General features: G+C 64.4%; 54 protein-coding genes (1 of these 54 cut by a window edge). 30 read left to right on the forward strand and 24 right to left on the reverse strand.

Features of this window, described 5'->3' with window-relative positions; all coding sequences use genetic code 11:
- The 5 genes from EOD29_RS21140 to EOD29_RS21160 all read right to left on the reverse strand — a co-directional run.
- On the reverse strand, nt 1-202 hold a 202-nt coding region (locus EOD29_RS21140; protein WP_206520481.1), incomplete at its 3' end, for a Na+/H+ antiporter NhaA.
- A 270-nt stretch (nt 203-472) separates the two neighbouring features.
- The gene (locus EOD29_RS21145) at nt 473-1,036 is read right to left on the reverse strand and encodes an ActR/PrrA/RegA family redox response regulator transcription factor (protein ID WP_040974834.1); all 564 of its coding nucleotides are present in this window, start codon (nt 1,034-1,036) and stop codon (nt 473-475) included.
- 107 nt (nt 1,037-1,143) lie between these two features.
- On the reverse strand, nt 1,144-2,469 hold the full coding sequence (locus EOD29_RS21150) for an ActS/PrrB/RegB family redox-sensitive histidine kinase (RefSeq protein WP_095824307.1): 1,326 nt from the start codon (nt 2,467-2,469) through the stop codon (nt 1,144-1,146).
- Between the two features lie 257 nt (nt 2,470-2,726).
- Nucleotides 2,727-5,186 carry an ATP-dependent helicase HrpB gene (hrpB, locus tag EOD29_RS21155; protein WP_127247706.1) on the reverse strand — a complete coding sequence of 820 codons (2,460 nt, stop codon included), beginning with the start codon at nt 5,184-5,186 and terminating at the stop codon, nt 2,727-2,729.
- A 52-nt stretch (nt 5,187-5,238) separates the two neighbouring features.
- Nucleotides 5,239-6,129: a DMT family transporter gene (locus tag EOD29_RS21160; RefSeq protein WP_127247708.1), complete on the reverse strand. Its 891-nt coding sequence runs from the start codon at nt 6,127-6,129 to the stop codon at nt 5,239-5,241.
- A gap of 23 nt (nt 6,130-6,152) precedes the next feature.
- On the opposite strand from EOD29_RS21160, the gene EOD29_RS21165 reads away from it, so the two are divergent.
- The 15 genes from EOD29_RS21165 to EOD29_RS21235 all read left to right on the forward strand — a co-directional run bounded on the left by EOD29_RS21165 (nt 6,153) and on the right by EOD29_RS21235 (nt 19,890).
- On the forward strand, nt 6,153-6,842 hold the full coding sequence (locus tag EOD29_RS21165; RefSeq protein ID WP_127247710.1) for a PIG-L deacetylase family protein: 690 nt from the start codon (nt 6,153-6,155) through the stop codon (nt 6,840-6,842).
- 237 nt (nt 6,843-7,079) lie between these two features.
- Nucleotides 7,080-8,411 (forward strand): ABC transporter substrate-binding protein, encoded by a 1,332-nt coding sequence (locus EOD29_RS21170; RefSeq protein WP_127247712.1) that lies wholly within the window; start codon nt 7,080-7,082, stop codon nt 8,409-8,411.
- 101 nt (nt 8,412-8,512) lie between these two features.
- On the forward strand, nt 8,513-9,460 hold the full coding sequence (locus EOD29_RS21175; RefSeq protein ID WP_127247714.1) for a sugar ABC transporter permease: 948 nt from the start codon (nt 8,513-8,515) through the stop codon (nt 9,458-9,460).
- Complete coding sequence (locus EOD29_RS21180) at nt 9,457-10,407, forward strand: carbohydrate ABC transporter permease (RefSeq protein WP_127247716.1); 951 nt, start codon at nt 9,457-9,459, stop codon at nt 10,405-10,407. The genes EOD29_RS21175 and EOD29_RS21180 overlap by 4 nt, the downstream gene beginning before the upstream one ends.
- Nucleotides 10,404-10,610, forward strand: coding sequence for a hypothetical protein (locus EOD29_RS21185; RefSeq protein ID WP_127247718.1), 207 nt, complete (start codon nt 10,404-10,406; stop codon nt 10,608-10,610). Before EOD29_RS21180 ends, EOD29_RS21185 begins: the two co-directional genes overlap by 4 nt.
- A gap of 2 nt (nt 10,611-10,612) precedes the next feature.
- Complete coding sequence (locus EOD29_RS21190) at nt 10,613-11,719, forward strand: ABC transporter ATP-binding protein (RefSeq protein WP_127247720.1); 1,107 nt, start codon at nt 10,613-10,615, stop codon at nt 11,717-11,719.
- Entirely contained in the window at nt 11,712-12,725 is a 1,014-nt protein-coding gene (locus tag EOD29_RS21195) for an ABC transporter ATP-binding protein (RefSeq protein ID WP_127247722.1), read from the forward strand. The genes EOD29_RS21190 and EOD29_RS21195 overlap by 8 nt, the downstream gene beginning before the upstream one ends.
- A 52-nt stretch (nt 12,726-12,777) precedes the next feature.
- On the forward strand, nt 12,778-14,418 hold the full coding sequence (locus EOD29_RS21200; RefSeq protein ID WP_127247724.1) for a dihydroxyacetone kinase subunit DhaK: 1,641 nt from the start codon (nt 12,778-12,780) through the stop codon (nt 14,416-14,418).
- A gap of 10 nt (nt 14,419-14,428) precedes the next feature.
- Nucleotides 14,429-15,028, forward strand: a complete 600-nt coding sequence (gene dhaL / locus EOD29_RS21205; protein WP_127239913.1) for a dihydroxyacetone kinase subunit DhaL — start codon at nt 14,429-14,431, stop codon at nt 15,026-15,028.
- The gene (dhaM, locus tag EOD29_RS21210; protein WP_127247725.1) at nt 15,028-15,417 is read left to right on the forward strand and encodes a dihydroxyacetone kinase phosphoryl donor subunit DhaM; all 390 of its coding nucleotides are present in this window, start codon (nt 15,028-15,030) and stop codon (nt 15,415-15,417) included. The genes dhaL and dhaM overlap by 1 nt, the downstream gene beginning before the upstream one ends.
- Nucleotides 15,418-15,436: 19 nt before the next feature.
- Nucleotides 15,437-15,739 carry an HPr family phosphocarrier protein gene (locus EOD29_RS21215; protein ID WP_067324266.1) on the forward strand — a complete coding sequence of 101 codons (303 nt, stop codon included), beginning with the start codon at nt 15,437-15,439 and terminating at the stop codon, nt 15,737-15,739.
- A gap of 41 nt (nt 15,740-15,780) precedes the next feature.
- Nucleotides 15,781-17,355, forward strand: coding sequence for a phosphoenolpyruvate--protein phosphotransferase (ptsP, locus tag EOD29_RS21220; RefSeq protein WP_164763797.1), 1,575 nt, complete (start codon nt 15,781-15,783; stop codon nt 17,353-17,355).
- 7 nt (nt 17,356-17,362) lie between these two features.
- Nucleotides 17,363-17,794 (forward strand): hypothetical protein, encoded by a 432-nt coding sequence (locus EOD29_RS21225; RefSeq protein ID WP_127247729.1) that lies wholly within the window; start codon nt 17,363-17,365, stop codon nt 17,792-17,794.
- 25 nt (nt 17,795-17,819) lie between these two features.
- A complete protein-coding gene (gene dhaK, locus EOD29_RS21230; protein ID WP_095824316.1) occupies nt 17,820-18,806 on the forward strand; it encodes a dihydroxyacetone kinase subunit DhaK in 987 nt (328 codons plus the stop codon).
- 58 nt (nt 18,807-18,864) lie between these two features.
- Nucleotides 18,865-19,890 carry a nucleotidyltransferase family protein gene (locus tag EOD29_RS21235; RefSeq protein ID WP_127247731.1) on the forward strand — a complete coding sequence of 342 codons (1,026 nt, stop codon included), beginning with the start codon at nt 18,865-18,867 and terminating at the stop codon, nt 19,888-19,890.
- Nucleotides 19,891-19,906: 16 nt separating this feature from the next.
- On the opposite strand, the gene EOD29_RS21240 is transcribed toward EOD29_RS21235, so the two are convergent.
- Genes EOD29_RS21240 through EOD29_RS21250 form a run of 3 tightly spaced genes read right to left on the reverse strand, consistent with a single transcriptional unit; the run spans nt 19,907 to nt 21,611 of the window.
- Nucleotides 19,907-20,893: a serine kinase gene (locus EOD29_RS21240; protein WP_127247733.1), complete on the reverse strand. Its 987-nt coding sequence runs from the start codon at nt 20,891-20,893 to the stop codon at nt 19,907-19,909.
- Nucleotides 20,890-21,324 (reverse strand): lasso peptide biosynthesis B2 protein, encoded by a 435-nt coding sequence (locus EOD29_RS21245; RefSeq protein ID WP_127247735.1) that lies wholly within the window; start codon nt 21,322-21,324, stop codon nt 20,890-20,892. Before EOD29_RS21245 ends, EOD29_RS21240 begins: the two co-directional genes overlap by 4 nt.
- Nucleotides 21,324-21,611, reverse strand: a complete 288-nt coding sequence (locus tag EOD29_RS21250) for a PqqD family protein (protein WP_067324253.1) — start codon at nt 21,609-21,611, stop codon at nt 21,324-21,326. The genes EOD29_RS21245 and EOD29_RS21250 overlap by 1 nt, the downstream gene beginning before the upstream one ends.
- A gap of 582 nt (nt 21,612-22,193) precedes the next feature.
- Between EOD29_RS21250 and EOD29_RS21260 the strand changes: the two genes are divergently transcribed.
- The 3 genes from EOD29_RS21260 to EOD29_RS21270 all read left to right on the forward strand — a co-directional run bounded on the left by EOD29_RS21260 (nt 22,194) and on the right by EOD29_RS21270 (nt 26,267).
- Nucleotides 22,194-24,101, forward strand: coding sequence for a propionyl-CoA synthetase (locus EOD29_RS21260; protein ID WP_127247737.1), 1,908 nt, complete (start codon nt 22,194-22,196; stop codon nt 24,099-24,101).
- A 122-nt stretch (nt 24,102-24,223) separates the two neighbouring features.
- The gene (locus tag EOD29_RS21265; RefSeq protein ID WP_127247739.1) at nt 24,224-25,303 is read left to right on the forward strand and encodes an acyltransferase; all 1,080 of its coding nucleotides are present in this window, start codon (nt 24,224-24,226) and stop codon (nt 25,301-25,303) included.
- Nucleotides 25,304-25,532: 229 nt separating this feature from the next.
- Nucleotides 25,533-26,267, forward strand: coding sequence for a metallophosphoesterase family protein (locus tag EOD29_RS21270; protein ID WP_348630432.1), 735 nt, complete (start codon nt 25,533-25,535; stop codon nt 26,265-26,267).
- 30 nt (nt 26,268-26,297) lie between these two features.
- Here EOD29_RS21270 and EOD29_RS21275 read toward each other — a convergent pair whose 3' ends face one another.
- From EOD29_RS21275 to EOD29_RS21300, 6 genes are all read right to left on the reverse strand, one after another.
- On the reverse strand, nt 26,298-28,679 hold the full coding sequence (locus tag EOD29_RS21275) for a polysaccharide biosynthesis tyrosine autokinase (RefSeq protein ID WP_095777034.1): 2,382 nt from the start codon (nt 28,677-28,679) through the stop codon (nt 26,298-26,300).
- A 167-nt stretch (nt 28,680-28,846) separates the two neighbouring features.
- On the reverse strand, nt 28,847-29,743 hold the full coding sequence (gene galU, locus EOD29_RS21280) for a UTP--glucose-1-phosphate uridylyltransferase GalU (RefSeq protein ID WP_067003460.1): 897 nt from the start codon (nt 29,741-29,743) through the stop codon (nt 28,847-28,849).
- A 75-nt stretch (nt 29,744-29,818) separates the two neighbouring features.
- The gene (locus EOD29_RS21285; RefSeq protein ID WP_127247743.1) at nt 29,819-30,769 is read right to left on the reverse strand and encodes a glycosyltransferase family 2 protein; all 951 of its coding nucleotides are present in this window, start codon (nt 30,767-30,769) and stop codon (nt 29,819-29,821) included.
- Entirely contained in the window at nt 30,759-31,703 is a 945-nt protein-coding gene (locus EOD29_RS21290) for a glycosyltransferase (RefSeq protein WP_127247745.1), read from the reverse strand. Before EOD29_RS21290 ends, EOD29_RS21285 begins: the two co-directional genes overlap by 11 nt.
- On the reverse strand, nt 31,703-32,692 hold the full coding sequence (locus EOD29_RS21295) for a glycosyltransferase family 2 protein (RefSeq protein WP_095824413.1): 990 nt from the start codon (nt 32,690-32,692) through the stop codon (nt 31,703-31,705). The genes EOD29_RS21290 and EOD29_RS21295 overlap by 1 nt, the downstream gene beginning before the upstream one ends.
- Nucleotides 32,693-32,717: 25 nt before the next feature.
- Nucleotides 32,718-33,890: a glycosyl transferase family 1 gene (locus EOD29_RS21300; RefSeq protein ID WP_127247747.1), complete on the reverse strand. Its 1,173-nt coding sequence runs from the start codon at nt 33,888-33,890 to the stop codon at nt 32,718-32,720.
- A gap of 195 nt (nt 33,891-34,085) precedes the next feature.
- On the opposite strand from EOD29_RS21300, the gene EOD29_RS21305 reads away from it, so the two are divergent.
- On the forward strand, nt 34,086-35,582 hold the full coding sequence (locus tag EOD29_RS21305) for a lipopolysaccharide biosynthesis protein (RefSeq protein WP_127247749.1): 1,497 nt from the start codon (nt 34,086-34,088) through the stop codon (nt 35,580-35,582).
- An 81-nt stretch (nt 35,583-35,663) separates the two neighbouring features.
- Nucleotides 35,664-36,686 (forward strand): phosphoribosyltransferase, encoded by a 1,023-nt coding sequence (locus EOD29_RS21310; RefSeq protein WP_127247751.1) that lies wholly within the window; start codon nt 35,664-35,666, stop codon nt 36,684-36,686.
- A gap of 121 nt (nt 36,687-36,807) precedes the next feature.
- Here the strand turns inward: EOD29_RS21310 and EOD29_RS21315 are convergent, their stop codons facing one another.
- The 8 genes from EOD29_RS21315 to EOD29_RS21350 all read right to left on the reverse strand — a co-directional run bounded on the left by EOD29_RS21315 (nt 36,808) and on the right by EOD29_RS21350 (nt 45,181).
- Complete coding sequence (locus EOD29_RS21315; RefSeq protein WP_067324233.1) at nt 36,808-37,887, reverse strand: glycosyltransferase; 1,080 nt, start codon at nt 37,885-37,887, stop codon at nt 36,808-36,810.
- A 70-nt stretch (nt 37,888-37,957) separates the two neighbouring features.
- Nucleotides 37,958-38,401 carry a hypothetical protein gene (locus EOD29_RS21320; protein ID WP_095824415.1) on the reverse strand — a complete coding sequence of 148 codons (444 nt, stop codon included), beginning with the start codon at nt 38,399-38,401 and terminating at the stop codon, nt 37,958-37,960.
- A gap of 11 nt (nt 38,402-38,412) precedes the next feature.
- Nucleotides 38,413-39,858, reverse strand: coding sequence for a GMC family oxidoreductase (locus EOD29_RS21325; RefSeq protein WP_095799211.1), 1,446 nt, complete (start codon nt 39,856-39,858; stop codon nt 38,413-38,415).
- A gap of 107 nt (nt 39,859-39,965) precedes the next feature.
- Nucleotides 39,966-41,297 (reverse strand): UDP-glucose/GDP-mannose dehydrogenase family protein, encoded by a 1,332-nt coding sequence (locus EOD29_RS21330; RefSeq protein WP_127247753.1) that lies wholly within the window; start codon nt 41,295-41,297, stop codon nt 39,966-39,968.
- 131 nt (nt 41,298-41,428) lie between these two features.
- Entirely contained in the window at nt 41,429-42,301 is an 873-nt protein-coding gene (locus EOD29_RS21335; protein ID WP_067324228.1) for a glycoside hydrolase family 16 protein, read from the reverse strand.
- A 130-nt stretch (nt 42,302-42,431) separates the two neighbouring features.
- On the reverse strand, nt 42,432-42,824 hold the full coding sequence (locus tag EOD29_RS21340) for a hypothetical protein (protein WP_095799465.1): 393 nt from the start codon (nt 42,822-42,824) through the stop codon (nt 42,432-42,434).
- 127 nt (nt 42,825-42,951) lie between these two features.
- Nucleotides 42,952-43,968, reverse strand: coding sequence for a glycosyltransferase (locus EOD29_RS21345; protein ID WP_127247755.1), 1,017 nt, complete (start codon nt 43,966-43,968; stop codon nt 42,952-42,954).
- A 55-nt stretch (nt 43,969-44,023) separates the two neighbouring features.
- A complete protein-coding gene (locus EOD29_RS21350) occupies nt 44,024-45,181 on the reverse strand; it encodes a nucleotidyltransferase family protein (RefSeq protein WP_095824330.1) in 1,158 nt (385 codons plus the stop codon).
- On the opposite strand from EOD29_RS21350, the gene EOD29_RS21355 reads away from it, so the two are divergent.
- The 7 genes from EOD29_RS21355 to EOD29_RS21385 all read left to right on the forward strand — a co-directional run bounded on the left by EOD29_RS21355 (nt 45,180) and on the right by EOD29_RS21385 (nt 51,502).
- Nucleotides 45,180-45,392 carry a hypothetical protein gene (locus EOD29_RS21355; protein WP_127215155.1) on the forward strand — a complete coding sequence of 71 codons (213 nt, stop codon included), beginning with the start codon at nt 45,180-45,182 and terminating at the stop codon, nt 45,390-45,392. The two genes, EOD29_RS21350 and EOD29_RS21355, sit on opposite strands and share 2 nt — an antisense overlap.
- A gap of 292 nt (nt 45,393-45,684) precedes the next feature.
- Nucleotides 45,685-45,837 (forward strand): lasso peptide, encoded by a 153-nt coding sequence (locus tag EOD29_RS21360; RefSeq protein WP_082953851.1) that lies wholly within the window; start codon nt 45,685-45,687, stop codon nt 45,835-45,837.
- A 149-nt stretch (nt 45,838-45,986) separates the two neighbouring features.
- Nucleotides 45,987-46,286, forward strand: a complete 300-nt coding sequence (locus EOD29_RS21365) for a PqqD family protein (RefSeq protein WP_067003437.1) — start codon at nt 45,987-45,989, stop codon at nt 46,284-46,286.
- Nucleotides 46,270-46,686, forward strand: coding sequence for a lasso peptide biosynthesis B2 protein (locus tag EOD29_RS21370; protein ID WP_067324224.1), 417 nt, complete (start codon nt 46,270-46,272; stop codon nt 46,684-46,686). Before EOD29_RS21365 ends, EOD29_RS21370 begins: the two co-directional genes overlap by 17 nt.
- Nucleotides 46,687-46,689: 3 nt before the next feature.
- Nucleotides 46,690-48,609: a lasso peptide isopeptide bond-forming cyclase gene (locus tag EOD29_RS21375; RefSeq protein ID WP_127247757.1), complete on the forward strand. Its 1,920-nt coding sequence runs from the start codon at nt 46,690-46,692 to the stop codon at nt 48,607-48,609.
- The gene (locus EOD29_RS21380; protein ID WP_127247759.1) at nt 48,606-49,595 is read left to right on the forward strand and encodes a serine kinase; all 990 of its coding nucleotides are present in this window, start codon (nt 48,606-48,608) and stop codon (nt 49,593-49,595) included. Before EOD29_RS21375 ends, EOD29_RS21380 begins: the two co-directional genes overlap by 4 nt.
- Nucleotides 49,596-49,603: 8 nt before the next feature.
- Nucleotides 49,604-51,502: an ABC transporter ATP-binding protein gene (locus EOD29_RS21385; protein WP_127247761.1), complete on the forward strand. Its 1,899-nt coding sequence runs from the start codon at nt 49,604-49,606 to the stop codon at nt 51,500-51,502.
- On the opposite strand, the gene EOD29_RS21390 is transcribed toward EOD29_RS21385, so the two are convergent.
- Nucleotides 51,473-51,739, reverse strand: coding sequence for an exopolysaccharide production repressor exox (locus EOD29_RS21390; protein ID WP_067003432.1), 267 nt, complete (start codon nt 51,737-51,739; stop codon nt 51,473-51,475). The two genes, EOD29_RS21385 and EOD29_RS21390, sit on opposite strands and share 30 nt — an antisense overlap.
- A gap of 606 nt (nt 51,740-52,345) precedes the next feature.
- Between EOD29_RS21390 and EOD29_RS21395 the strand changes: the two genes are divergently transcribed.
- From EOD29_RS21395 to EOD29_RS21405, 3 genes are all read left to right on the forward strand, one after another.
- Nucleotides 52,346-53,023 (forward strand): sugar transferase, encoded by a 678-nt coding sequence (locus EOD29_RS21395; RefSeq protein ID WP_067003431.1) that lies wholly within the window; start codon nt 52,346-52,348, stop codon nt 53,021-53,023.
- A gap of 175 nt (nt 53,024-53,198) precedes the next feature.
- Nucleotides 53,199-54,386: a polysaccharide biosynthesis/export family protein gene (locus EOD29_RS21400; protein WP_127247916.1), complete on the forward strand. Its 1,188-nt coding sequence runs from the start codon at nt 53,199-53,201 to the stop codon at nt 54,384-54,386.
- Between the two features lie 106 nt (nt 54,387-54,492).
- Complete coding sequence (locus EOD29_RS21405; RefSeq protein WP_127247763.1) at nt 54,493-55,587, forward strand: acyltransferase; 1,095 nt, start codon at nt 54,493-54,495, stop codon at nt 55,585-55,587.
- Between the two features lie 133 nt (nt 55,588-55,720).
- Here EOD29_RS21405 and EOD29_RS21410 read toward each other — a convergent pair whose 3' ends face one another.
- Nucleotides 55,721-56,005, reverse strand: partial view of an O-antigen ligase gene (locus EOD29_RS21410; protein WP_095777019.1) — the 3' portion only. Its footprint extends 999 nt past the window's final position; 285 of the gene's 1,284 nt are visible here — the last part of the coding sequence; the start codon falls outside the window, past its right edge; the stop codon is at nt 55,721-55,723.

A 56,005-nucleotide genomic window follows, 5' to 3' on the forward strand; every position in this document is an offset into this window, starting at 1 on the left:
ACACCGCCATAAGCCCGTCATTCACCCAGTGCGAGACGCTGAGCGGACCGAGATAGGCGTGGAGGGCGGCGAAATAGGTTTCGGCGAGCGGCGAGTTTGCGACGATGAGCGCAAGGGCGGCGGCCGCCATCAGGATGATGCCGCCGGCCGCCTCGCCGTCGAGGAATTCGCGAAGCATCGATTTCGGCCGCTCGTCGCGCATGCCCCCTCCGTCACATGGCCCGCCGGCCGGTGTCCTTCGCGATGATGCTCAAACTTGAACGACCGGGCAAGCAATGGACCGGTCGGCCACCGTCGCCCTCCTTGCAAGCGCCGGCGCCGCCCCTCACCTGTCTGCCGGCATCCTCTCCCCGTATGACGGGGAGAGGGGCGCTCTCATCGCGGTTTTCGCCAATCGCCAGCGTTGCTAGGCGGCAGCCAGCGCTGCCTTCGACACTCGCCATCGGCAGCACCGTACGCGCGTTTAAGCAGGTTACCGCGGCGCCCGCTTTGCCAGAATCCGCTGCAGGGTGCGCCGGTGCATGTTGAGCCGGCGCGCGGTCTCGGAGACGTTGCGGTCGCACATTTCATAGACGCGCTGGATATGTTCCCAGCGCACGCGGTCGGCCGACATTGGGTTTTCCGGGGGTGCTGCCCGCTCGCCCGCGGTGCGGGTCAGCGCGGCGAAGACGTCGTCGGCATCGGCGGGCTTCGACAGGTAGTCGACAGCGCCGAGCTTCACCGCCGTCACCGCGGTGGCGATGTTGCCGTAGCCGGTCAGGATGATGGTGCGGGAATCGTCGCGCTTCTCGCGGATGGCGGCGACCACGTCGAGGCCGTTGCCGTCGCCGAGCCGCATGTCGACCACCGCATAGGCCGGCGGGCGGGCGCGCGCCTTGGCGACGGCCTCTTCCACGCTTTCCGCCGTCTCGACCGCGAAGCCCCTGGTTTCCATGGCGCGGGCAAGCCGGGTGAGAAATGGCTTGTCGTCGTCGACGATCAGCAGCGAGGTGTCCTCGCCTTCTACCATTGCGCCGGTGGGTTCTTCTGCGCTCATTTGCGTCAGCATCCTACTGCCTTACTTTTACGCAGATACAATTCTGCAACAGCAATGTCCAATTTTTACACCCGGCAACAAAGCTGCCATGCGCCAAATGCATAGGCTCACGCATTGTCGAATGCGGTGCCCGGGGCATGCTCGGGATTGAGGAAGACGCCGCGAGGCCAGGTGATCTGCACCACCGCCCCCTCGCCGAGCCCGCTCGAATTGCGAAAATCGATCGTCGCGCCCGAGCGCTCCAGCAACGTCTTGGCGATGAAAAGCCCGAGCCCGAGGCCGCCGCCGGCCTCCGTCCCCTGGCGCGTCGACATATAGGGCTCGCCGATGCGGTCGATGATTTCCGGCGGGAAGCCCGGCCCGTCGTCAATGATCGAGAAGGAGACCTCCTCACCGTCCCAGTTCCAGCTGACGGTGACCGTGTTCTTGGCGAAGTCGACGGCGTTCTCGACCAGATTGCCGAGCCCGTAGATGACGCCGGGGCTGCGCTGCCCGACCGGCTCCGGGCCGATGCGCTCGCCGGGGCGCAGCCGGATCGAGATGCCGAAGTCGCGGTGCGGCGCCGTCACTTCCTCGACCAGCGAGGTCAGCGGCAGGCGCGAAAGATGCGCCTCGCCTTCCGAGGACAGGCTGGTCAGCCGCTTCAAAATCTCGCGGCAACGCTCGCTTTGCGAGCGCAGCAGCTTCACGTCCTCGCTGAATTTCGGATCTTCTCCCAGCGCCTTTTCCATTTCCTTGGCGACGACGGTGATGGTGGCCAAAGGCGTGCCGAGCTCATGCGCGGCGGCCGCCGCGAGGCCGTCGAGCGCCGAAAGATGCTGCTCGCGCTGCAGCACCAGCTCGGTGGCGGCGAGCGCGTTGGCGAGCAGGCGTGCCTCGGCCGCGACGCGGAAGGCGTAAATCGCGGTGAAGGCGATCGAGGCGAACACCGCCATCCACATGCCGGCGACATAGATGAAGGGCATCGACAGCGGCGCGCCTTCGTACCAGGGCAGCGGCAGATGGAAGAACACAAGCAGCGTGGCCGCCGCGATAACCAGCGCGCCGAGCACCGCGGTGAGGCGCAGCGGCAGCGACGCGGCGGAAATGACGACGGGCACCGAGAGCAGGACCGAGAACGGATTGGTCAGGCCGCCAGTCATATAGAGCAGGCCGGCGAGCTGCAGGCTGTCGATGGTAAGGATGACGAAGGCCGAGAGCGGGGTCAGCCGATGCGCCGCGGGATAGCGGAAGGTGAGCCAGAGGTTCATCCAGGCCGAGCAGGCAATCAGCGCGAAGCACAGCGAGACCGGAAGCGGGAATTTCAGCCCGTAGGCGACGACAAGCACCGCCATGCTCTGGCCGACGATGGCCAGCCAGCGCAGGCGGATCAGCGTGTTGAGCCGCAGCCGCTGGCTCTGCTGGGAATCGGGCGCGCGCAGAATATTGATCATCGACTTACGATTATAGCCGCAGGAGGGTGAGCGCTAGTAGCGCTGTGACGGCGACTTGACCGGTCAGCGGCCGTTGTTTCGGTTCACCATCATGAGGGCTTGATGATTGGCCGAGGCCCCTCGCGATTTCGTCATCCACGGGCGGAGCGACGCGAAGCGGATCGCAGGCGCTAGGATGACGAAGTGATGGGCGTTTGCGCCAATCGCCAACGCGCGTTGCCCACTAACGCGAATGGCCCGCCGAAAGCGGCACGAACCTATGTCCCGCGCGGCTTGGCGCGGCTGGTGGCGGCCGCCAGCAGCGGGTTTTCCGGCCAGACATGCTTGGGATAGCGGCCGCGCATATCGGTGCGCACATCCGCCCACGAGCCGCGCCAGAAGCCGGGCAGATCGCGCGTCGTCTGGATCGGGCGGTGCGCCGGCGACAAGAGCTCCAGAGTCAGCGGCACCCTACCGCCAGCGATCGAAGGATGGCGATCGAGACCGAACAGCTCCTGCACGCGGATCGCCAGCACCGGCCATTCGCCGTCATAGCGGATCGGCACATGGCTGCCCGAGGGCGCGTCGAAATGGGTCGGCGCCAGCGCGTCGACCTCGCGCTGCAGGTCGTGCGGGACCAGCGACATCAGCCCCGCCGCAAGCGCCGTCGGCCTGATCGCCGCGAAGGAGGCCTCGCCGGCAAGGAAAGGCAGCAACCAGTCGTCGAGACGGTCGAGAAGCGCCTGGTCCGAGACGTCGGGCCAGGGAGAACCGAGGCCGCGATAGAGCCAGCCGAGCCGCTGGCGCAGCGTTTCCGCCTCCTTGCCCCAGTCGAGCAGCGACAGGCGGTGCTCGCGCAGGGCGTCCAGCATGGCCCGATCGGCCTCGGCACCGGAAGGTGCGGGCAGCATGCGCTCGGAAAGGGTGATGGCGCCAAGGCGAGCGGTCTCGCGCACGCGCACGACGCGGCGCTCGCGGTCGAAACTCGTCTCGCGCTTCGTCTCGATGCGGTCGGCAAGCGCGGTGCGGATAAGGGCCTCGTCGACGGGCGCGGCGGCGGTGATACGGGCATTCTGCGCCTTGCCCTGCAGATCGGCGACGACCAGCCAGCTCTCGCCGGCAAGCGGATCGGCAGCATCGACCATCGCGCCGGAACCGTTGGCGAGCACGAAGCGGCCGCGCTCGCCGCGGGCTCTGGCGACACGATCCGGCCAGGCATGGATCAGCAAGGCGCCGGGCGCGGCTGGCGAGTCTGCCCTTGCCCCGCCTGCCTGCTTGGCCAGGCGTGCGGCAAGTTGCCGGGCGGCACCGGCGCGCGGCGATTTTTCGACGCGGAAGCGGATCAGCCGCCGTTCCAAATCTGCGCTGTCGCCGCCAAGCCCGCGCTCCGTCAAAAGCACGGCAAGCATCGCCGCTTCCTGCGCCTGCCCGATCTCAGCCGCTTCGGCCACCATGTGCGCGAGCCGCACGGGCAGAGCGAGCTTGCGCATCGCCGCGCCCGCCTCCGTCAAGCGGCCGGCGTCATCGATTGCATGCAGCGCTTTGAGCAACACCCTCGCTTCGTTGAGCGCCGGCGCCGGCGGCGGGTCGAGGAAGGAAAGGCTCGACGGATCGGCGACGCCGAAAGCGGCGCAGTCGAGCAACATGCCGGAAAGGTCAGCCTCGAGGATTTCCGGCGGTGTGAAGGCGGGCAGCGCCGCCGTCTGCTCGGCACGCCACAATCGGATGGCGACGCCCGGCTGCGTTCGTCCGGCGCGGCCGGCCCGCTGATCGGCGGAAGCCTTGCTGACGCGCACCGTTTCCAGCCGGGTCAGGCCGCTTGCCGGCTCGTAGCGCGGCAGGCGCGACAGGCCGCAATCGATGACGACGCGCACGCCGTCGATGGTGATCGAGGTCTCGGCGATCGAGGTCGCCAGCACCACTTTGCGGCGGCCAGCCGGCGCCGGCTTGATCGCGGCATCCTGCGCCCTGTTGTCCAACTGGCCATAGAGCGGAACGATGTCTGTATCACCGAGGCGGTCTTTTAGCCGCTCGGCGGTGCGCTCGATCTCGCGCTGTCCGGGCAGGAAAGCGAGCACGCTGCCCTGCTCGGCGGCCAGAGCCGAGCGAACCGCCCTGGCCATCGCGTCCTCGACCGCCATGCCGGCCGGCCGCTCGTCATAGCGGATGTCGACCGGGAAGGCGCGGCCCTCGCTTTCGACCACCGGCGCCCCGGCCAGTAGTTTTGCGACGCGCGCGCCGTCGAGCGTCGCCGACATCACCAGCAGGCGCAGATCCGGCCGCAGCGCGCCCTGAACATCGAGCGCCAGCGCGAGGCCGAAATCGCCGTCGAGCGAACGCTCGTGGAATTCATCGAAGATTACCGCCGCAACGCCGGGCAGTTCGGGATCGTCGAGGATCATGCGCGACAGCACGCCTTCGGTGACGACGAGGATCTTTGTCCGCGCTGAAGTGCGGTTCTCCATGCGCATCGCGTAGCCGACTGTACCACCCGGCTCCTCGCCGACAAGCTCGGCTATGCGACGGGCGGCGGCGCGGGCTGCCAGCCTGCGCGGCTCCAGCAGCACGATCCTGCCTTCGCCGAGCCAGGGCGCGTCGAGCAGCGCCAGCGGCACCAGCGTCGTCTTGCCGGCACCGGGCGGCGCCACCAGCACGGCGCTGTTGCGCCCGGCGAGCGCCTCGCCGAGCACCGGCAGCACGGCGGATACCGGGAGTTCCGGCAAAATTCCTCTGTTCATGGCGTCCGCATATCAGCGGCCACGGTGAGCGCGCAACCTGTCCCGGAATTGCCTAAAGCCTGGTGCGCGTGAACGGGTTCCAGCGCACGGTGCCCAGCCGTACCTCCTCGCGAACCATGGTCAGCAGGCCCGAGGCGCCGAGCACCGCAAGGCCGGCCAGCGTCAGCAGGTCGGGATCTTCCCGGAAGAACAACGAGCCCAGCACCACCGCCCAGACGATCTGTGAATAATGCGTCGGCGCGATCCGGTTGGCGGGCGCGTATTTGGCCGCGAGAAGCTGCAACAGCTGACCGCCGGCGGTGAAGGCGCCGGCCATGACCAGCCAGATCAGCTGATTGCCATCCGGCAAGGTGAACGACGTTGCCGCCACACCGAGGCCATTGAAGAGCAGGCCATAGCCGACAAGCACGCCGAGCATCGTCGTGCGCTTCTCCTGCTGCGCCAGCGACCGCATCAGGATGACGCTGGTGGCGGCAAGAAAGGCGATGGCAAAGGCCGCGAGGTGGCCGAGATGAAGTTCGCGGAAACCCGGCCTGACAACCAGCATGACGCCGGCAAAGCCGGCGACCACGGCGAGCCATCGCCACGGCCCAACCTTCTCCTTCAGGATGAGAGTGGAGAGGATGGTGACGAACAACGGCGCCAGGAAAATCAACGCGTAGACTTCCGCCAGCGGAATGGTGGTGAAGGCATAGACGCTGAGCACGCCCGATGCGATGCCTGCCCAGGCGCGGGCCTGCACGGCCCAGGGCCGGCTGGTGCGCCAGAAGTCGCGCCAGCGCTCATCGGCAGGCCTTGTGAAGAACAGGAAACAGCCGGCAAACAAGGTTACGAAGAAGCCGATCTCGAAGACGGTGAACTGCCCGCCCAGGCTCTTGATGACGGCATCGCTCCACGAATAGCTTGCATAGGCGACGAGGGCGAGCAGGATTCCGTTCGGCACGTTCCATATCCGGGAGAAAAGAAGTGAAGATACTGGCGCTGGGGGCTCATCCCGACGATATCGAGATATTCATGTTCGGTACGCTGGCCGCCTATGCCGCGCTAGGCGCAGAGCTGACTTTTGCGATAGCCACGGACGGAGCCAAGGGCGGCAAGGGCGATCCGAAGTCGCTTGTCAAAACGCGGCGCGAGGAAGCGACCGAGGCGGCCGGCCTGCTCGGCGTCACACCGCGTTTCCTCGGTTTCCCCGACGGGGCGCTGGTTGCGGATGCCGTTTTGATCGACACACTCAAGGCGCTGATCGGCGAGGTGCAACCCGACCTCGCGATCACGCATGCGCCGAACGACTATCACGGCGACCACCGCGCGCTGTCGGATGGCGTGCGCATCGCGGCGTCCTTCGAGGTACCGGTGCTGCATGCCGACACGCTCGGCGGCACAGGTTTCTCGCCGACGCATTACGTCGACATTTCCAGCCACTGGGACCTCAAGGCGCAGGCGATTCTCGCGCATCGCTCACAGAGGCCCGAGCATTATCTCAACGGTGCACGCATGCAGAACGCGTTCCGCGCCGGCCAATGCAACGGCGGGCCCGGCGCGCTGGCCGAGGCGTTTCGGTTCCAGCCCGTCTTCCCCTTTGCCGACATCCGCGAGCTGCTGCCTCCGGCGCCGCGGATCCGGCCGGTCACGGTGGGCCCGAAGACCGCCAAGTAGCCGGCTGACGCCGAGCCGCCGAGGCAGCCCACAGTTTTCCCAACGATTTCAAGCACCGCTTTCGTCATGCTGCGGCGCAGCAACGAATTCGCTTGCGTTGTTTAGTAAAAAGAGCATCACTAAACAAATTACTAAACATCGGCGGCGCGACGCGCGCCATGTTCAGGCCCTCGGAAGAGCGAGGTTGAGGCTTTTGAAACCGTCATCCGGACGCGTTTCGCAAATGGGAGGTAAGGCATGAAATCGACCTTGAAACTGGCGTTGGGACTGGCCTCGGCGGCACTCGCGTCGACCGCCGTCTCGAACGCGGCGCATGCGGAAGACCTGACGCTTTGCTGGGCGGCCTGGGATCCGGCCAACGCGCTGGTTGAACTGTCCAAGGACTTCACCAAGGAAACGGGCATCGGCATGAAGTTCGAATTCGTGCCGTGGACCAACTATGCCGACCGCTTCCTTAACGAGCTCAACTCACACGGCAAGCTCTGCGACCTGATCATCGGCGACAGCCAGTGGATAGGCGGCGCGGCCGAGAACGGTCATTACGTCAAGCTGAACGACTTCTTCGACAAGGAGAAGATCAGCATGGACGACTTCGTGCCGGCGACCGTCGTCGGCTATTCCGAATGGCCGAAGAACACGCCGAACTACTGGGCGCTGCCGGCCATGGGCGACGTGGTCGGCTGGACCTATCGCAAGGACTGGTTCTCGCGGCCGGAACTGCAGAAGGAGTTCAAGGAGAAGTATGGCTGGGATCTCGCCCCGCCGACGACCTTCGACCAGCTGAGGCAGATCGCCGAGTTCTTCCAGAAGCGCCAGATCGACGGCAAGACCGTCTATGGCGCCTCGATCTACACCGAGCGCGGCTCCGAAGGCATCACCATGGGCGCCATGGACGTCCTCTACAGCTACGGCTTCCAGTACGAGAACCCGGAGAAGCCCTATGAGATGGACGGCTTCGTCAATTCCGAGAAATCGGTGAAGGGGCTGGAATTCTACAAGGCGCTCTATGATTGCTGCACACCGCCCGGCGCCTCCAACAGCTACATGGGCGAAGGCGTCGATGCCTTCAAATCCGGCCAGGTGGCGATGCACATGAACTTCGCCTTCACCTGGCCCGGCCTGCAGAAGGACGAGAATGTCGGCGGCGACAAGATCGGTTACTTCGCCAATCCGAAAGGTCCCGACGGCGACCAGTTCGCGCAGCTCGGCGGCCAGGGCATCTCGGTGGTTTCCTACTCCGACAAGCAGGAATCGGCTCTGAAATACATCAAGTGGTTCGCCAACAAGGACGTGCAGGCCAAGTGGTGGTCGCTCGGCGGCTATTCCTGCCTGAATTCCGTCGTCAAGGATCCGAAGTTCCCGTCCAGCCAGCCCTATGCGCAGGCCTTCCTCGACTCCATGGCGATCGTGAAGGACTTCTGGGCAGAGCCGAGCTACGCGCCGCTGCTGCAGGCCTCGCAGAAGCGCTTCCACGACTATGTCGTCGCCGGCCAGGGCTCGGCCAAGGATGCGCTCGACGGCCTCGTCAAGGACTGGACGCAGATCTTCCAGGACGACGGCAAGATGTAAGGCTCCTCCCGAGCAGGTGCGTCCCGTGCCGCCTTGGCACGGGACGCAGTTCAGATAAATTTCATCGCCGAGGCTGACCAGTGACCGATGCAGGACTAACCATGCTCAATCGGACTGCGGACAACGTTGCGTGGGCCACACCCGAGCCGTTGGCCAGGAAGATCCGGGGCATCAGCGACAAGGGCCTCGCCTGGCTGTTCATTTCGCCGACGATCCTTCTGCTTTTAGCCATCAACATCTTCCCGCTGTTCTGGGCGATCTACCTCTCCTTCACCAATTACCGCGCCAACCGCCCGAACGAAGTGGTCAAGAATCTCGGGCTTTCCAACTACAGGCGCATCCTCGGCGACCAGGATATCTGGATCGCAATGCAGACGACGGCGCATTTCGTCTTCTGGACCATCCTGCTGCAGACGGTGCTCGGCTTCACGCTCGCCTGGCTGATCGACCGGAAATTCCGCGGCCACGCCTTCTGGACCACGATCATCCTGGTGCCGATGATGCTGTCGCCGGCGGTGGTCGGCAATTTCTGGCGCTTCCTCTACGAGCCGCAGATCGGACTGTTCGCCTACGCCATCTCATTCCTCACCGGCATCCCGCCGACGAATGTCCAGATGCTGTCCAATGTCGAGCTGGCGCCATGGGCGATCATCATCGTCGACACCTGGATGTGGACGCCTTACGTGATGCTAATCTGCCTCGCCGGCCTGCGTTCCATCCCAGAATACATTTATGAAGCGGCCGAGGTCGACCGCGCCTCCAACTGGCGGCAGTTCTGGTCGATCACCCTGCCGATGGCGCTGCCCTTCATCATGCTGGCGGTGCTGTTTCGCGGCATCGAGAACTTCAAGATGTTCGACATGGTCAACCTGCTCACCGGCGGCGGACCGGGCTCGACCACCGAGGTCGCCTCGATCACGCTGAAGCGGCAGGCCTTCGAAAGCTGGCGCACCGGCTATTCCTCGGCTTTCGCCATCGTCCTGTTCGTCGCGGTGTTCGGCCTTGCCAACATCTACGTCAAGGCACTCAACAAGGTGAAGCAGAGATGAGCCTGACCGCCGCCCATTCCGTCGTCGCACCTTCGACGAACTCGAAGCGGATCGCCGGCGTGCTCGTCGTCGGCTACGCGCTGATCTCGATCGTGCCGCTCTTGTGGATCTTCGCCACCAGCTTCAAGACGCCGCCGGATTCGATCGCCTATCCGCCGAAGATCGTCTTCCAGCCTAGCATCGAAGGCTACTGCAACCTGTTCACGACCCGCACCAGGCAGACGCCGGAATACATAAACTCGCTCGGACCGGCGACCGGCTTCTGCGACGAGACGGTGCGCAAGCGCAACATGGTGATCGCCGGCCCGTCCAACTTCCTGCCGCGCTTCGTCAACTCGCTGATCATCGCCTTCGGCTCGACCTTCTGCGCGGTGTTCCTCGGCACGCTCTCGGCCTACGGCTTCTCGCGCTTCAAGGTGCCTTTGGCAGACGACCTCCTATTCTTCATCCTGTCGACGCGCATGATGCCGCCGATCGCCGTCGCGATCCCGATCTATCTGATGTACCGCGAGCTCGGCCTCTCCGACACCGCGCTCGGCATGATCCTGCTCTACACCGCGGTCAACGTCTCGCTGGCGGTCTGGCTGCTCAAGGGCTTCATCGACGAGATCCCGCGCGAATACGAAGAAGCGGCGATGATCGACGGCTATACGCGGCTGCAGGCCTTCTGGCGCACGGTGCTGCCGCAGGCGACCACCGGCATTGCCGCGACCGCCATCTTCTGCCTGATCTTTGCCTGGAACGAATATGCGTTCGCCGCGCTTCTGACCTCCGGCACGGCGCAGACGGCGCCGCCCTTCATCCCGACCATCATCGGCGAAGGCGGCCAGGACTGGCCGGCAGTCGCCGCCGGCACGACGATATTCCTGGTGCCGATCCTGGTCTTCACCATCCTGCTCCGCAAGCAATTGCTGCGCGGCATTACCTTCGGCGCGGTGCGCAAATGAGCACGATCCAGCCTGCAAAACGCAAATCGCGTTGGCCCGTCTGGGCAAGACGCGGCCTGATGGAAAACATCGCCACGGCGATCATCGCCATCGGTTTCCTGATGCTGTTCCAGTCTTTCGCGCTGTCGCTCTACAGCTATTCCTTCGTCACCATGCTCGCCGGCACCGCCATGTTCATCGTCGTCTCGAAATTCCCGGAATAGAAATGGCCGAGATCCGTGTTCAGAACCTGAGGAAAGCCTTCGGCGAGTTCGTTGCCGTGCAGGATTCCAATTTCGTTGTCGAGGACGGCGAGTTCTTCGTGATGCTCGGGCCGTCGGGCTGCGGCAAGACGACGACGCTCCGCATGATCGCCGGCCTCGAACTGCCCACCGGCGGCAAGATCCTGCTCGGCGGCGAGGACGTCACCATGCGCCGGGCGCGCGAGCGTGACATCGCCTTCGTCTTCCAGCTCTTCGCGCTCTATCCGCATATGAATGTGCGCAAGAACATCGGCTTCCCGCTGCTGGCGCAAGGCATGGCGTCGGCCGAGATCCGCGCCCGCGTCGAGGAGACCGCGAAGCTGCTGCGCATCGACCACCTGCTCGACAAGTCGGTCTCCGGTCTTGCCGGCGGCGACCGTCAACGCGTCGCGCTCGGCCGCGCCATCGTCAGGCGACCGAAATGTTTCCTGATGGATGAGCCGCTTGGGACCCTGGACACCGAGTTCCGCGATTTGATGGTGCATGAGCTGCGCGAGCTGCACAACCGCATCCACGCCACCACCGTCTATGTCACGCACGACCAGATGGAAGCGATGTCGATGGCCGACAAGATAGCGGTGATGAACCACGGCGTCATCGAGCAGTTCGGCAGCCCGCGCGAGATTTACGACCGGCCGGCCACGATGTTCGTCGCCGATTTCATCGGCTCGCCGCCGATGAACTTCTTGCGCTTCGGCGGTGGGCTCCCGAAGGGTGCGAAGGAGATCGTCGTGCAGGGCGCCAGGGTGACGGTCCCGGAAGTGCGCGAGGATATTGCGCCGGCCGACATGGCGCTTGGCATCCGCCCCGAGCACATCCGCTTCGATGATGCTTCGAAGCTGCGCGGCGCGATCTACGGCACCGAATATCTCGGCACCACGCAGATCGTCGCGGTGGAGACGGCTGACGGCATCATCAAGGCCCGGGTGCCGGCCGGAATCCATCTAAATACGGGCGAACAGGTAGGGCTGGCATTGAGCAGCACGCGGCTGTCGCTGTTCGAGAAAGGCACTGGACGCGCGGTGAAAACCGCCATGTACGATCAGGCAGTGGAGGCGCGCCATGGCTGACGTCCAGATTCAGGGTGTGACCAAGAGCTTCGGCGAGACAGTCGCGGTCAGCGATCTCGACCTGCAGATCAAGGACGGTGAGTTCGTCGTGCTGCTCGGGCCGACCGGCGCCGGGAAGACGACGACGCTCAGGCTGATCGCCGGGCTCGAGCGGCCGGACAGCGGCACGATTTACATCGGCGGCCATGATGCGACGGCGCTGTCGCCGGCCGAGCGCGATACGGCCTTCGTCTTCCAGCAATATTCGCTCTACCCGCATCTTTCGGTCTTCGACAACCTCGCCTTCCCGCTGCGCTCGCCGGCGCGGCGTTTTCCGGAGGAAGCAATCCGCCGCCGCGTCGAGGAAGTCGCGCGGATGGTGCGCATCGACCACAAGCTCAACAACCGCTCGACCAGGCTTTCGGGCGGCGAGATGCAACGCGTCGCCATCGGCCGCGCGCTGGTGCGAAAGCCCTCGATCTATCTGATGGACGAGCCGCTGTCCTCGCTCGACGCCAAGCTGCGCGCCGATCTCAGGCTCGAGCTGAAGCGCATCCAGTCCGAGCTCGGCGCCACCATGCTCTATGTCACGCACGACCAGATCGAGGCGATGACCATGGCCGACCGCATCGGCATCCTTTCCGAGGGCGTGCTGGTGCAGATCGGCACGCCGCGCGCGATCTATTCCGAGCCGGCAAACCTTCATGTCGCGGCTCGCCTCGGCCAGCCGGCGATCAACCTTCTGCCGGCAGGGTTGCTGCCCGACGGCGCCGCGCCCACCGGTACGACGACGATCGGCGCGCGCACCGAACATCTCGCGATCGAAAAGGCGGCGAACGGCCATGCCGACGGCGTCGTCGACTGGGTCGAGCATCTCGGCGACCAGAACCATCTGCATGTCACGGTGGGCGCCAAGAAGCTGGTGACGCTGACCGATCCCGACACGCCGCTCGCAAAGGGGGACAGAGTGACGATCCGCTATCGCTCGCCGCTTTATTTTGGGTCGGACGGTCAAAGATTGATGTAGCCGGCGCATCCGCACTTTTTGACGACCCGCAGATACGGACTGGACGAAATCCATGAAGCACTTTTTCAACCGCAAGGACTCGGTCGTTACCGAAGCGCTGGACGGTTATCTGGCCACTGCCGGCTCCGGGGCGCTGGCGCGGCTCGACGGCTATCCGGAGATCAAGGTGGTGCTGCGCGCCGACTGGGACAAGGCGAAGGTCAGCGTCGTTTCGGGCGGTGGCGCGGGGCACGAGCCGTCGCATGCGGGCTTCGTCGGCGCCGGCATGCTGACGGCGGCTGTCTCCGGCGAGATCTTTGCTTCGCCGAGCGTCGAGGCGGTGCTGGCGGCGATCCGCGCGACGACCGGGCCGGCCGGCTGCCTGCTGATCGTCAAGAACTACACCGGCGACCGCCTTAACTTCGGCCTCGCCGCAGAAAAGGCCCGCGCCGAGGGCTTCGCGGTCGACATGGTGATCGTCGGCGACGACATCGCGCTGCCCGACATCGCACAGCCGCGCGGCATCGCCGGCACGCTGTTCGTGCACAAGATCGCCGGACATCTTTCCGAATCCGGCCATGACCTAGCCTCGGTCGCGGCGGCAGCGCGGGCGGCGGCGAAGGATATTGTTTCGCTCGGCATCTCGCTCTCCTCCTGCTCGATCCCCGGCCAGACCCACGAGGACCGCTTCGGCGCCGGCGATGGCGAGATCGGTCTCGGCATCCATGGCGAGCCGGGCGTGGAGCGCATAACCCTGCAGAGCGCCAGTGCGCTCGTCGCCATCATGGCCGACCGCCTCGCGGCCCGGCTCGATGCCGGCAGCCGCTATGCCTTGCTGATCAACAATCTCGGATCGGTACCGCCGCTCGAAATGTCGTTGATCGCCAATGCCGTGCTGGCCTCGCCGCTGGCAAAGGCGGTGAGGCTGACGATCGGTCCCGGACATCTGATGACCGCGCTCAACATGAACGGGTTTTCGCTGTCGCTGATCAGGCTCGAGGCGGAGCGCGAGGCGGCGCTGCTGGCGCCGGTCGGCCCGCATGCCTGGCTGCCGGCCAGGCCGGTTCGCCCGCCGGTCGTGGTGGCCACAGCCCAGCCGGCAGGTCGCGACATCGCCAAGGCGGCCAGCCGTGACGCCGGCGCCGAGCGGCTGATTGCTGCGGTCTGCGAGAAGCTGATCTCGCTCGAGGAGGCTCTGAATGGCCTCGACGCCAAAGCCGGCGACGGCGACACCGGATCGACGGTGGCGACCGGCGCACGCAGCGTGCTCGACCGCGTCGACACGCTGCCGCTTGCGGACAAGGCCGCAACTCTCGCCACAATCGGCGATACATTGGGAACTTCCATGGGCGGTTCCAGCGGCGTGCTTTTGTCGATCTTCTTCACGGCTGCCGCACAGTCGCTCAACGGCGGCGCGCCGCTCAGCAAGGCGCTGCTCGCCGGCCTTGACCGCATGACCTTCTACGGCGGCGCGAAGCTCGGCGACCGCACAATGGTCGACGCGCTGGAGCCGGCTCTGAAGGCGCTCGACACGAACGGGCTGGAGGCGGCTGCTTCGGCCGCGCGGAGCGGCGCGCAGGCGACGGTGGCGATGCAGAAGGCGAAGGCCGGTCGCTCGGCCTATATCGGCCGCCAGCTTGACATAACGGATCCGGGCGCGTTTGCAGTTGCCGAGGCGTTCGCGGCCGTGGTGGCCATGTTCGCCCCGGCATGAAGGACAGGCGATGGCCGCATCCGATTTCTCACAATTGATCGCGGCGACTGCGGATACGATCGCGGCGCATGCCGACGAGCTGACCGCGCTCGACCAGGCGATCGGCGACGGCGACCATGGTCTGAACATGAAGCGCGGCTTCGATGCGGTGCGCGCCGAAAAGGCCGCAATCGCGGCAAAACCGCTGCCGGACGCGCTGACCGCGGTCGGCACCAAGCTGGTGATGACCGTCGGTGGAGCCTCCGGGCCCTTGTTCGGTACTCTGTTCATGGCGCTCGGCAAGGAACTGTCCGGCACGCCCGACCGCGCCGCGCTGACAGCGGCGCTGGGTAAGGCGATCGAGGCGGTTTCGGCGCGCGGCAAATCGCAGCCGGGGCAAAAAACGATGCTCGACGTGCTGCAGCCGGTGTATGAGGCACTGGCGCAGGGCAAGACGGCTGCCGCAATCGCAGACGCTGCCGACAAGGCGGCCGAAGCCACCGTGCCGATGAAGGCCTTGCGTGGGCGCGCCTCTTTCCTGGGGGAGCGCTCGATCGGGCATATGGACGCCGGGGCGCGCTCGACCGCGCTCTTGGTGCGCGCAGTCGCTGAAGCGATCGAGGGTTCTTGATGAGCAATGTCGGTATCGTCATCGTCTCGCATTCGCCGCTTGTCGCCGAAGGCACGGCCGACATGGTGCGCCAGATGGTGGGCGACGAAGTGCCGCTTGCATGGTGCGGCGGAAACGGCCATGGCGGGCTCGGCACCAGCGTCGAGGCGATCATGGGCGCGATCGACAAGGCCTGGTCGGAAGCGGGCGTCGCCATCCTAGTCGATCTCGGCGGCGCCGAGACCAACAGCGAGATGGCGGTCGAAATGATCGGCGAGCCGCGATCCCGCAGAATAGTCGTCTGCAATGCGCCGATCGTCGAGGGTGCGGTGATGGCGGCGACGGAATCGTCCGGCGGCGCATCGCTCAAGGAAGTGGTGGCGACGGCGCATGAATTGTCGTCGTCGTGAGTGAACGGGAATCGACTGAATGTCCGCATCCGCCGAAGCCACGGTTCTGATCACCCACGAGGTGGGCCTGCACGCGCGCCCTTCGGTGAAGTTCACCAAGCTCGCCAAGTCGTTCACGGCCGAGGTGGAGGTGGCAGTCGCCGCCAACGGCCCCTGGTTCGATGCCAAGAGCATCGTCAAGGTCATGGCGGCCAAGGCGCCGAAAGGAACCGTGCTGCACATAAGGGCGCGAGGCGACGGCGCAAGCAACGCGGTCGAAGCGCTGGTCGGCCTGGTGCAGCGCGATTTCGACGAGGATGCGGATCATGCCCGCTCCGCTTGAGCCGGGTCTGCCGCCCTCTCAATCCGCAAGGAATGCGGGCCATGCGGATTGAGGGCATCCCTGCCTCTCCCGGCTACGCCGAAGGGCCGCTGTTCAACCTCGACCGTCCACCGGCTGCTTATGTGGCCAAGGCGAGCGAGGCGGAGGAGAAAGCAGCGCTGAAGGCGGCCATCGGCAAGGCGGTGAGCCGGCTGACCTCGCTTGTCGAGACGGCCGATGGCGATGCCGCCGGCATCCTCGAATTCCACATCGCCATGCTGGAGGACGTCGCGCTGAGCGCGCCCGCCTTCGCGGCGCTCGGCTCCGGAGAGCCGGCCGACGCTGCCTGGCGGCAAGCACTGGATGCCGAGATCGCCGGCTATGAGGCGTCCGACCAGGACTATTTCCGGGCACGCGCCGCGGACTTGCGCGACATCCGCGACCAGGTGCTGCGAGCGCTGAGCGAGGATAGCGAGACCGCGGCGCCCCTCGGCGCCATCCTCTATGGCCTGGACATCGCGCCGACGCGTTTCCTCGAAACCGACTGGAGCAGAGGCGGCGGCATTGCGCTCGAGGCCGGCAGCACCGCCAGCCATGCCGCCATGCTGGCACGCTCGCGCGGCGTGCCGATGGTGGTGGGGCTTGGTGCCTTTGCGGACGAGCCCACCGGAAACGCGCTGCTCGACGCCGAGCATGGCGGCATCGTGCTCTCGCCCTCGCCGAAGGAGATCGAGGCGTTCCGGCAATCATCCTCCTCCTTCGCGGCGCGCCAAGGCCAGGCGCAGACTTTTCTCGCCCAGCCGGCGGCGACCAAGGCCGGCACTTGCGTGCGGGTGCAGGTAAACATTGCCTACCCTTCCGATGTCGACGGCATCGACATTGCGACCTGTGATGGCGTCGGGCTCATGCGCACCGAATTCCTGTTCGGCAAGGCCCTGCCGGACGAAGAGACACAGTACCAAGCCTACCGCAAGGTGCTGGAATGGGCCGGAGAAAAACCGGTGACCATCCGCACCATCGATGCCGGCGGCGACAAACCGATCCCCGACTTCACCGTCGAGGAGACCAACCCGTTTCTCGGCCTGCGCGGTATCAGGCTGTCGCTGGCGCGGAGCGACATCTTCCGGGTGCAAATCCGGGCATTGCTGCGCGCCGCCGTCCACGGCAATCTGAAGGTGATGTTTCCGATGATCGCCAGGGCCGAAGAGCACAGGCAGGCCGCCGCGTTGTTTGCGGAGGAGGAGGCCGCTCTCGCGTCGCGCGGTGTTGCGCACAAGCTGCCGCCGCTGGGCATCATGGTCGAGGTCCCTTCGGTGGCCATCGCGCCGGAGGCTTTTGCCGACGTTGCCTTCTTCTCGATCGGCTCCAACGACCTGACGCAATATGTGATGGCAGCCGCGCGTGACAACGCCGCCGTTGCACATCTCAACGCTGTCCGCCATCCGGCTGTGATGCGGCTGATCGCTTCGGTCGCGGCCTTCGGGCGCGAGAAAGGAATTCCGGTCAGCCTCTGCGGCGATGCCGGCGGCGATCCGGCCGCCATTCCGGCACTGATTGAGGCCGGCCTGCGCGACCTATCGGTGGCTCCGGCGCAACTCGCCATGGCCAAGGCGGCCATAGCGGACGTTCCGGTGTAAGCACAGCATGGCCAAGCCTGCCAAGATACAAGAAGCCGGCGCGGAAGACGCGATCCGCGCGTATAAGACCATCCTGTCGCAAGTCATCGACCAGCGGCCTTCCGGCATGCGCCAGCGACTTGCCGATGCGCTCGGCAAGCATCGCAGTTTCGTCACGCAAATCTCCAGCCCGGCCTATTCGATCCCGATCCCGTCGAAGCATTTGCCGGCTATCTTTTCCGTCTGCCATTTCAGCCCGGCCGAGCGCGACCAGTTCCTGGCCGCCTACCACCAGGCGCATCCGGGCAAGCTGCCGGCGGCTTCGGGTCCGCGCAAGACGCGCCACGTCTCGCTCATCGTGCCGGATTTCGGCGACGACAAGCAGAACGCAGCGCTCGACCGAGCGATCAACGAATTCATCCAGAAGATCACCAGCATCGCCGGCAGGGGCAGCGGCTGAGCGATCTCTATTCGGGAGGACTGCCATGAAGAAGTTTCTGAATTCGGTGGACACGGTCCTCACCGAAAGCCTCGATGGCTTCGTCGCCGCGCATTCCGACATCCTCGCGATCGGCGACGAGCACAAATTCGTTCGCCGCAAGACGCTGAAACCGGGCAAGGTGGCGCTGATCTCGGGTGGCGGCTCCGGCCACGAGCCGCTGCATGGCGGGCTGGTTGGCCACGGCATGCTCGACGCCGCCTGCCCCGGCCAGGTCTTCACCTCGCCGACGCCCGACCAGATGCTCGCGGCCGCGCAAGCCGTCGACACCGGCGCCGGCTGCCTGTTTATCGTCAAAAACTATGAAGGCGACGTGATGAATTTCGACATGGCCGCCGAAATGTCGGACGGCGTTCTGCAGGTGGTGACCAATGACGACGTCGCGGTCGAGAATTCGTCCTACACCACCGGTCGGCGCGGCGTGGCCGGCACGCTGGTGGTGGAGAAGATCGTCGGCGCCGCGGCCGAGCAAGGCATGCCACTGCCCGAGCTCAAGGCGCTGGGCGACCGCGTCAACGCCGCGACGCGCTCGATGGGCGTGGCGCTGACCAGTTGCACGGTGCCGGCTGCGGGCAGGCCGACCTTCGACATTGGCGACAACGAGATGGAATTCGGCGTCGGCATCCATGGCGAGCCCGGCCGGCGGCGCGATGATCTGAAGGGTGCCGACGCCATCGCCGAGGAGATCTGCACGGCAATCCTCGGCGATCTTGGTGACCGCGCCTGGGGACCGGCGCTGCTTTTCGTCAACGGCTTCGGCGGCACGCCATCGATGGAGCTTTATCTGATGTACAACAGCGCGCGAAAAATCTTCGAGAAGAGAGGCGTGACGGTGACCCGCTCGCTGGTCGGCTCCTATGTCACCTCGCTCGACATGGCAGGCTGCTCGATCACGCTGACGATGCTCGAGGATGAGACGACGGCGCTTTGGGACGCTCCGGTGCACACGGCGGCGCTGCGCTGGGGGATGTAGCGTCGCGCGGGCTTTTCTGCGACCATGGTCGCCTGTTGTTCGCGATATTGCCCGGTTGATGCTGCTCCCGCTTTCACCTGCCGAAGAAAAGCTGCTGCTCGAATTTGCCGATCCGGAGGCGCCGTCCGAGCGGGGCGGGGCCCTCTCGGCAAGCAGCCTCATCGCGCTGCTCGCCAATGCCGAGTTCCACGGCGTGCTGCCGATCATGCTGCGCAAGCTTCGGGAAATCGGCGAGGCCGATCTGCCGAACGATGCCGCCCTGCGGCAAAAACTCTCCGAGCTTCGCGATCAGGCGACACTGGCGACCGGGCAGTCGATGCTGCTGCAATATCACGGCGACCGCATCATGAAGGCCTTGGCCGCGAAAGGCGTTGCGGCTCGCATCGTCAAGGGCCCGGTGTTCGCGCGCAAGCTTTATCGCCATGCTGCCGATCGGCCGTTCACCGACATCGACATACTTGTCGATCCGGCCAGCATCGGCGAGGCCAACAACGTGATCGCCGAATGCGGCTTCACGCTTGGCAGCGGCGAGGCCGAATCGCATGAGTTGCAGGAGTTCAAGTGGCTGGAGAAGGAGAACTCCAGTCTGCTGATCGAGCTGCACGGCAATCTGGTGCATGACACCGGCATGCGGCGGCGCCTGTCGCTCGGCTTCCGCGAGTTGCAGATCATTGACGGCGGCGAGGCCGACACGCCGGCGTCGCTGCTCACCATCGCCATCGTTCATGCCGCCGGAGGCCACAAATTCCACCGGCTGCAGCTCTGTATCGACGTGCTGCAAGGTGTGCGCGCTCTGCAATCGCCGGAATCCGAAGCGCGCCTTCTCGATGCCGCGCGTATGACCGGCATCGAACTCGAGCTGGCGACCGTGCTCAATGTGACCGGGCGGCTGTTCGACGAGCCGCGCGCGATCGCCCTTGCCAACCGCATCGAGCCCGATCTGTCGATACGGCTCGCCAAATGGCTGATCACCGGCAACATGCTGATCAGGGTCAATTCGCGGGACAAGATGCGCTCGCGCCTTAGCCGCGACGCCTTCCGCTGGGTCCAGCGGCTTGCCCGGCCAAGGCCCTATCCGGCCTGAAGGCCCGTTTGGAGATCTACTCCTCCACCGCGCCGCGGATCAGCCCCGCTGCATCGGCCGGGCTCGAGCCGACTTCCAGGGTGAAAGTGGGGACGGCCCTGACCAGTGCCGCGATCGACGCCATCCGCCGTTGCTGCATCGGCAACAGGCCGGTCAGGCCGGTCCTGACATTGTCGGTGGCAAGCGCGACCATCGCATCGGTCCTGGCCAAGGGCGTGAGCCGGGTGTGGCCGTCGGTCGAGCGCGCCAGATGCAGCAGCGCCGAGACCGGCCTGGGACGGACGTCCTCGATGCGAATGATCTCGGCGAGACGCTCCAGCGAGACGGCCTGCTCGCCCTCGGCGTCCCATCTGTCGCCAAGGCAGGGCGAGAGGAATGGCAGCATCGCCGCGGTGTTGCGATGGATCTTCACCTTGCGCGGCATGCCCCAGGCCAGGGTGCCTTCAGATGTCGCACCGAGGATCATCACATCGTCCGAGCATAGGCCGAAGCCCTGCGATGCCAGCGCCATTGAAGTCGTCGACTTGCCAGTGCCGCTCGGCGCATGGATCAGCACGAGCGCCCCGCTATCGGGCAGCGTCAGACCGGCGGTATGGAGCATGTGCTGCCCGCCGGACTCGAGCGCGGCATCCAGCACCATCATCAGCAGCGTCCATTTGACCTTGCTGTCGGGATGAACGCGGATTTCGGCCGCACCCTCGTCGGCACGGATCGAGGCCGTCTGGAGGCCGGGAAAGACCAGATGGACCACGTCGCCGGCGTCGATGATGCGGCAATGGCCGTCCAGCGGCACTTCGCCGTCGAAGGCGAGCTCCCCTTCCGGGTTTTCGGGCAGCGCCGACGTTTCGAGGATATCGATGCGAAAGCCGGGTTCGACCGCTTCATTGACGCGCAATGTGCCGAGCATCAGATCGAAGCTCGGCCAGAGCTCGGCGCGCTCTGCCGATATGCCGATGACCTGGCCGTTGAGGTCATAGCAAACGGTGGCTGCGGCGCCGGTCAAGCGGCGCGCGCCTTCACGCTGCCGCCGGGGTGGCGATAGATTTCAACCATGTCGGGAAGGCTGTCGCTGACCACCGGCTTGCCGTCGAGGCAAACCCAGCAATGCGCCGACAGGCGCGGCTCATGCATCGATTTGGCATCGACACCGAAATGGAGGTCGGGGTTGAAGCCCGCCATCCGCAGGAAGCGGAAACCGAGCAGCCCTTCCCTCAGGCATCTGCGATCACGCATCACCCAGGGATGCCGAACCGTGCGGTTGACGCGGCCGACGACGTAGCTGCATGGCAGGCCACGATAGGGTGTGGGCAATTGCAGCGGCGCCAATTTCAGCACGCTTTCGAAATCGCGCCGGGCGACCAGTACCGGTATCAGCCGGGCGCTGAGCCACAGATGAGTGCGGAACAGGGCGCGCAGGAACGGTCCGCCGGCCATCACGCGCCCGGGTCGGCAAGGATGCCTTCGGCCACCAGCTCGGCGGCCAGCGCCGTCATGTCGTCGCCGAGCGTCGCCTTGTCGACCTCGAATTCTTCCGACAGCAGATCGACGATGTGGTCGAGGCTGCGGGCGCCGTCGACCTTGTCGAGGAACGCTTCGGTGGTGCCGTTGCAGGTGTAAAGCTGGCCGCTGCGCGCCAGAAGCACCACGGCGCCGTCGCCGACATGCTGCACGGAGGCGTCGTCCGCCATCCGCAGAACCGTTTCAAAGGCGATTTCAGCCATACGCCCGCTCTCTATGCCGAACTGCAATTAGCGCGGCATGCCGCCGCTGTCCATTGCCAAGCGGGCTACGCTGCGTGTCAGACGGCCGGGCCTATCGGGCCGCTCGGGCCCGCAACGATGCTCGACAGCTTCCCGCGCCTGACCGGAACCGGTTTTTCGTAAGTTCTTTCCATCAAAACTTCCCCGGAAAGACTATCCAACTCGCGCGAGAATGATGGTGAGCTGGAACCACTATCAAAGCCGCCGTTCGCGCCAGGGTTGCCATCTTTCCCATAAGTAAGCTAAGAGTCTGCCGGCTTTTTGGGGAGTGGACAGTATGCGTTACAACTGGGATCGCGCTCCGACGGCATTCGAACGCCATCGGAAGGCATTGGCGGCCGCCATTCTAATAGCCGGCGGTGTCGGGCTGATGCTGGCAGCACTGCCGCTCTAAGCCGAATTCACTTGCTGACGTCATAGCGCGCTCCGGGAGCGGCTGGATCCGTTTGCCGGCAACGCCGACCAAAATGCGAGGAGACATGGCCGGCCAAAGCGGCTTAGGCTATTGCCATACGACGGAATGTTCCTGGGGAGGAAAAGTCGATGGCCTCACGCTACCACGAAGTCTATGAGGGCTGGAAACGCGACCCCATAGCGTTCTGGGCCGAAGCGGCCAAAGCGATCGACTGGTATTCGCCAGCCGAAAAGGTCTTCGATCCGGCGGCGGGCGTCTATGGCCGCTGGTTCACAGGCGCCACCTGCAACACCTGCTTCAATGCCATCGACCGCCACGTGGCGGGGGGGCGCGCCGACCAGCTGGCGCTGATCCATGACAGCGCGATCACCGGCACGATCCGGAAATTCACCTATGCCGAACTGAAGCGCGAGGTGGTCGCGCTCGCCTCTGTCCTCAAGAACCGTGGCATCGGCAAGGGCGATCGGGTGATTATCTACATGCCGATGGTGACGGAAGCGGCGATCGCCATGCTCGCCTCGGCCCGCATCGGCGCCGTGCATTCAGTGGTGTTCGGCGGCTTCGCTTCGCATGAGCTCGCGACCCGCATCGACGACGCCAGGCCGAAGCTGATCATCACCGCTTCCTGCGGCCTGGAGCCGGGACGCGTCGTCGCCTACAAGCCGCTGCTCGACAAGGCGATCGAGATGTCGAAGCACAAGCCCGATGCCTGCCTGATCCTGCAGCGCGAGCAATTGCACTGTGAGATGAAGGACAATTACGACATCGACTATGCCGATGGGGTCGCCCGCGAGCGCGCCGCCGGCGCCAATGTCGACTGCGTGCCGGTCTTGGCCACCGACCCGCTCTACATCATCTATACCTCCGGCACGACCGGGCAGCCGAAGGGCATCGTGCGCGACAATGGCGGTCACATGGTCGCGCTGAAATGGACGATGGACAACGAGTTCGGCGTCAACCCCGGCGAGGTGTTCTGGGCGGCCTCCGACGTCGGCTGGGTGGTCGGCCATTCCTACATCGTCTACGGGCCGCTTCTGCATGGCTGCACCAGCGTGCTCTTCGAAGGCAAGCCGATCGGCACGCCGGACGCCGGCACCTACTGGCGGGTGATCTCGGAACACGGTGTGGTGGCGCTGTTCACGGCGCCGACCGCCTTTCGCGCCATCAAGGGGCAGGATCCGCGCGGCGAGTTCGTGCCGAAATACGATCTGTCGAAATTCCGCACGCTGTTCCTCGCCGGCGAGCGCGCCGACCCCGAGACCATCAAATGGGCGGAGCAGAAGCTCAACCGTCCGGTGATCGACCATTGGTGGCAGACCGAGACCGGCTCGCCAATGACCATCAACCCGGCCGGGCTCGGGCTATTGCCGGTGAAATACGGCTCGCCGGGCGTGCCGATGCCGGGCTACGATATTCGTATTCTCGACGATGCCGGCCACGAGGTGCCGCGCGGCACGCTCGGCAATGTCGTGGTCAAGCTGCCGCTGCCGGCAGGCTGCCTGCCGACGCTCTGGAACGCCGACGCCCGCTTCCGCCAAGCCTATCTCGAGGAGTTCCCCGGTTTCTACAAGACGGCCGACGCCGGCATGATGGACGAGGACGGCTATCTCTACGTCATGGCCCGCACCGACGACATCATCAACGTCGCCGGGCACCGCCTCTCGACCGGCGCGATGGAGGAGGTGCTGGCCGCGCATCCGGACGTCGCCGAATGCGCCGTGATCGGCATCGCCGACGCGATGAAAGGCCAGGTGCCGCTCGGCTTCGTCGTGCTCAACGCCGGTGTGGCGCGCGACACCGGCGCCATCGAAAGCGAGGTGGTGGGCCTGGTGCGCGAGCGGATCGGCCCGGTCGCAGCCCTCAAGACGGTGGTGACGATCAAGCGGCTGCCGAAGACGCGCTCCGGCAAGATCCTGCGCGGCACGATGCAGAAGATCGCCGACAAGGAGGAATGGACGATGCCGGCGACCATCGACGATCCTGCGATCCTCGACGAGATCACGGCGGCGCTCAAGGGGCGCGGCATCGGGATCTAGCCGTCTCGCGGGATCGCAACGCGAGGCGGCCTAGCGAATTCATCCTGCGCTGCAATCGACTGTTGTGCAATGCAGCAGCACCCCCTAGAAGTCTGCCCGGGGGGCCGTTCCGAAGGCACGGCATGGCTCAGCACAAGACCACATTCGGCGGCGTGGACATTTTGCGTTTCCTCGCCGCCGTCATGGTGATGTTCTATCACTACGGCTTCTGGGTATGGGCGTTTCCCGACGGCGTGTCGGCGCGCTCGACCGGCGGCATCCCTGCCCATCCCGAAATGGCGTTTGTCGGCTCCGGCTGGGTCGGCGTTCAGGTGTTCTTCGTCATCAGCGGCTTCGTCATCGCATTCAGCGCCGAGAATTCGACGCCGCTGAAGTTCTTCGAAGCCCGTGTCAGACGGCTGGCGCCGGCGGTCTGGGTCTGCGCGCCCATCTCCGCGATCGTGCTGCTGATGGTCGGTCTTTCCTGGCCGACCGATGCCGTGGTGCGACTTGCCCGCACGGCGCTGTTCGTGCCGTTCGAGCCATGGGTCGACAGTGTCTACTGGACGCTCGGCATCGAGATCGCCTTCTACGCCATCGTCTGGACCCTGCTGCGGTTCGAACGATTCGACCTGATGGAAGCTGTCGCCGTCATCATCGGCCTGCTCAGCACGCTGTTCTGGTGCCTCTATTTCGCCTTCGGCTGGACCGATCTCGCGGAGGCGCGCTGGCTGCAGCTCACCCTGGTGCATCACGGCGCGTTCTTCGCGGTCGGCGTGCTCATCTGGCTGATGCGCTTCAAGGCGGTGACAGCGGCACGGCTCTGCTTCTCGGCGCTGTTTCTCGCCGGCGGAGCGCTGCAGATCGTAAGCTCGGTCGACGTGCACAGCATCAAGGTGGAAGCGGCGATGCCCTATGCGCCGCCGATCATCATCTTCCTGGCCGCGGTGGCGCTGATGGCTTGGTCGCTGCGCCTCAACCTTTCCTGGCGCGGCTGGCGCCGGATCGGGCTGATGACCTATCCGCTCTACCTCATCCACGATGTCGTCGGCGCGGCGCTGCTCGGCGTGCTGATCCGCGCCGGCGTGCCATATCTCGTTTCGATCCCGATCGTCGGTATGGCCATGATCGCGGCAAGCTGGCTGGTGGCGGCCGAGGCCGAGCCGCGCGTCCGCATGCTGCTCGACCGCACGCTTTTCCGCTATCGGCTCAAAGCGGCCTAAAGCGCATCGCGCTGAAACGGAGTCAGGCGACGCTTTTCGGGGTATTGATGCACGTCGTTTTGCCAAGACCGCTGCGCCTTTTTGGCGATGTGCATCGAGCAGCCCGGTGTGGAAATGTTTGCATTCGACATGATATCGAGGCTTGGTCCACGCTCCGTGGCATGACCCTAGTTTGAGTACCGAGCCTCAATCCGTGAGCCTGTTCCAGCGATCGAGACGACCCCGGCCCTTGCCGCGCGAACGGCTGATGATGGACATGCGCGACACGGTGGTCTACGCGATCGGCGACGTGCATGGCTGCTACGACGAGCTGCGCACGCTGGAGCAGAAGATCGAGCTCGACGCGCTGCAGTTCCGCGGCCGCAAGATCATCATCATGCTCGGCGACTATGTCGACCGCGGGCCCAATTCGCGGCGCGTGGTCGAGCATCTGATGGCACCGCCGCCAGAAGGTTTCATGCGCGTGTGCCTTGCCGGGAACCACGAAGTGGCGATGCTCGCCTATCTCGACGGCCATCTGTCACTGGAGCCGTGGCTCCGCGTCGGCGGACGGGAAACGCTGTTCTCCTACGGTATCGATCCCGACCGCCTGGGCGATCTCTACGGATCGAGCGAAGAGGTAGACGAGCGTATCCGCGAGGCCGTTCCGGCCACCCACGTCGCCTTCATGCGCACGCTGCCGGTGATGATCTGTTCGGAGCGGTTCCTTTTCGTCCATGCCGGCATCCGGCCCGGCATCGCGCTCGAAGCGCAGGACGAGGCCGACCTGCTCAACATACGATCCGAGTTCCTGGCGGCGGCGCACCGCCTCGACCGCTGGGTCGTGCACGGGCATACGATCGTGGACGTTCCGACGCTCGACGGGCGGCGGCTCGGCATCGACACCGGCGCCTTCCAGAGCGGCCGGCTGACCGCCCTCAGGATCGTCGGCAAATATGGGCGGCTGCTGTCGACTGGAGAATAACCGCCGCGGCTTTTCGTCGAATGAACTGCTTTAGGCGGCCTGCTTGGCGCGCGATTCCGACTTCTCGAGGTAGTAACTCGAATAGCGGTCGAAGAACTTCTCCGAACCGCCGAGAGAGCCGTATTTCGCCAGCTTCTTCAGCTCGACCTTGTTGAGCACCGCGCCGGTGATCTTTTCGGCGATGTAGGGTTCGGACTCCAGCATCGAGCGCACCATGGCGCGTGGCGTGCGGCCCCACTCGGTGACGAGCACGAAGCCGTCGACCAACGGCGCGAAGGCCTTGGCGTCGACCACCGGGCCGAGCGGCGGCAGGTCGACGATGATGTATTCGAACGTCTCCTTGGCGTTCTCGATGAAACGCCGCATGCCGGCGGAGCCGAGAAGCTCGCTGGTGTGCGAGAACTGACCGCGCACCACCGCCGGGATGATCGCCAGCTTGGTCTGGCGGTCGACCTTGCCGACCGACTGCCAGGTCTGTCCATTGACCACCGCCTCCATCAGCCCGTGCTCCGACTCCATGCCGAGGCTGCGGCTGAGGCCCGGATTGCGCAGGTCGCCATCGATCAGCAAAGTCTTGGCGCCGTTGGCGGCGAGCAGACCGGCGAGGTTCGCCGCAACCGTCGACTTGCCTTCGCCGGGCAGGACGGAGATGACGCCGATCACCCGGCTGCCCTTGTCTTCCATCACCACGTCGAAAGCGATCTTGGCGTTGCGGAGCGTCTCGGCGAACATCGAGGCCGGCGCATCGAGGCTCACCCGCATGCGCGCCCGTTTCTCGGCGGCCGACAGGCTGGTGACCTTGCCGTCGGCCGGCAAGTCGTCCGGCTTCGACTCCTTGGCCTTGCCGCCGCCGATCGTCGGCAGATAGCCGAGGAACTTCAGGCCGACACGGTCGCGAATGTCCTCGCCTGTCCGGAAGAAGCGCTCGTTGAATTCGTTCAGGCCTCCGCAGCCGGCGCCGAGCATGAGGCCAAGCACCAGCGAGAGCGCCAGCACGCGCAAGGTGCGCGGAGCCGAGGCGGTGAGAGGCATCGACGCGTCGGAGATGATGCGGACCTTGCCGACCGGGAATGACTGCTGCTGCGACGCTTCCTCGTAACGGCTAAGGAAGGTCTGATAGAGCGTGGTCAGCGCCTGCGCCTGCTGATCGAGCTCCTTCAGCCTGACCTGCGACTGGTTGTCGATCGAGCTCTTGCCTGCCTGGGTGGCGATTTTCTCCCTAAGCGCGGTCTCGCGCGCCTGCGCCACCTGATAGTCGTTTCGGTAGCTTTCGGTGATCTGTTTCAGCTGTCCGAAGATCTGCGCCGAGACGTCGGCCTTCTCCTTGGCCAGCGCAACCGCCTGCGGGTGATCCTTGCCGAAGTTGTTCTCGACGTCCTGCAACCGCTTGGCGATCGCGAGATAGCGGGTTTTCAGCGCGATGATGACCGAGCTGCTCGGCTGATCGGCCGCTATCGCGGAATCGTTGAAGGCGCTTTCGGAGCCGCTGTCGACGATTGCCTTGTACTGCTGGTAGCGGGCGCTGGCGCGGGCTGTATCGGCCTGCGCGACGATGAGCTGGGCGTTCAGGTCGGCGAGTTGCTTGTCGCTGAGCAACTGGCCGTCGCTGTTTGCCGAAAGCCCGTGCTCGGCCCTGAACTTCTCGACCGCCAGCGCAGCTGCCTGCGAGCTTTCGCGCAGTTCGGTCAGCCGGCCCTGCAGCCAAACGGCCGCGCGCTCGGTGGCGTCGAAGCTGGCGTTGAGCTGGTCGGCAAGGTAGGCGTCCGCATAGGCCTTGGTGATGGCCGTGGCCAAAGCCGGATTGGTCGACTGATAGCCGATGCTGATGACATTGCTGCGGCCGTTGCGATCCGCCATCAATCCGGTTTGCAGCACGAGGACCGCGTAGTCATGGGTTGCCGCCTTCATCATGGCTTCGCGCGTTGCGGCATCGACATTCTCGATCCCGGGGATTTGGTTGCCGCCGCCGCTGCGGAAATAGCCGACGATGCCGCGCAAGAATCCGATTCCCTGGGCCAAAGCCGATTGCGGCGGGTTCATGAATTCCTGGTTCTGGTCCAGCTTCAGCTTGTCGACCACCTCCGATGCCAGCCGCGCCGAGTTGAGTATCTCGATCTGGCTGAGGATCGTCGCGTCCGTCTGCTGCGTGGCACTGACAGCCGAAATGTCGTCCACGACCTTGTTCAGGCCGTCGTCGATCAGCACGCTCGCAAGGGAGGTGTATTGCTTGGGCGTCGTCTGGAGATAAATCACACCCAGGAACAGACCGATGACGGCGCAGACCGCCACCACCTTGGCCTGCCGGGCGGCCATGCCAAGCAGACGCTCGATGTCGATGAAGTCTTCACCCTTTTCCGGTTCGGTGCTGGGCAATGGCATCCTCTTGTCGAGAGGAAAGTTGGCATAATTCATCGTCGGTCCAATTCCAGGTTGCAGGCGCTACCGGCCTTCGAAGAGTGTCGTCGTTACCAGAAAAGGCCACGCAACATTCGTGCCACGGAGCGCCCGGCCAAGAAGGCCAAGCGCTTGCGCGGCTGTCGCGCCATCGCGATTTCGCATATGCACCCAAAATTTGGGCATTATGCGGCTACTTCCCGGCGCTCGTGCGACCGGACGAATTGCTGCAGCATTTCGAAGACAGGTCCTTTCATGTCGTCGCGCGCCAGAGCAAAGGCGATGGTGGCCTCGATGAAGCCCTCCTTGGAGCCGCAGTCGAACATGCGGCCGTTGAAGGGCTGGGCAAAGAAAGGCTGGCTTTCAGCCAGTCGAACCATGGCGTCGGTGAGTTGGATCTCGTTGCCGGCGCCGCGTTGCTGGGTGCCGAGCAGGGCGAAGATCTCCGGCTGCAGGATATAGCGGCCGTTGATGTAGAAGTTCGACGGCGCGTTGGCGGGGGCCGGCTTCTCGACCATGGCGGTCACTTCGAAGCCCGAGGCCACCTCGGCGCCGCGGCCGACGATGCCGTATTTGCTGGTTTCCGAAGGATCGCAGCGCTCGACGGCGATGACGTTGCCGCCGGTCCGCTGATAGAGGTCGACGGTTTCCGCTAGGCAGCCCGGCGCGCCGAAGGACACCATGTCGGGGAGCAGCAGCGCGAAGGGCTCGTTGCCGATCACGTCGCGTGCGCACCATACGGCATGGCCGAGACCGTGCGGCGACTGCTGGCGGATGAAGGAGGTGGCGCCGGCCACCGGCAGCAAGCTTTCCAGCGATTGGAGCTGCGCCTTCTTGCCGGTCTGCTCGAGCGTCCCGATCAGTTCAGGGTGCAGGTCGAAATAGTCTTCGATGACCGCCTTGTTGCGCCCGGTGACGAAGACGATGTGCTCGATGCCGGCCTCGAAGGCCTCGTCCACGGCATATTGCACGACAGGCTTGTCGACGACGGGCAGCATTTCCTTCGGCATCGACTTGGTCGCCGGCAGGAACCGCGTTCCGAGCCCCGCCACCGGTATGACTGCCTTCCTGACTTTCTGCATCGCTTATTCCTTCTGAGGATATCGCTTTTTTACCTATCGCTGGCTATGAAACCGCATTCCATGCGCCTGCATGCTTCACCTCCCCGTGCCCACGGCAAACTGTGCCGCAACCCTTCTCAGCCGAACCGCGATCGGCATCGACATATGCCGGACCGCGGCCGGATCGCTGAGCGCCGTGCGTATCGCCTTCAGCGGCGCACGCGCCTTGATGTGCTGCACCAATGACAGGAACGAGGCCGCCTTGCGCAAGCTGCGGCCGCGTCTGGCGAAAGCCGCCTTGGCGCCGTCGTCCATGAAATGCTCGGCCGCGAAGGCGGCATCGGCCTCGGCCATCGCCTCGACATGATGCAACTCGAGCACGCGCGAGATCGAGCCGCTGCGGATATGGTAGACATAGCCGACGGTCGGCTCGACCACGCAGCGGCCGCCTTTGGCCAGCGCGCTCGCCAGAAGAATGTAGTCTTCGCCGATGCGCAGCTTCTCGTCGTAGCGGAGCTGATTTTCGTCCAGGAAATGGCGCTGGAAGATCGGCTTCAGATAGCCGAGGTTGAAGCGCGAGTCGAAAACGATGTTGCCGGCGATATAGTCGGTCAGCGAGATTTCGCCGAGCCCTTCGAGGTACCCGGTCGGGAACATGATGTCTTCGGGCGTGCCGTCTTCGCGCACGACCTGGACATTGTCGACCGCGATCTCGGCACCCGCCTTCTCCGCCCGCGCGATCATGGCCGCCAGTCTGCCGGGCAGGACGGCATCGTCGGAATCGAGCACGGCGACCCAGCGGCCGCGGGCCAGATCGAGCCCGGCATTCCTGGCGCCGCCGGGGCCGCGGTTGGCAGGAAGCGCGACCACCTTGACGATGTCCCGAGGATAAGCGCGCGCGACATCGAGCGTGCGGTCGCTCGACCGGTCGTCGACGACGATGACTTCGATCGCGACATCGCGCTGGGCCATCGCGCTGGCGATCGCCCGGTCGAGAGTTGCCTCGGCGTTGTAAGCGGCGATGACGAAGCTGACGTCAGGCTGCACGCTTTTCCCCTTCCTGCTGAGTGATGCCGTACTGGCGGATTTCGCGGACTCCGACCAAACCGCTGACGACGCCGAGATGCATAATGCCGCGCAGGATGCTGCGGTTCCGTCGCACCGGGCTGACTGCGGCCAAAAGCGCCATACCGAAGCAGTAGCCCGCCTTCGCCGAGGCGAGACCGATCTGGCAGACGCGGCGCAGGCCGCCGATGTTGCGCCCGATGAGATGGCCGTGCGTCTGCCCGAAGCGGAAGCGGCGGCGGCGCAGCCAGTCGAAGGCGGCCCTCGAGCTCGGCACCACCTCGTCGACGAAGGCCTGGGAGGCAAAGGCGATGCGCCCGCCGGACTTGACCACTGAATCGAAGAATTCGGTGTCCTCGCCGCCGGTCTGGCCACGCGCCAGGCTGAAGCGCCGGTTGCGCAGGCTTTCCTCGGTCATCCTGAGCAGGACGTTGCAGGTGTAGCCGGTGCGGATCTCGCCGCGCACCCAGACGGGCAAGGTCGAGTGGAAATCGCCTTTGCGCATCCAGTCCGGCGCGTCCTGGCGATATGTCGCGCGGACCGGCCCGAGCACGGCCGTCGCGCCGGTCGCCTCCGCGGTCGCCAGGAGTTCGACGAGCCAGCCCGGCGAAGCCGTCTCGTCGTCGTCGATGAAGGCGACGAGGCCCGAGACGCTGGCATCGAGGCAGGCGTTGCGAGCGATCGAGATGTTGCGCGCCGGCGCGTGGCGATAGCGGATCGGCAGCTTCAGTTCCTGCGCCAGCGCCTTCACCAGCGGCTGCGCGCTCGGCTCGTCGTCATTGTCGGCAACGACGATGCCGATCTCGAAACCGGCGGGGTTCTCCAGCGCGGCGATGGAGCGCAGCGTGTCGGCAAGCTCCGGCCTGCGGAAAGTGCAGATGCAGATGTCGATGCTGCCGCTCTTCTTCGCAGCCATCACGCCGCCTCGCGCGACGGCTGCGGGCCGAAGAGTTGCAGCCAGAAGCCCATGGACCAGCCCAGATGCATGACCATCACCGACACGCCGGCCAGCGCTATGGCGGGATTCCGCTGGCTGATCGCGGTCCGGACGCCGTAACCGAGGCAGACACCCGCCCACACCAGAAACGGCACGGCCGCCAGAACAAAGATCGGAGACAAGAGCGCCATCAGGACCACCGGAAACACCAGCAGCGGGATCATCTGCCGCAGCTTCGGCATCATGCGATGCTTGAGCACGTTCCTGGCGCGGCCGCGGCCATAGCCGAGATATTGGAAAAACAGGCTCTTCAAGGTGGAGCGCGGATAATAAACCATCTGCGTCTTGCCGCTCATCCAGATGCGGTAGCCGGCCAGACGGAGGCGGTGATCGAGCTCGGCGTCCTCGTTATGGCTGAAGCTCTCGTCATAGCCGCCGACCGCGCGGAACGCGGCAATGCGCATCAGCGCATGGTGGCCGTGGTCGACCCACTCGCCGGCCGACATGTGGCGGTGCTTGGAGCCGCCGGTGCCGAGCCTGGAATTCTGCGCCGCCGCCACGGCCTTCTGTACCGCGCCCGTGCCGCTGGTCAGCATCGAAACGACGACCGAATCGGCACCCGTAGCTTGCGCTTCCTCGACCAGCCTGTCGCAATAATCGGCGGGATATCCGCCATGCGCATCGATGCGGATGAGATAGTCGGCGTCGTCGCCGAAGGTCGCCACCGCAAGGTTGATCGCCGCGCTCTGGATGCGCTTCGGATTGGCGATCAGGATGACGCGTGGATCCTCCGCAGCGAGTTCTTCGACGATGCCTTGTGTGCCATCGGTGCTGCCGCCGTCGGCCACGACGATGCGCGCGCCGAGCCGCGCCGCGGCCGGCCGCAGCCGCTGGAGCAGCCCGCCGATATGAGCGGCCTCGTTGAGGCACGGGATGACGATCAGGCTCGATGCCGTCGTGCGCGTCATCGGGTTTTGTCCATTCTTAGCCATCCTATGCCAGCGCCTCGGTCGCAAAGCTCCCGCGACCGGCGGTCAGGCCGCGCAGCTTGTCGACAAAAGCCAGGCAATCGCTGCGGTCGTAGCTCCAAGTCCGCGGATTGCGTGCCAGCACCCGCGACTTCAGCTTGCCGTAGTGTTCCTGACCCATTCGGCCGAGCGCGGTGTCGAGTCCTTCGGACGTCGCCTCGGACAAAAGCACACCGATGTCCTGCTGCTTGAGGAACCGGCCGGTTTCGGTGCTCGCCATCGAGATCGGCACGGCGCCGAAGCGGCAGCCTTCGTAGAGGCGGTTGGGAAGCAGCCATTCGGAATTCTGGCCCTGCTCGAAGAAATCGATCGCCCAGGAGAAATGCACCTCGCGGTAGATCGCCGGCATGTCCTCCGGATTGCGATAGGGACCGCGGAAGGAAAGCCAGGGCTCGGCTTCGACAAAGGCATGAAAATCCGGGAATTCGGAGAGCGCGGGACGCCCCCTGAGCACCACTTCAAAGCGTCCGTCTTGCCGGCGGGTGAACTCGGCCAGGAGTTCCAGCGAGCGCCGGCAGCGCAGCGCGCCGAACCAGCCGATGCGCCAAGGCGGCGCCGCCGGACTGTCGTCCTCGCGGCGATGATCCGCCGGCACGGGCATGGTGTCGAAATATTTGTTCTCGATCAGCTCGACCGGCGCCGCGATTTGCCCGAACGGCTTGAAATAATTGGCAACGAAGGCGGGAGAGCTGGTCACCAGAAGCTTGACGTCGCGGGCCAGATGGCGTTCGGCGCCGCGCAACGTCTTGCCGATCAGGTCGTTGCGCAACACCAGCCGATGGATGTCGAGGCACTCGTAGACGATCGGCACGCTGGCGCCGAAAGCGCGCCTGGCGCGGCTGGCAAGCGCCAGCATCTCGAGATTGCGCGCGATGATCAGGTCGGGTCGCGCCAGGCCCGCGAATTTGGCGCCGATCGACATGGCGGCCTTGGCAACTGCGCCGATGCGCTGGGCGAATCGGCCATCGCGCGTCGGTCCGAGGTCGACGGGCCTGATGCCCTCGATCTCGGCGATCGGATTGGAGGTGCGACGGAAGCCCGCCAGGGTTATCCCGGCGCCGCCTGCCCTGAGCATTTTTATCCTCCGGCGCACCGCCGGGTCGGATATGTCATGCACAAGGTACAAGACATGCAGCATGAAACTCGACCGCTTTTGGGCCCGCCACCCAAGAGGGGATGCTAGTACAGCTTTTGCTGCATCGCAACATTTTTGGTGCAGCGTAGCAATCGGCGCACATTTTTTGTTGCGCTGCAAAAACTTCTTGCGGTAGTTTGTGCATGGCGGCGGGCGCCGGTCGCGACGATGACTGGCGCAAAATCAGGAATCCAGAATTTGGAAACCAGTGCATTCGATCCGCCCGAGGGCTCCCTGCGCAGATCGGTCGGGCGCGGCGCCGTCGTCACCGCGATGGCGCAGGGCGTGCGGGTCGCCACCCAAATCGTGTCGGTCATCGTGCTGTCGCGGCTTTTGTCGCCGCAGGATTTCGGCGTCGTGGCGATGTGCGCGCCGGTGCTCGCCTTCATCGCGCTGTTCCAGGATTTCGGCCTGACCCAGGCGACGATCCAGAAAACCGGCATCGGGCACGAAGAGGTCAACTACCTCTTCTGGATCAACACGGCGGTGAGCGCGATCCTGGCCTTCGTGCTTGCTGCGGCGGCTCCCCTGGTGGCCGCCTTCTACGGCGAGCCGCGCGTCACGGGGCTGGTTGCCGCCTTCGGCCTGCAGATCATGGCCTATGGTCTCGGCGCCCAGCATCTGGCGTTGCTGACGCGCCGCATGGAATTCAGCCGGCTCGCCGTCATCGACGTCGCCAGCGCCGTTACGGGCCTTGTGGTCTCGATCGCCTGGACCTTCATCGACCGCTCCTATTGGGCGCTTTTTGCCGGTACGCTGACCGGCGCCGTGTTGCCGACGCTTTGCTACTGGGTGTCATCGCGCTGGCGTCCGGGGCTGCCGCGCAAGGTCGAAGGCATCAGCCAGCTGATCAATTTCGGCGCCGGCATCACCGGCTTCAACTTCGCCAATTTCTTCGCCCGCAACCTCGACAATGTGCTGATCGGCAAATATTGGGGCGAGGCGCAGCTCGGCCTCTACGACCGCGCCTACAAGCTGCTGCTTTTCCCGCTCAGCCAGATCACCAACCCGCTGTCGAAGGTGATGGTGCCGGCACTTTCGCGGCTGAAGGACGAGCCGGACCGTTATCGCAGCGCCTATCTGCGCGTCATGCCGCTGATCCTCCTGGTGGCGTTGCCGGGCGTGGCCTTCGCCACCGCCATGTCGGATACGCTCATTCCTTTCGTGCTCGGCCCGCAATGGCGGGAGAGCGCCAACATTTTCCTCGCGCTGGGCTTCGCCGGCCTGCTGCAGCCGCTCAACAATCCGGCCGGATGGCTGTTCGTCAGCCAGGGCCGTTCGGGCGATTTCATGCGCTGGGGCATCATCACCGCCGTCACCTCGGTGCTGGCCTTCGCCATCGGCCTGCCTTATGGCGCGCTCGGCGTCGCGGTCGCCTATGCGGTCAGCGAATATCTGCGGACGCCTTTCCTCTGGCTCTATGTCGGCAAGGCCGGGCCGCTGCAGGCGAGCCATGTGCTGCACGCAGCCGCCCCCTTCGTGCTCGGCGCGCATCTGGCGCTGGCCCTGGTCTGGGTCGCCAAGCCGATGCTGCCGGCGCAGCCCATCATCGCTCTCGCAGGCGGCGCGGTGCTGTCCTATGTCGTCACCATCATCGTCGCGCTCGCCTTCGGCGCCGGCCGCGAGGCGCTTCGGGAGGCCCTGCGGCTGATCCCGGCGCGCGGGTTTTCGCCCGCGCCCAGTGAGGCGAAATGACCTTGCCGGCGCAAACCGCCAGGCATTCCGGCCGCCGCCGGACAGCCCAAAACTGCTGATTCTTGAGGGTTAGGCAACAGCATGAATTACCGATCGATCTCAGACATGAACGACGCGATCGCGCGGAACCTGCACCGGCTGCCGCGCGACATCGACCTGGTGGTTGGCGTGCCGCGAAGCGGCATCCTCGCCGCGACGCTGGTCAGCCTGACGGCGAATATCCCGATGACCGATCTCGACAGCTTTCTCGCCGGCAAGATCTACACCTCGGGGATCACCAAGCGGCGTGCGGCGCTCGATCGGCAGCATTCCGAAATGCGCAAGATCCTGGTGATCGACGACAGCGTCAGCGGCGGCAACGCCATGCGCGATGCGCGCAGCAAAATCGCGGCTGCCGGCATCCCGGGCGATTTCGTCTACGCGGCCGTGTTCGGCCTGCTTTCGCAGCACAACGAAACCGACATCGTCTTCGAGGTCGTGCCGCATCCCAGGATGTTCCAGTGGAACTTCATGCACCACGTCTTCCTCGAGCAATGCTGCGTCGACATAGACGGCGTGCTTTGCCTCGATCCGACGGCGGACGAGAATGACGACGGGCCGGCCTACGAAAAATTCCTCAGCGAGGCGCGGCCGCTTCTCGGGCCGACGCGCAAGATCGGCTGGCTGGTGACCAGCCGGCTGGAAAAGTATCGCAAGCTGACTGAAGCCTGGCTGGCCAAGCACGAGATCAAATACGACCATCTCGTCATGCTCGACCTGCCGAGCAAGGCCGAGCGGCAGCGGCTTGGCGCGCATGGCAGCTTCAAGGCCGAGTTCTATCGCAAGTCGGACGCCATCCTGTTCATCGAGAGCGAGCACGAGCAGGCGCTCAAGATCGCCAAGCTATCGGGCAAGCCCGTGCTGTGCGTCGAAACCAACATCGTGAGCTTTCCCGACGCGTTTTCCCTGCCGGCGCTGGAGCAGGCGGCCCGCAACCTGCCGGCACGGCTCAGGCAGATCAATTCGCCCGAAGGGCGCAAGAAGGTCATCAAGACCGCCGCGCGCGCCCTGCTCGGCGAACGCGCCTATGAAATGCTGAAGAGCCGGGTCAAAAGGCCAGCGTAAGCAAAGCCTTACGCGGAACTGAGGTGCCTCGCGCCGAATCGAATTCAGTCGACGCGCTTTTCAGTCTTTGTTTCGATGCCTGTCGCGCCCAGAACCGCTGCATACTTCTGGGCGAAATGCATCAAGCAGCGCGCCGGGCGCGCTGCCGGGCAGCCCTGTCCAGCAAGGCGAAGAAGGTGGCGAATTGGCGCTCGGGATCGAGTTCCGGGCGCTGCGAGAACGTGAGCGCGGCTTCCGAGACTCGCTCATATTCCTCGCGATCGTTCCACAGCCGCCTGAGCGCCGTGACCCAGTCCTCGAGCGGCGCGTCATAGTCCAGCACGACGCCGCCGGAGCCGATCGCTTCGGGCAGTCCGCCGCGCCGCGAGCCGACGACGGGAATACCGCTGCAATGGGCCTCCGAGGCAACGCGACCCCACGCCTCTTCCCATTTGCTCGGCGCCAGCAGGATCCTGGTGCGGCCGTAGAGAGTCTTCATGTCGTCGGTGCGGTTTTCGAGCTTGATATTGGAGAACGGCGCGATCGTTTCCGCGATGCGGGCGCGGTGATCGTCATCCAGCTTCCAGCTCTCGACGAACAGGAAAGGGATCTCCCTGCAGGCGGCCGCGATCCGGACCGCCAGCTCGAAACCCTTTTCCTCGTAGGGATTGATAAAGGTGACGTACTCGCCCGTCGTCGGCGTGCTGTAAGAGGCCGGATTGATCGTCGGCGGGATTACCGTGGAATCGATGCCAAACTCGCGCTTGTAAGTGCGCGCCGTGAACTCGGAATTGGCGATGTAAGACGCCGAGTTCAGCTCGCGCAGATCGCCCCCGAGTTCATGGAATTCAACATTCCTGAGATAGACCACCAGCGGCACGCCCTCGGCCTCCAGCGCCTTGCCGAGCGGAACCGATTTGTGACACTGCACGACCGCTACGTCCGGCTGCAGCTTCTTTACGGCAAAGGCGGCCGCTTCCCAGGGGAACCAGGCGCGCACCACCGGATAGCCGGGGAAATTGTCGATGACGGCGCGCTGACCGAGGAGCTTCATCTTGGCGCGCGCCTTGTATCCGAACATGCCCTGGCCGAACAAGGCCGCAAGCACCGATGCCTCATGACCGTGTTCGATCAATTGCTCCGCCAGATGATGGGTGCTCGACTGGACGCCGCCGCTGAATTGCGGCGGATAGCCGTTTCCGCCTGCGAAGAGAACTTTCATGGTTCGGCTCCTTGTCACATTTTCTTGGCCAGTTTTCCTGGCTTGCCGGCAAGCATACCGGCGGGCAGTGTCAGGCAGTCTGCTGCTCGAGATTGGCGAACGGATTGGTGCATGGATGCCAGCCGGTGAAGCGGATCGGATCATTGGGCGAGCTGCGCCAGGCATAATCGGTCAGCATGTGGAACTCGGCGATGACCCAGCGCTCGAAATTGCCGACATCCTGCTGCTTGCGCCTGGGCAGCAATTCGCGCGCCCTGTCGAGCCTCACGGTCTCCAAAAGCGTCACCGCGTCCGCCAGCTTTTCGCTCGGGAATATCCACGGGTTGCGGTTGCGGAATTCGAGCACGAATTGCTGCAGGTGCTCGATGCGCATGTTGAGCGGGCCGAAGTATTTCTCGAGCGTGAGGCGGACCAGATCCTCATCCGAGAAGGACGATACGGCCGCAGCGGCGATGCCGGTCGAAGCAATGCCGCCGGCAACAACGGCCAATGCGGTGCGTCGCGTGATCTTCATCGACCCCTCCTTCATGCCAGCCGGCTCGCCGCCCGCAGCGAAAGCGCCGCGGCGGTCAGGCTTGGGTTGGCGCAGGAACAGCTCGGATAGGTGCTGGTACCGACGACGACGAGGTTCCGGAGCTGGTGGTGGATCATGTCGCGGTCGACCACCGAGTCGGCGGGGCCGGTGCCCATCCGCAAGGTGCCCTGCACATGCGATTCGGTCGGCCTTATGCCGCGATCGAATATCTGCTCGACCGGAAGAGGGTTGAGCAGCGCCGGCAGCCTCTCGAGCGCCTTGGCCATGCCCTTGGTTGCATAGTCGGAGGCTCCCTTGAAGCTGACGAAAGCGTTCTCGTTCTTGTCGAGGATCACCCGGTTTTCCGGGTCGAGCAGGTTTTCGGTGACAATGACCAGCGGCAGCGCCTGCCGCAGCCGCCCCTTCTCGGCTCGCATGCCGTGCTGCCAGCGGTTCTCGAAATAGACCAGCGCCGCCGCGTGCTCGGCGCGATGCGGGCCGTCATAGAGGCCGAAATTCAAGCCGGTGGTGATGGTGCTGCCGTCGAAATTGTCGACGCCGTCGAGATAGACCTCGTAGTTCCAGCCATAGGATTCGTGCAGGCCGAGCCCGACGAATTCGCCGCCGAGCCCCGAGCGCAACATGATTGCAGGGCTCTGGATGGCGTTGGCGCCAAGGATGACGAGTTCGCCGCTGACCGAATATTCCTTGCCGTCGCGCAGGAAGGCAACCGAACGCACCGAGCCGGCTGAATGGTCGAGCCGCCGCACTTCGGCGCCCAAGCAAACCGACACGTCCGCGTGCTGGAAGACGTGCATCAAACCATTGTTGGCGGTGAACTTGGCGTCGGCCGGACACAGCCAGCATCTGAGGTTGGCGCAGCATGAGTTGCGCTGCGCCGTCGCGACGCGGGCGCGGGCGGTCGGCATGACGAAATGCTGCTCCGGCTGCGCCGCCTTCATCATCCGGTCCGGCGTCGACATGCGGTGCGGCGGCTGCGGAAACGGCCGCGAACGCGGCAGCATCCGGGCCATGTCGGGGTCGCCGGAGATCGACATGACCTCCTCGGCGTCGCAGTAGAACGGCTCCAGCTCGTCATAGCTGATCGGCCAGTCGTTGCCGACGCCGTATGTGCTCTTCAGCCTGAAGTCGTTGGGATGGAAACGCGGCGTCTGCGCGAACCAGCAGTTGGTGCCACCGCCGAGGCCGATCGTGTAGTTCCACGGCTTGTCGGCATTGTCGGTCTTATAAGTGCTCTCGTCGTCTATGTCGGTGTTGGCGTTCTGGTCAAGCTGCCATTCATGCGTGTTGTGGCGGCCCCATTCCAGCACCAAGACCCGGGCTTTGCGCCGCTTCAGGAACTCATGCAGGAAAAAGGCTGAACCGAACCCGGAACCGATGACGACGAGGTCGAAATGCTCGTTGGCGATTTGTTCGGGCTGAACGTCCATCACCATCAGATCGAATCTCCCGAAACGCGCACGATCATTATCGACCCTCCATCATTGTCGGTCCGACTGTCCGTTCGCCGGAGCCATGCGGCGGGAGCCGGCGGCGGACACTGTCATGCCGCCATCCTGCCGATCGAGTGGTATTCGATGCCGTAGCGGGCGATGACCTTCGGGTCGTAGAGGTTGCGGCCGTCGAAGATGACCGGTGTCGACAGCGCGTCCTTGAGCGCGTCGAAGGAGGGAGCCCTGAAGCTCTTCCATTCGGTACAGATGAGAAGCGCGTCGGCGCCGCGCAGGGCCGCTTCCTTGGTGCCGCACAAGAGAAGGTCCTCGCGCTGGCCGTAGATGGCCTGGCACTCCTGCATGGCCTCCGGATCGTAAGCCTGCACCTTGGCGCCGGCGGCCCAAAGCGCCTCCATCAGCGTGCGCGACGGAGCCTCGCGCATGTCGTCGGTGTTCGGCTTGAAGGCCAGGCCCCACAGCGCAAATGTCTTGCCCTTGAGGGCGCCCTGGAAATAGCGGTTGACCTTGTCGAACAGCACCGATTTCTGCGCGTTGTTGCGCTCTTCGACGGCGCGCAGCAGCTTGGCGTCGAACTTGACGCCCTCGGCGGTCTTGATCAGCGCGCGTACATCCTTCGGGAAGCAGGAGCCGCCATAGCCCAGGCCGGGATAGATGAAATGGTAGCCGATGCGCGGATCGCTGCCGATGCCCTTGCGCACCTCCTCTATGTCGGCGCCCAATTGCTCGGCGAGGTTCGCCATCTCGTTCATGAAGCTGATCTTGGTCGCCAGCATGCAGTTGGCCGCATACTTTGTGAACTCGGCGCTGCGGACATCCATCACAATCATCTTCTCGTGGTTGCGGTTGAACGGCGCGTAAAGCTCGCGCATCACCGCCTCGGTGTCCTCGCTCGACGTCCCGACGATGATGCGGTCCGGCTTCATGCAGTCGGCGACCGCCGAGCCTTCCTTGAGGAATTCCGGATTCGAAGCAACGTCGAAGGTCAGGTCCTCGCGGCCGCGCGCCTTCAGCGTCTGGGCGACCCTTTCCTTGATCTTCTCGCAGGTGCCGACCGGCACGGTGGACTTGCCGACGACAATCTTGGGCGCGTCCATCTCGCGGCCGATGGCCTCGGCGACGGCAAGCACGTATTTCAGGTCGGCCGAGCCATCCTCGCCAGGGGGCGTGCCGACCGCGATCATCTGGATCTGGCCATGCTTGACCGCCGCGGCCGCGTCGGTGGTGAAGCGGATGCGGCCGGCGGCGTGGTTCTCCTTGACGAGAGCTTCCAGTCCGGGCTCGAAAATCGGGATGAAGCCCTGGTTGAGCCGGTCCACCTTCGCTTCGTCGATGTCGACGCACACCACCTCGTGCCCGACTTCCGCAAGCACCGCGGCCTGGACGAGACCGACATAGCCAATTCCAAACACCGTCAAATTCATTTGGTTCTATTCCTGTTTAAGGCCGGGCCGCAAAGACGGCCCGGCCAGTTAAGATGTCCCCCAGGCCCATGAGGCCTAGATATTCGGCATGATCCGCATCCCAAAACCAGTTCCTACTTTGGGGGACATGCCTAGTTGCTGTTGGTTATGGTGCATGCCAGCGACTCCGGGAACTGGCACGGCTGGCCGAGCGCTGTGAAAGCGATGCGCTTGACCTGCATGGTCACCTTGCGGCCGGGATCGGCGAAGGCGCCCATCCAGTTGGTCAGTTTGTCGCTGCCCCACAAGCTGAAGAATATTTTTTGCGGATTGGTCGGCAATTCGTCCGGGTTGGTCACCTCGTTGACCAGCTTGCCGTTGACATACCAGCGCAGCCGGTCCTTCTCCCAGACGAAGCCATAGTCGTTGAAGCCTTTATCGGCGCCGCCTTCGACGTCGACCAGCTTGCCGTTCTTCGGCTTGCCTTGGATGTAGCTGTTCACCTGGACTTTGGTCGGATCCTTGGTGAGGACCTCGAAGTCGATCTCGTCCCAGGGCTTTTTGTCCTGCGGTCCGATATAGGTGAAAAAGGCGGCGTTGAGGCCGGATCCGGTATCGGTCTTCATCCGCGCCTCATAGACGCCGTAGCCATAGCGCTGCTTGGTCTGGACCTCGGCGCAGGCGAACTCGCGATCCTTCAGCTTGCGCTTTTCGAAGCTCAGCGACAGCACGCCGTCCGAAAGCCGGACAAGGTCCTTCGACCATGTGCAGTTCTGATGATTGCCGTTGCTCCAGCCGTCGGAGACGAACCAGCGCGAACGGTCGAAATTCGAAAAATTGTCGACGAAGGACGGCGCGCTCTGCATCTCCTCGGCATGCACCGAATGGGGTGGTGCCACAATGGCGGCTGCGGCCGCAAGCAACGCGCCGGCGAGCCAGAGCTTAAGCGTCTTCGACCTGTTCGAATTCGCGCGCGGCATGCTGCAAGCAGCCGCGGTGGAGGTGTCGTTCGGATATGCGTTCATGACAAACTTACCTTTGTGCTGTCCGCCCCAACCCAAAGTCATTCCTAGCCCGCCTCCAGAGAGCCGCTTCTAATCCTCCGCCTCTTACTCCTCAAATGTTTTGCAGCTATGACAGCGCCTGGAAGCGCTGTCAGCCTCTGCCCGCAGACCTTGCCTGTGCGGCCTGCGAACCGGGTTGCCCGACACCATCTTCGACAATCGCGTCGAGCGAGTGACGCAGTTCCTTCATCAGACCTTTCTGACGCGTGAGTTCGGCGATGCGCCGCTCGTAATTCAGGATCGCGCCGGTCATCGTGTTGACATCCGACGACTTGTCTGTCGACGCGGAGCCGTTCTCCATTGCCTCGACCAGGAAAGCGGCGTTGGTCGCCGTCGACCGATAGCGGTTCTCCAGCCCGGTCTTTTCCGCTTCGATCTCGGCAGAGATCTGGTCGAACAGCTTCGCCAGACGGTCGAGCCGCTGGAGATCGGTCTGCCGGTCACGAGCCGGATCCCTGGATCTGAAGCCAAAAATCGAAGCCATTCGATCGGCCTTTCGAAATTGCTGCACCGCAGCATAGCTTGCCATTCTCGGGGCAAGTAGGCAACCTCGTAGTTTCGGAAAGCGGATTTTTTTGGGAACGGCGCCCGCGCTGACCGCCTTTGTCGGATCATTCCGTCGCGGCACTTGTTGCCGGCAACAGGATGCGCATCGGCGGCACCTGCTGCTTCGCAGCAATGCCGGCGCGGCGGAGCAAGGCGTCCAGCTTGTCGGCCGCCACGCCGCGAACGATCGGGATCAGATTGGACTGGCTGGCCAAGGCATAGGCGGCGGCCGATGCCAGGCCGCGCTCCGCCTTCACGTCAAGGAAATTCCGTAGCCGGTATTTGTCGCGCACATGGCGCTCGTGGCGCCGCAACGCGGCCTTCGAGCCCTCCGGCAGGTTGCCCAGCGCCAGCAAGGCCAGGTCGGCATCGGCAAGCCGCTTCAGATCCTGCGTCCTGTGGCGGCCGCTCAGCGAATCGGCGCGAACGATCGCACCATAGCCGCAGGTCTTGATGATCTTGAAACGCGCGCCGCGGGCGACCGCGCGCGCATAGAGCTCGTAGTCCTCACCGAGCCGCAGGTTTTCATCGTAGCTCAGCCCGTGACGATCGAGGAACGCCCGGCTGATCACCGGCTTGAGGAAGCCCAGTTCGCCGCGCAGCACGCGGCGACGGGAAATGTTGCCTTCGATGAAACGCTCGAAGTCGAGGAATTGTGGTTCTGGCGCGAAGGAGGGAGCCGCGACCTTGGTGGGGTCGGTCGCGGCATCGTCCCTGATCAGCATGATGTTGTCCGCCGCGAAATCCCAGTCGGGGCTGGCAAACAGCCGGCGGAAACGCCCTTCGAGGAAGAAATCGTCGGCGTCGAGGATGCTGATGAAAGGCGAAACGGAAGCCTTGATCGCGGCGTTGCGCGCAAAGGACGGACCATGGTTGACGTCGAGACGCATCACCTTGAGCCGGCCGCTGCCATCATCGGCGGCGCGCGCCACATTCTGTGTGTCGTCGGTGGAGGCGTCGTCGACCACGACGACTTCCGCCACCTCCGGCTCGCGCAGAGCCGAAGCGATGGCGACCGGTATGGTCCGCGCCGCGTTGCGGGCGGCGATGATGACGCAGACCCTTGGGGTCGTCACGGCCATGATTCACCTTTCGATTGCGTGAGTGACAGCCCGCCTATGAATGCAAAACCGATCTTCATGCGTTGCCCCGCACCGGCGCGGCCGCGGCCGGCCGCTCGAAGATCCGCCGGCTGAGATCGGCGGAAGCCGCCCAGCCGGCCTCAGTCAGATAGCGCACGGGCTCGCGACCGCAGAGCTCCCACAGCACCGTCCGCCGCTGCGGCCAGCGCAACGAGGACAGCCAGGGCGCGATCACCATGTGGAAGAGGTCGGCATTGTCGATGCGCGCCAGGATCCGGGTGGCGCGGTCCGAAAGCAGCGTGCCGGTACCGCCAAGCAGAACATCGGCCGCGCGCAAAGCAAGCAGCAGCGTGTCGGCGAGGCCCTGCTCAGCGGCATGGTCGAGCAGTTTCTGCTGCTCGGCTTCGTTCAGCCGGCCGGCCGCGGCTCTGACGTCGCAGACATAGCCGGCGCAGGGCTCGCGGTTGAAGAAGGCTTTGGCGACGCTGATGCAGGACAAGAGCAACGTGTCGGACGCCGATATCAGGGGCATGGAGGCGCCCGCAACCTTGACCTCGCGCTTGCGGCGCAGGAAGCCGTCGATGTCGCGCGGGCTCGGCGAGCCCGGCTGCTGCAGCCGATAATGGAGATCGACCGTTGCGGCCCGCACGCCATCGTCGCGGACCATGTGCTGCTCGCCGAGGAAACGCACCCACCAGACCGACCGGGACTTGCCGGCGACCTCGTAGCCGGCCGAGCGAAGGGCTTCGCGGGCGGCAGCGAAGCCGGACGGGCAAACCAGAATATCGACGTCGCCGGACGGCTTCATGAAATGGTCGCCGTAGAGCAGTTGCTGCTGGAGCGGTCCCTTCAGGAAGACGAAGTCGATCTGCCTGTCCTGCAACACCTGATGGATGGCGATCGAATCGCCGATGGAGGCGGCATTCATCGACATGGTACGCCGGCGATACCCATCGAGCCATGCGAGCAATTCGGGAGGCGTCGGGCCGGTGGCCCCATGCGAGAGAGCCTTGAGCAAAAAGACCGCGACCTTGTTCAACCTCGCAATGTCGGTAACGTCGGCCACGCAGATTGCCGGAGCCGGCATACCGCCATGGTCGACTGCTCGCACTGTTGGATTGAAGAACAGCCGCAGACAGGCCTGCACATAGGCGACTTCGTCGGCACTGCCGGCCGCACGCAGCCTGTCGTAAGAAGCGTCCTGCACGGCCATGCCCGTTGTCGTCTCTCCGCAAAACCGCCCGCGGCGGCGTTTATACCGCAACTGCGAAGAAAAGCATCGCCAAAAAATCAGGAGCGCCATCCAGCGCCTTCCCAAGCCGCCTCGCGCCTGCAACCTGAGCGTTCATATCCGCTCATCGCCGATCACTTTTGAAGACAAATCCGGCGGCGGCGAAGTGAGCCGGCAATCTGCTATTTTCTGAAGTGTTTTCATCGCAATTCCCACATAGCCACTTAAGCTCACGAATTTACCTCAATCAAATCATATGCTTACTTAGACGGCAAAAAGGCGATGTTGAACGTTCGAGTGGTGTTCGCCCGAGATGCAAAAAGCCGACGGTGTCATCACCGACGCAGGCATGCGCAACCAAGAATTGATTACTGCCTGGTAAATCAGGCTTGACTCATAAATGTTGCCGTGCAGCAATTGCAATGCAGCATAGCAATATGCTGGCGGCATTCCGACGCCGCTTCCAGTCTTAATTGGAGAATAGAATGGAACAGAATGTTGAAAAGCAAGAGTACGAGACCCCAAGCCTGACGGTTCACGGTTCGATCGAAACGATCACGCAGGGTGCCTCCGGGACCACGGCGCTTGACGCGGCATTTCCCGCGCACACACCGGTCGGTGAGCTCACCTTCTCCTGAGCTTGCAGCGCCCGGAGTTGTCGCAGTTGGGGCTCCGGGCGTTCTCTTTCTTCAAACGGTGAACCGGGGCCCTGTCCTGGGCTCCCTGAGGATCGCAGGCAACCGATCCCGGTCGAGGTCACGCAAGCGTTCAACAATGAGGTTTTAGGATGCACTGGAACCCATCGAACCATGACCGCGTGGTCGCGAGCGGCGATGCCGTGGCTTGTGAATTCGGCAACGGACTGGCGCTGCTCCATCTTAAATCCAACATCTACTACAGCCTGAACGGCGTCGGCGCCTACATTTGGGAGCTGATCCAGGAGCCACGACCGATCCCCGACATAACAAGCGCGGTGCTCGCCCGCTATGATGTCGATACAGAACGCTGCAAGGCCGATGTCGAGGGCTTGCTCAAGGGACTGATCGAAGCCGGGCTTGCGAGGTTCCACCATGAGGAACTGGCCTAGGGTCCTCTCGCTTAGCGGGCTGGAGGCGCTGTTTCTGGCGCGCTGCCTGGCAGTGGTCAGCCTCGTGCGGCTGGGGCTTACGCTTTCGTCCTATAATCGCATGCGCGCTCTGGTGACTCGACTGGAAGCGAGGAATGACGCTGCCATCGCCGATCTGCGGCGCGTCGCATGGGGCGTTGCCGCTGCTGCGCGATACGTGCCGGGCGCCAGCTGCCTTACCCAGGCGCTCGCCGGACAGTATCTGCTTGCCCGCCAGGGCAAGGCCTCCACGATCAGCATCGGCATCGCGCGCGACCCCGGCGCCGATCTCAAGGCGCATGCCTGGCTGATCAGCGGCGACCACATCGTGCTTGGCGGCTCCATCAACGGCTTTGCCCATCTTGTCGATCACGGACACTAGGCGATGAGCGGCGTCGCCGGAATTCTGCTCAGACAGGATGGCAGCCCAGCGGAGGCGGCCGACATCCAGCAGATGCTGGCGCGCATGCGCCACCGGGCGCGCGACGGCAGCTCATGGTGGACGGACAGACACGCAGCACTAGGCCATGCCTGGCTCAACACGACCGGCGAGCAGGGCCCTGGGCCGCTGACAATGGCCGGCGGCAAGCTCGCCATTACGGCCGATTGCCGGCTGGACAACCGCGAGGAGCTTCTGGCGCAACTTGGCGTGTGCGACCGATCGGCCGCCGACGCCATGCTGCTGATGCAGGCCTATCTCAAATGGGGCGAGGCCTGTCCGACCTACCTGCAAGGCGATTTCGCCTTCGCGGTCTGGGACGCCGAGCGCCGGGCGCTGTTTTGCGCGCGCGACCATTTCGGCGTCAAACCTTTCTACTACCACTGCGCCGACAGGCGCTTTGCCTTCGCCTCGGAGATCGGCCCACTTCTGGCGCTGGATGGTGTCGGCAGGGCTCTCAGCGAGCATCAGATTTCCGGCTTTCTCGCCGGCCTGCCGGACGATCCACGATCCACGCTCTATGCCGAGATCTTTCGCTTGCCCGCTCGGCACAGCATGACGGTGACCAACAATCAGGTCGTGCTGAGCCGCTACTGGGAGATTGAGCCGTCACAAAGGCCGCCGCGTTCGGATGCGGCGGACGAGTTCCTGCATCTTTTCGCGCGATCGGTTGAAAACCGGATGCGGGGCACTCCGTCCGTCGGTGCCATGCTGAGTGGTGGGCTCGATTCGTCCTCGATCGCCTGCATGGCCGGACTTCAAGCTGCGGCGACGCAGAAGCCGAAGCTCAAAACTTTCTCGCTGGTGTTCGAGAGGGGGTCTTCGATGGACGAGCGGCCCTTCATCGATGCAGTGCTGGAGCAATATGGGCTCGACGGCACCCTGATCGCGGTCGGCGACTATGCGCCCTTCGCCGAGTTTGATCGCATTCTGGGGGAACAGGAAGGGACCTTCCTGGCGCCCGGTCTGTCCTTGACCCGCAGCGTCTATCGCACCGCGAGCGCCAAGGGCGTCACAGTGCTTCTCGACGGCCACGGCGGTGACGAGGTCGTATCGCAAGGTCATGGGCATCTGCATGAGCTCGCCCATCGCGGCAGGTGGCTGGAGCTGTGGCGCGAGCTGCACAGTGCCGCCAACACCTATGGCGACGGGATGCTGCCTCTTTACTTCAAGTTCCTCGCCGCCTACGGGCCGGCCTGGCGGATTGCCAGGATGAGGGCGAAGGCCAGGCGCCTTCTCGGAAAACTGCGGCGCAGACGCTTCGATGCACCGCGCGCGGCGTGGGCAGGACTGGTCAATCCGGAGCTTGCCAGGCGTACCGATCTCGCCGAACGTTTCCATTGCGCGGCCTATATGCCCGCCTATGTCAGCACCAGCGAAGCGCTCACCCATCGCTGGCTTCTGTCCACCGGGCTGGTGCCCCATGCTTTCGAGGTTCTCGACAAGGCCGCCGCCAACTTCGCCATCGAACCGCGCTATCCGTTCTGGGACAAGCCGCTGGTCGAATTCTGCCTGGCACTGCCGGGCGAGGAAAAGCTGCGCAACGGCTTCGGCCGCCATGTGCTGCGCCGGGCGATGGAAGGCGTGCTGCCGCCGGCGGTGCAGTGGCGGCGCGACAAGATCGATTTCACCGCCAACCTGGTCAAAGGCATGATCGTCAACCATCGCGATCTCCTGGACCGGCTGCTGGTGTCGGACAACGACTTGATCGCGCCTTATGTCAATCTGCCCGAGGTGAACGCGGTCTATGCGCGCATGCTGCAGCGGCCCGAGCAGGCGACGCTGCCCGACGTCCAGCATATCTGGCGTTCGGCCTCACTGTCGCTATGGCTGCGGCAGGTCCAACAGCATGGAAGCCCTGCATGAACTCTCCAGCCGCTTCTCTTGCCGCGAGGCCCGGCTCCGCCATCGAAGCGGCCCCTCGAAACGGGCGTGCCCGTCGGTTCTACAAGGCGTACGGCCTGACGATCGGGTCGGAGGTGGCTTTGCCGGAACTGGAACCGACCGCGCCGGCAACACCGGACATCGAGATCGCTGTTGGGCCGATCGATTTTCCGGAGGCTGCATTGGCGAACGCCGCGGCCTTTCGCTTCGAGCCGACACGCAAGTACCTGTCCTGGCAAGCCGTCGGCACTTTCCTGATCAGCGATGCCTCCCGGATCGATGTCGATCCGGCGCCGGGCGTCGATGATCCGCTGCTTGCCTTCCCACTTTTGGGTCCGGTGCTGGCGCTCACGCTGCATCAGCGTGGCCTGCTCGTCCTCCACGCCAGCGCGATCGCCGTTGGCGGGCAAAGCGTGATCTTCATGGGCGACAAGGGTGCCGGCAAGTCGACCACGGCGGGCGCGATGATCCGCGCCGGTCACCTTCTGCTTACCGACGATGTCGTGGCGCTGGACCTGTCCGATCCTTCACGGCCGATGATCCTGCCCGGCTTTCCGCAGCTCAAGCTTGCAGCGGATGCCGCGAACGCCATCAGGATCGGCCGAGCGGAGGTGCGGCCGCAGGTGCATCCGCAGATCGAGAAGGCGCAGCATCGGCTGCGAGATGGATTCTCCGGCGTAGCCGTGCCGGCGGCCCGGATCTATGTGCTGGGGCGCGACGGGCAGGCGGCGATCACGCCGCTAAAGGGCACCGCCGCCCTGCCGGCGATCATCAAGTTCTCCTATGTCACTCGGTTCGGCCGGCAGGCGCTGGTCGGCGATTTCGCGTCCACGCTTCTCGAACAAAGCGCGCAGCTGGCCGGCCGGATCGGCGTCAGCCGGCTCGAAGTGCCGGCAGGCCTGGAGCGGATCGACGAGGCCGTCGCCGTGATCGAGCGCGATCTAGCCGTCGGCGCGCGGGCAAAGTGAGCAGCAGCATGGCGTGGTCCTCGAAACTTCGCCTGACACTTTTGCGGGACGTGGCCGGCTTCGGTGGTGTCATGGCGCATATCGGCGGGCAGCGCACGCTGACGGCGCTTGCTTTCCTGGTGCTCGGGAGTCTGACCGAGGGCCTTTCGATCCTGCTTTTGATCCCGCTCTTCCATCTGATCGGCAGTGCCGACCAGGATTTCGCCGTGCGCGTACCGGGCGCCTTGCGCTGGCTGGTGCCGGGCGGGACGCTCTCGCTGGCGACGGTGCTCTGCCTGCTCGTCGCTCTGGTGGCGCTGCAGGCTATGTTCAACCGCTTCAAGTCGCTCTACATGGCGCGGCTGCTCTACGACTTCATCAACCGGGTGCGCATGAACCTGTTCGAGAGCATCGGCAAGGCGCGCTGGGGTGTCTTCACCCGCATGCGCAGCTCCGATCTCGACCACGCGCTGACCGGCGACATCGACCGCGTTCAGGCCGCAGCCTTCTCGCTGCTGATGCTTGCCCAGACGGCGCTGCTGCTTGCCGGCTATCTCGTGGTGTCGGTGTTCATCTCGCCGGTGATGACGTGCTTCGCGATCCTGATCGGCGTGCTCTTGTTCATCGCGCTGCAGCCCTTTCGCGCGCGCGCCACCGCCTACGGTCGCGTGCTGACCGGCAGCCGCCAGGACCAATACCGCACGGTGTCGGAGTTCCTCGGCGGCATCAAGGTGGCCAAGAGCCTGAATGTCGAGACGAGCTATTTCGCGCAGCTCCGCGCGACGCTGGACAAGATGAAGGCGGACAATGTCGCCTATGTCCGCAACAGCACCATCGGCACCGCGCTGTTCCAGGTCGCGAGCGTGATCGGGCTCAGCCTGTTCATCTACATCGCGCTGGTCCGCTTCCATCTCTCCCTTGCGGAAATCGTCGTGCTGCTCCTGGTCTTCATGCGGGTCGCGCCCCGCTTCATGGACATGCAGGTGCAGGCGCAGCAGATGCTGATCAACCTGCCGGCCTACACCGCCATGCAGGCCCTGCAGGCGCGCTTCGATGCCGAGCGCGAGATGGAGCCCGGCGATGCCGCGCCGAACGCAAGGCTGTCGCTCGACAGGGGCCTCGATATCCGCGACGTCTCGTTCGCCTATGGCGACGGCGATGGAAGGCCGGTGGTGAGCGGCATTAGCTTCGGCCTTCCCGCCGGCGAGGTGACGGCGCTGATCGGCCCGTCCGGTTCGGGCAAGAGCACGATCGCCGACATGCTGCTTGGGCTGCTCGAGCCGAGCCAGGGCAAGATCCTGGCGGACGGTGTCGAGATCACCGCGCAAAACCGCAGGGCCTGGCGCGGCCAGGTGGCCTATGTGCCGCAGGACGTGTTTCTGTTGCACGACACCATTGGCGCCAATCTGCGCCTGGCGGCGCCGCAGGCCGGCGACGAGGAGCTTTGGGCTGCGCTGCGCAAGGCTCATGCGGCCGACTTCGTCGAGCGGCTCGACGGGAGGCTCGAAACGGTGGTGGGCGATCGCGGCGTCAGGCTTTCCGGCGGCGAACGTCAGCGCATCGCGCTGGCACGGGCGCTGCTGCGCGAACCCTCGCTGCTCATCCTCGACGAGGCGACGAGCGCGCTCGACTGGCAGAATCAGTCGCTGATCGCTCAATCGATCGAGGAATTGCGCGGCAAGATGACTATCCTCACCATCGCGCATCGGCCGTCGATGATCGCCTTTGCCGACTGGGTCGTGGCCATCGAGGGCGGCCGCATCGTCGAGGTCGGGCAATATCAGCGGCTGAAAGCAAAGTCGGGCAGCCGGCTGGCCAGGATGCTCACCGGCGAACGGGCCGAACGGGAAACGGCAACATTGGCCGACAATACGCCGCCCCCGGCGCCGGCTGAAAGATCAGCGGAGGCTGCCGCGCCGGGCGGTTAGCTTTTCGCCATCGGGCACCTTGATGCCGCGGTCGGCCTGCCGCGCCTTGTCGGCGGGTATCGGCCCGCTCCTTGCGATCATGGCGAACACCAGAACGAAGTACCCCACCTGAATGACGACAGCGCAAATCACGGCGCGCATGATGATGGTGCCAAGCGATTCGCCGTCGAGCCAGGACCAGCCGACTACAACAGCGAGCGTGAATATCATCCCGACGATGAACTTTGGCAAAGACATGCTCGTCGGCCCGTCAACCGGCACGCGCAAGCAAAAGCTGTGGTCTACCCACCGGCGTAACTCCCCGTTCCGCCAGAGAGCTATTTCTGGCTGCCCAATCAGGCCGGTTGCTTCCGGCCTTTCCGACCCATCCAGACTATGACAGCAACAGTTTGCCACTCTATTAAGGCGAGACCTTTGCGGCAAGGCCAAATGCACATGAAGCCAAGGGTTTCGCGGCATCGACTCTGCCATGCTGCGGCGCACACCCCTGCATCGCCACCTATTCACTATAGCGAAATCCTCGACAGTAGAACCCGAAACATTAACCAGTATTTAATGCGAAGAACTTACCTGAGCGAGTGATTCCTACGACATGCAACCGTCGTTCGTCTGCAGCAAAGAATGCATTGCCCAAAATCAGCCCAAAAGCTGTACTACATCTCCCAAAAAACGTCTCACCTTGTCATAAACATGCCACAAAGGCCAAAATTTGGGCAGGGCAGGTTTATTATTTGATCAATTCATGACGGGAACATTTCACGCGAATGGGAAATTGTGTGTTGCGCTGCAGCATTTTTTTGGTATCGTGCCGTAAACCATCCGTTCAACGTATGGAGCTTTTGCATGAGGGACGTCGCCAAGCCGGCTAATGCGGGTTTTTCGCAGGCCGGCATTGATTTTCCACCCCCCATCGGCGGTCTGCTCAAACGCAGTTTCGATATCGTCGGTTCCCTGGCGGGTCTGGTCCTGCTCAGCCCGCTTTTCCTGATGGTCGCCCTGCTGGTCAAGCTTTCCGACCGCGGCCCGATTTTCTACGGCCACAAGCGGATCGGTCGCGGCGGAAGGATTTTTGCCTGCCTCAAATTCCGCACCATGGTGCAGGATGGCGAGAAGGTGCTCGCCGCGCACCTGGCCGCCAATCCGGATGCCGCCGCCGAATGGGCGGCGACGCGCAAGCTGAAGGACGATCCGCGCGTGACGCGTGTCGGCGCGGTGCTGCGGAAGCTCAGCCTCGACGAGCTGCCGCAAATCATCAACATCCTGCAGGGCGACATGAGCCTGGTCGGGCCCCGCCCTGTTGTACGCGACGAGCTCGAGATCTACGGCAGCGCCGCAGTCTATTATCTGAAGTCGCGCCCGGGCCTCACTGGGCTGTGGCAGGTGAGCGGGCGCAACGACGTGTCCTACGACACGCGCGTCGCCTTCGATCGCCACTATGTCGAGAACTGGTCGATGGTCGAGGACATTCGCATCATCGTCAAAACCGTGCCTGCCGTGTGGATGGCGCGCGGCAGCTATTGACCGCCAGGCCTGTCCCGCCAATCTCGGGACAGGCGTCCGGCAGTAATCTCATCGGGCGGATGGGGCTAACGCGGATCGGAAACGTTCATTGAAAAACCACCCCCTCGGACTCCTTTCCAAGGCGCCCAGCCGGTTTGCGGCCGTGGCGCTTGCCCTGTCTCTTGCGATTCCCACCATGGCGGTGGCTGGAGACTATCGTCTCGGGCCGCAGGACAAGCTCAACATCCGCATTGCCGAGTGGCAGACGGTCGACGGCACGTTCCGCGACTGGTCATCCATCAACGGCGACTATTCGGTCGGCCCCGCCGGCACGCTCTCGGTACCGTTCGTCGGCGAGATACAGGCGGCCGGCAAGACGACCTCGGAGATCGCTGCCGCGATCGGTCTCGCGCTGCAGCGCAAGCTGGCACTGCCCGACAAGCCTGAAGCCTCGGTCGAGATGGCGCAGTTCCGGCCATTCTACATTTCGGGCGAAGTGCAGAACCCTGGCCAGTTCCCCTACGTGCCGGACCTTACGGTACTGAAGGCGGTGAGCATCGCCGGCGGCATCCGGCGCAACGCCGATTACGGCCCTCAGCTCGGCAAGGACCTGGTCACCGCCAAGGGCAGTTTCGATATCTATGACGACCAGCGGCTGCGGTTGATCATAAAGCGTGCCCGCATCGACGCAGACCTTGCCGGCAAGACGAGCTTCGAGATTCCGAAGGAAGCTGCGGACGACCCGAGAACGCAGGCCATCGTTGCCGACGAAATGCAGATCCTCACGGCCGACCAGAAGGCGCTGAAGCTGAAGCTGGACGCGCTTGATGACCTGAAAGGCGTGCTCGAAGGCGAGATCGAATCGCTGCAGAAGAAAATCGCCAACCAGCAGCAGCAGGTGGATCTGGCGCAGCAGCAGCTCACCAGCATCGGTCCGTTAGCCCAGAAGGGCCTTGTCGCCAATGCGCGACTGCTCGATTCGAAACAGTCGGTGGCGGACCTGCAGGGCAAGATCCTGGATTATGAGACGGCCATCCTCACCGCCAAGCAATCGATCAGCAAAGCTGATCAGGACGCCATCGATGCCCGCAACACGCTCAATTCCAACCTGGCCGCGAGCCGGCAGCAGGCCGAGGCCGACCTGAACGAGGCGACGCTGAGGACTGCCATGCAGAAGGGCCTGATCGCCGCGGCCTCGGATCCCGCAATGGCGGCTGCCATAACAGGGGGCCAGGAACCGGCCCTGCTGTATTCGCTGGTGCGTGTCGCCGACGGCAAGACCAGCGAGATCGACGCCAAGGAAGACACGCCGGTGCTGCCGGGCGACGTCATCAAGGTGAAGCTGGCGCCGAGTGCCGGCGGCCCACCCATGGCCAGCCAGTAGCCGGGCGCCCGGGCCTCGCTCAGCGCGGTCCGCGGGAGGAACAAGTCAGGCTCGTTCGCACCAAGGTGCGGGCGAGCAATCTGTTTGGACCGCTTGAAGGCATAGAATGCAGCCTGCCGCTCCGCGTCACGTCTACCTCAACCTCGACGCCATCCGCGGCGTGGCGGCGATCAGCGTGATGCTCTATCACTTCTCGCCGTTCCTGGCCGACGGCAAAGTGCTGCCGTCGAGCTATCTTGCGGTCGACCTGTTCTTCCTGCTCAGCGGCTTCGTCATCGCCCACGCTTACGACCGCAAGATCGAGAACGGCATGGGCTTCGGCACCTTCCTGGCCATCCGCCTGATACGCCTCTACCCGCTCTACCTCGCCGGCACGTTGCTCGGCTGCTTCTATCTGCTGATCAAGAACAGGCTGATTGCGACGGAATACATGCCGTTGTCGGAGATCGGCACGCAGCTCACGACAGGCATGCTCTTCATTCCGCTGGTCGGCGATGCCTACCATACGATCTTTCCGCTCAATCCCGCTTCGTGGTCGCTGTTCTTCGAGCTGATCGTCAACATCGCCTATGCCGCCGTCTTCTTACTGCTGTCGAAACGTGTGCTGACGGTGCTGGTGGCTGTCAGCCTGGTGCTGCTGATCGTCGCCTCGGCACTTGCCGGCACGCTCGATTTCGGCATGACCGGCAAGACCATCATCAGCGGGCTGCCGCGCGTCTGGTTCTCCTTCTTCCTCGGCGTGCTGCTCTGCCGGTCGATGGCGCGCTACCAGGATGGCCTCGGCTTTCTGCGGCGCGGCTGGTGGGTCGAGGCCGCGATCCTGCTTACGCTGATCGTCTTCGCCATCGCGCCTGCGGGTGCTGCCGGGCGTGTCGCTTACGACCTCGCCTCTATCGCCGTCGTTTTCCCGCTCATGGTGGTGACCGGCGCGGTGGCGCCGACCGCGCCGCGACTGGCTAGCTTCTATGGCTGGCTGGGGCGGGTCTCCTACCCGATCTACATCATCCACACGCCGCTGCTGATGATCATCGCCGGGGCCGGCAAGGCGGCGTCGGTCGACCCGTTCGCGCATCATCCCTGGTTCGGCATCGTCATGGCCGCTGCGGTTATCGTCATCGCCGACATTGCCACCCGCATCTATGACGAGCCGGTGCGCCGCTTCCTGCAGCGGCAAATGCAGCGCTCGCGAGCCGTGGCCTAAAGCGCGTCGCAATCTTTCAGATTTGCTCCGCGCTCTTTTAGGTTGGTCTTACGCATGTCTTTGACCCGAAATCGGTTCTCGCTTTCGTGGGACATGCTTTAACTCCTCGACGCGACCGAGGCGAAAACCGCGATCAGACCGGCGCCGGCATGTGGCCGTTGGCCGGCTTTTCATCCTGGACAGGAATGGCAACCCGCCGTCGCCGGGCAACCGGCAGCGGGTTCAGCTTGAACAGGCCATAATAGACGATGAAGGAGGCCATGAAGTAAGGGCCGAGGATCTCGACCTCGAAGAAGGAGCGGATCAGCATCAGCCCGACGGCGCCGGCGAGCACCACCGAATCGGCGCTCCAGACCCCGAACACCACCTTCGAGATATGGCCGTAGAAGGCGCGCAGGATGATCAGCGCCAGCATGGT

Origin of the sequence: Mesorhizobium sp. M1A.T.Ca.IN.004.03.1.1 (assembly GCF_003997555.1) — a bacterium.
In the GTDB taxonomy this organism is placed as follows: Bacteria; Pseudomonadota; Alphaproteobacteria; order Rhizobiales; family Rhizobiaceae; genus Mesorhizobium.

What these genes read in the sequence shown, in the direction of transcription:
- EOD29_RS21145 (WP_040974834.1), bottom strand. Translation starts at nt 1,036, where the DNA reads ATGAGCGCAGAAGAACCCACCGGCGCAATGGTAGAAGGCGAGGACACC.
- EOD29_RS21150 (WP_095824307.1), bottom strand. Translation starts at nt 2,469, where the DNA reads ATGATCAATATTCTGCGCGCGCCCGATTCCCAGCAGAGCCAGCGGCTG.
- hrpB (WP_127247706.1), bottom strand. Translation starts at nt 5,186, where the DNA reads ATGAACAGAGGAATTTTGCCGGAACTCCCGGTATCCGCCGTGCTGCCG.
- EOD29_RS21170 (WP_127247712.1), top strand. Translation starts at nt 7,080, where the DNA reads ATGAAATCGACCTTGAAACTGGCGTTGGGACTGGCCTCGGCGGCACTC.
- EOD29_RS21175 (WP_127247714.1), top strand. Translation starts at nt 8,513, where the DNA reads ATGCTCAATCGGACTGCGGACAACGTTGCGTGGGCCACACCCGAGCCG.
- EOD29_RS21180 (WP_127247716.1), top strand. Translation starts at nt 9,457, where the DNA reads ATGAGCCTGACCGCCGCCCATTCCGTCGTCGCACCTTCGACGAACTCG.
- EOD29_RS21185 (WP_127247718.1), top strand. Translation starts at nt 10,404, where the DNA reads ATGAGCACGATCCAGCCTGCAAAACGCAAATCGCGTTGGCCCGTCTGG.
- EOD29_RS21190 (WP_127247720.1), top strand. Translation starts at nt 10,613, where the DNA reads ATGGCCGAGATCCGTGTTCAGAACCTGAGGAAAGCCTTCGGCGAGTTC.
- EOD29_RS21195 (WP_127247722.1), top strand. Translation starts at nt 11,712, where the DNA reads ATGGCTGACGTCCAGATTCAGGGTGTGACCAAGAGCTTCGGCGAGACA.
- EOD29_RS21200 (WP_127247724.1), top strand. Translation starts at nt 12,778, where the DNA reads ATGAAGCACTTTTTCAACCGCAAGGACTCGGTCGTTACCGAAGCGCTG.
- dhaL (WP_127239913.1), top strand. Translation starts at nt 14,429, where the DNA reads ATGGCCGCATCCGATTTCTCACAATTGATCGCGGCGACTGCGGATACG.
- dhaM (WP_127247725.1), top strand. Translation starts at nt 15,028, where the DNA reads ATGAGCAATGTCGGTATCGTCATCGTCTCGCATTCGCCGCTTGTCGCC.
- EOD29_RS21215 (WP_067324266.1), top strand. Translation starts at nt 15,437, where the DNA reads ATGTCCGCATCCGCCGAAGCCACGGTTCTGATCACCCACGAGGTGGGC.
- ptsP (WP_164763797.1), top strand. Translation starts at nt 15,781, where the DNA reads ATGCGGATTGAGGGCATCCCTGCCTCTCCCGGCTACGCCGAAGGGCCG.
- EOD29_RS21225 (WP_127247729.1), top strand. Translation starts at nt 17,363, where the DNA reads ATGGCCAAGCCTGCCAAGATACAAGAAGCCGGCGCGGAAGACGCGATC.
- dhaK (WP_095824316.1), top strand. Translation starts at nt 17,820, where the DNA reads ATGAAGAAGTTTCTGAATTCGGTGGACACGGTCCTCACCGAAAGCCTC.
- EOD29_RS21235 (WP_127247731.1), top strand. Translation starts at nt 18,865, where the DNA reads ATGCTGCTCCCGCTTTCACCTGCCGAAGAAAAGCTGCTGCTCGAATTT.
- EOD29_RS21245 (WP_127247735.1), bottom strand. Translation starts at nt 21,324, where the DNA reads ATGGCCGGCGGACCGTTCCTGCGCGCCCTGTTCCGCACTCATCTGTGG.
- EOD29_RS21250 (WP_067324253.1), bottom strand. Translation starts at nt 21,611, where the DNA reads ATGGCTGAAATCGCCTTTGAAACGGTTCTGCGGATGGCGGACGACGCC.
- EOD29_RS21260 (WP_127247737.1), top strand. Translation starts at nt 22,194, where the DNA reads ATGGCCTCACGCTACCACGAAGTCTATGAGGGCTGGAAACGCGACCCC.
- EOD29_RS21265 (WP_127247739.1), top strand. Translation starts at nt 24,224, where the DNA reads ATGGCTCAGCACAAGACCACATTCGGCGGCGTGGACATTTTGCGTTTC.
- EOD29_RS21275 (WP_095777034.1), bottom strand. Translation starts at nt 28,679, where the DNA reads ATGAATTATGCCAACTTTCCTCTCGACAAGAGGATGCCATTGCCCAGC.
- galU (WP_067003460.1), bottom strand. Translation starts at nt 29,743, where the DNA reads ATGCAGAAAGTCAGGAAGGCAGTCATACCGGTGGCGGGGCTCGGAACG.
- EOD29_RS21290 (WP_127247745.1), bottom strand. Translation starts at nt 31,703, where the DNA reads ATGGCTGCGAAGAAGAGCGGCAGCATCGACATCTGCATCTGCACTTTC.
- EOD29_RS21295 (WP_095824413.1), bottom strand. Translation starts at nt 32,692, where the DNA reads ATGACGCGCACGACGGCATCGAGCCTGATCGTCATCCCGTGCCTCAAC.
- EOD29_RS21300 (WP_127247747.1), bottom strand. Translation starts at nt 33,890, where the DNA reads ATGCTGCATGTCTTGTACCTTGTGCATGACATATCCGACCCGGCGGTG.
- EOD29_RS21310 (WP_127247751.1), top strand. Translation starts at nt 35,664, where the DNA reads ATGAATTACCGATCGATCTCAGACATGAACGACGCGATCGCGCGGAAC.
- EOD29_RS21315 (WP_067324233.1), bottom strand. Translation starts at nt 37,887, where the DNA reads ATGAAAGTTCTCTTCGCAGGCGGAAACGGCTATCCGCCGCAATTCAGC.
- EOD29_RS21320 (WP_095824415.1), bottom strand. Translation starts at nt 38,401, where the DNA reads ATGAAGATCACGCGACGCACCGCATTGGCCGTTGTTGCCGGCGGCATT.
- EOD29_RS21325 (WP_095799211.1), bottom strand. Translation starts at nt 39,858, where the DNA reads ATGGTGATGGACGTTCAGCCCGAACAAATCGCCAACGAGCATTTCGAC.
- EOD29_RS21330 (WP_127247753.1), bottom strand. Translation starts at nt 41,297, where the DNA reads ATGAATTTGACGGTGTTTGGAATTGGCTATGTCGGTCTCGTCCAGGCC.
- EOD29_RS21335 (WP_067324228.1), bottom strand. Translation starts at nt 42,301, where the DNA reads ATGAACGCATATCCGAACGACACCTCCACCGCGGCTGCTTGCAGCATG.
- EOD29_RS21340 (WP_095799465.1), bottom strand. Translation starts at nt 42,824, where the DNA reads ATGGCTTCGATTTTTGGCTTCAGATCCAGGGATCCGGCTCGTGACCGG.
- EOD29_RS21345 (WP_127247755.1), bottom strand. Translation starts at nt 43,968, where the DNA reads ATGGCCGTGACGACCCCAAGGGTCTGCGTCATCATCGCCGCCCGCAAC.
- EOD29_RS21355 (WP_127215155.1), top strand. Translation starts at nt 45,180, where the DNA reads ATGCCCGTTGTCGTCTCTCCGCAAAACCGCCCGCGGCGGCGTTTATAC.
- EOD29_RS21350 (WP_095824330.1), bottom strand. Translation starts at nt 45,181, where the DNA reads ATGGCCGTGCAGGACGCTTCTTACGACAGGCTGCGTGCGGCCGGCAGT.
- EOD29_RS21360 (WP_082953851.1), top strand. Translation starts at nt 45,685, where the DNA reads ATGGAACAGAATGTTGAAAAGCAAGAGTACGAGACCCCAAGCCTGACG.
- EOD29_RS21365 (WP_067003437.1), top strand. Translation starts at nt 45,987, where the DNA reads ATGCACTGGAACCCATCGAACCATGACCGCGTGGTCGCGAGCGGCGAT.
- EOD29_RS21370 (WP_067324224.1), top strand. Translation starts at nt 46,270, where the DNA reads ATGAGGAACTGGCCTAGGGTCCTCTCGCTTAGCGGGCTGGAGGCGCTG.
- EOD29_RS21375 (WP_127247757.1), top strand. Translation starts at nt 46,690, where the DNA reads ATGAGCGGCGTCGCCGGAATTCTGCTCAGACAGGATGGCAGCCCAGCG.
- EOD29_RS21380 (WP_127247759.1), top strand. Translation starts at nt 48,606, where the DNA reads ATGAACTCTCCAGCCGCTTCTCTTGCCGCGAGGCCCGGCTCCGCCATC.
- EOD29_RS21385 (WP_127247761.1), top strand. Translation starts at nt 49,604, where the DNA reads ATGGCGTGGTCCTCGAAACTTCGCCTGACACTTTTGCGGGACGTGGCC.
- EOD29_RS21390 (WP_067003432.1), bottom strand. Translation starts at nt 51,739, where the DNA reads ATGTCTTTGCCAAAGTTCATCGTCGGGATGATATTCACGCTCGCTGTT.
- EOD29_RS21395 (WP_067003431.1), top strand. Translation starts at nt 52,346, where the DNA reads ATGAGGGACGTCGCCAAGCCGGCTAATGCGGGTTTTTCGCAGGCCGGC.
- EOD29_RS21400 (WP_127247916.1), top strand. Translation starts at nt 53,199, where the DNA reads ATGGCGGTGGCTGGAGACTATCGTCTCGGGCCGCAGGACAAGCTCAAC.
- EOD29_RS21405 (WP_127247763.1), top strand. Translation starts at nt 54,493, where the DNA reads ATGCAGCCTGCCGCTCCGCGTCACGTCTACCTCAACCTCGACGCCATC.